At 57.9% G+C, this 57465-nt stretch carries 54 protein-coding genes and 3 pseudogenes (1 of these 57 cut by a window edge); 22 read left to right on the top strand and 35 right to left on the bottom strand.

Translation table 11 applies throughout. The features are described 5' to 3' along the window. Positions 1–20: 20 nt before the first annotated feature. From FQ185_RS06035 to FQ185_RS06015, 5 genes are all read right to left on the bottom strand, one after another. Positions 21–209 carry a hypothetical protein gene (locus FQ185_RS06035; protein ID WP_149416710.1) on the bottom strand — a complete coding sequence of 63 codons (189 nt, stop codon included), beginning with the start codon at positions 207–209 and terminating at the stop codon, positions 21–23. Between the two features lie 365 nt (positions 210–574). Beyond that, complete coding sequence (locus tag FQ185_RS06030; RefSeq protein WP_149416709.1) at positions 575–1858, bottom strand: VWA domain-containing protein; 1284 nt, start codon at positions 1856–1858, stop codon at positions 575–577. Between the two features lie 12 nt (positions 1859–1870). Beyond that, entirely contained in the window at positions 1871–2692 is an 822-nt protein-coding gene (locus FQ185_RS06025; RefSeq protein WP_149416708.1) for a VWA domain-containing protein, read from the bottom strand. Further along, positions 2671–2961: a transposase family protein gene (locus FQ185_RS06020; RefSeq protein ID WP_256730377.1), complete on the bottom strand. Its 291-nt coding sequence runs from the start codon at positions 2959–2961 to the stop codon at positions 2671–2673. Before FQ185_RS06020 ends, FQ185_RS06025 begins: the two co-directional genes overlap by 22 nt. A gap of 47 nt (positions 2962–3008) precedes the next feature. Further along, on the bottom strand, positions 3009–4178 hold the full coding sequence (locus tag FQ185_RS06015; RefSeq protein WP_218575882.1) for an alpha/beta hydrolase: 1170 nt from the start codon (positions 4176–4178) through the stop codon (positions 3009–3011). A 96-nt stretch (positions 4179–4274) separates the two neighbouring features. On the opposite strand from FQ185_RS06015, the gene FQ185_RS06010 reads away from it, so the two are divergent. From FQ185_RS06010 to FQ185_RS06000, 3 genes are all read left to right on the top strand, one after another. Then, positions 4275–5168, top strand: coding sequence for a LysR family transcriptional regulator (locus FQ185_RS06010; RefSeq protein ID WP_149416707.1), 894 nt, complete (start codon positions 4275–4277; stop codon positions 5166–5168). Positions 5169–5255: 87 nt separating this feature from the next. Next, positions 5256–5660, top strand: coding sequence for a hypothetical protein (locus FQ185_RS06005; RefSeq protein ID WP_149416706.1), 405 nt, complete (start codon positions 5256–5258; stop codon positions 5658–5660). Between the two features lie 124 nt (positions 5661–5784). After that, the gene (locus tag FQ185_RS06000) at positions 5785–7221 is read left to right on the top strand and encodes an IS1182 family transposase (protein WP_149416705.1); all 1437 of its coding nucleotides are present in this window, start codon (positions 5785–5787) and stop codon (positions 7219–7221) included. Between the two features lie 280 nt (positions 7222–7501). Here FQ185_RS06000 and FQ185_RS05995 read toward each other — a convergent pair whose 3' ends face one another. Continuing rightward, positions 7502–7948: an N-acetyltransferase gene (locus tag FQ185_RS05995; protein WP_149416704.1), complete on the bottom strand. Its 447-nt coding sequence runs from the start codon at positions 7946–7948 to the stop codon at positions 7502–7504. Positions 7949–8390: 442 nt separating this feature from the next. On the opposite strand from FQ185_RS05995, the gene FQ185_RS05990 reads away from it, so the two are divergent. The 5 genes and pseudogenes from FQ185_RS05990 (at position 8391) to FQ185_RS05970 (ending at position 12033) form a co-directional block, all read left to right on the top strand. Continuing rightward, positions 8391–8693 (top strand): helix-turn-helix transcriptional regulator, encoded by a 303-nt coding sequence (locus FQ185_RS05990; RefSeq protein ID WP_095195290.1) that lies wholly within the window; start codon positions 8391–8393, stop codon positions 8691–8693. Positions 8694–8754: 61 nt separating this feature from the next. Next, positions 8755–9729, top strand: coding sequence for a zinc-dependent alcohol dehydrogenase family protein (locus tag FQ185_RS05985; protein ID WP_149416703.1), 975 nt, complete (start codon positions 8755–8757; stop codon positions 9727–9729). Between the two features lie 42 nt (positions 9730–9771). After that, entirely contained in the window at positions 9772–10065 is a 294-nt protein-coding gene (locus FQ185_RS05980) for an antibiotic biosynthesis monooxygenase (protein WP_149416702.1), read from the top strand. A 177-nt stretch (positions 10066–10242) separates the two neighbouring features. Then, a pseudogene (locus FQ185_RS05975) lies at positions 10243–10431 on the top strand (site-specific integrase); the annotation flags it as partial. A 279-nt stretch (positions 10432–10710) separates the two neighbouring features. After that, the gene (locus tag FQ185_RS05970; RefSeq protein ID WP_256730375.1) at positions 10711–12033 is read left to right on the top strand and encodes an OprD family porin; all 1323 of its coding nucleotides are present in this window, start codon (positions 10711–10713) and stop codon (positions 12031–12033) included. 16 nt (positions 12034–12049) lie between these two features. Here FQ185_RS05970 and FQ185_RS05965 read toward each other — a convergent pair whose 3' ends face one another. The 11 genes from FQ185_RS05965 to FQ185_RS05915 all read right to left on the bottom strand — a co-directional run bounded on the left by FQ185_RS05965 (position 12050) and on the right by FQ185_RS05915 (position 24212). After that, the gene (locus FQ185_RS05965) at positions 12050–12604 is read right to left on the bottom strand and encodes an AraC family transcriptional regulator (protein WP_149416700.1); all 555 of its coding nucleotides are present in this window, start codon (positions 12602–12604) and stop codon (positions 12050–12052) included. Between the two features lie 138 nt (positions 12605–12742). Further along, positions 12743–13381 carry a response regulator transcription factor gene (locus FQ185_RS05960; protein WP_149416699.1) on the bottom strand — a complete coding sequence of 213 codons (639 nt, stop codon included), beginning with the start codon at positions 13379–13381 and terminating at the stop codon, positions 12743–12745. Between the two features lie 4 nt (positions 13382–13385). Next, positions 13386–16400: a sensor histidine kinase gene (locus FQ185_RS05955; protein WP_149416698.1), complete on the bottom strand. Its 3015-nt coding sequence runs from the start codon at positions 16398–16400 to the stop codon at positions 13386–13388. Positions 16401–16473: 73 nt separating this feature from the next. Further along, the gene (locus FQ185_RS05950; protein WP_149416697.1) at positions 16474–17250 is read right to left on the bottom strand and encodes an alpha/beta fold hydrolase; all 777 of its coding nucleotides are present in this window, start codon (positions 17248–17250) and stop codon (positions 16474–16476) included. Beyond that, entirely contained in the window at positions 17247–18881 is a 1635-nt protein-coding gene (locus FQ185_RS05945) for an MFS transporter (protein WP_371926594.1), read from the bottom strand. The genes FQ185_RS05950 and FQ185_RS05945 overlap by 4 nt, the downstream gene beginning before the upstream one ends. Next, the gene (locus FQ185_RS05940) at positions 18856–20694 is read right to left on the bottom strand and encodes an amidohydrolase (protein ID WP_178113497.1); all 1839 of its coding nucleotides are present in this window, start codon (positions 20692–20694) and stop codon (positions 18856–18858) included. Before FQ185_RS05940 ends, FQ185_RS05945 begins: the two co-directional genes overlap by 26 nt. Positions 20695–20831: 137 nt before the next feature. Then, complete coding sequence (locus FQ185_RS05935; protein ID WP_178113496.1) at positions 20832–21407, bottom strand: antibiotic biosynthesis monooxygenase; 576 nt, start codon at positions 21405–21407, stop codon at positions 20832–20834. 45 nt (positions 21408–21452) lie between these two features. Beyond that, a complete protein-coding gene (locus tag FQ185_RS05930) occupies positions 21453–22139 on the bottom strand; it encodes a hydrolase (RefSeq protein ID WP_149416695.1) in 687 nt (228 codons plus the stop codon). Between the two features lie 444 nt (positions 22140–22583). Next, entirely contained in the window at positions 22584–23294 is a 711-nt protein-coding gene (locus FQ185_RS05925) for an SDR family NAD(P)-dependent oxidoreductase (RefSeq protein WP_149416694.1), read from the bottom strand. A gap of 43 nt (positions 23295–23337) precedes the next feature. Then, on the bottom strand, positions 23338–23994 hold the full coding sequence (locus tag FQ185_RS05920; RefSeq protein WP_149416693.1) for a DsbA family oxidoreductase: 657 nt from the start codon (positions 23992–23994) through the stop codon (positions 23338–23340). After that, the gene (locus FQ185_RS05915) at positions 23991–24212 is read right to left on the bottom strand and encodes a 4-oxalocrotonate tautomerase family protein (protein WP_149416692.1); all 222 of its coding nucleotides are present in this window, start codon (positions 24210–24212) and stop codon (positions 23991–23993) included. Before FQ185_RS05915 ends, FQ185_RS05920 begins: the two co-directional genes overlap by 4 nt. 221 nt (positions 24213–24433) lie before the next feature. Between FQ185_RS05915 and FQ185_RS05910 the strand changes: the two genes are divergently transcribed. After that, the gene (locus FQ185_RS05910; protein ID WP_149416691.1) at positions 24434–24757 is read left to right on the top strand and encodes a helix-turn-helix domain-containing protein; all 324 of its coding nucleotides are present in this window, start codon (positions 24434–24436) and stop codon (positions 24755–24757) included. Positions 24758–24810: 53 nt separating this feature from the next. On the opposite strand, the gene FQ185_RS05905 is transcribed toward FQ185_RS05910, so the two are convergent. After that, entirely contained in the window at positions 24811–24996 is a 186-nt protein-coding gene (locus FQ185_RS05905; protein ID WP_149416690.1) for a hypothetical protein, read from the bottom strand. Between the two features lie 325 nt (positions 24997–25321). Between FQ185_RS05905 and FQ185_RS05900 the strand changes: the two genes are divergently transcribed. Next, positions 25322–25615 carry a DUF3077 domain-containing protein gene (locus FQ185_RS05900; RefSeq protein ID WP_149416689.1) on the top strand — a complete coding sequence of 98 codons (294 nt, stop codon included), beginning with the start codon at positions 25322–25324 and terminating at the stop codon, positions 25613–25615. A gap of 56 nt (positions 25616–25671) precedes the next feature. Here the strand turns inward: FQ185_RS05900 and FQ185_RS05895 are convergent, their stop codons facing one another. The 6 genes from FQ185_RS05895 to FQ185_RS05870 form a co-directional block, all read right to left on the bottom strand. Further along, complete coding sequence (locus tag FQ185_RS05895) at positions 25672–27285, bottom strand: Fic family protein (protein WP_149416688.1); 1614 nt, start codon at positions 27283–27285, stop codon at positions 25672–25674. A 429-nt stretch (positions 27286–27714) separates the two neighbouring features. Continuing rightward, entirely contained in the window at positions 27715–28488 is a 774-nt protein-coding gene (locus tag FQ185_RS05890; RefSeq protein WP_149416687.1) for a DeoR/GlpR family DNA-binding transcription regulator, read from the bottom strand. A 55-nt stretch (positions 28489–28543) separates the two neighbouring features. Beyond that, the gene (gene pdxA, locus FQ185_RS05885; protein ID WP_149416951.1) at positions 28544–29545 is read right to left on the bottom strand and encodes a 4-hydroxythreonine-4-phosphate dehydrogenase PdxA; all 1002 of its coding nucleotides are present in this window, start codon (positions 29543–29545) and stop codon (positions 28544–28546) included. A gap of 5 nt (positions 29546–29550) precedes the next feature. Further along, a complete protein-coding gene (locus FQ185_RS05880; protein WP_149416686.1) occupies positions 29551–30831 on the bottom strand; it encodes a four-carbon acid sugar kinase family protein in 1281 nt (426 codons plus the stop codon). Further along, the gene (locus FQ185_RS05875) at positions 30828–31838 is read right to left on the bottom strand and encodes a 2-keto-3-deoxygluconate permease (protein WP_149416685.1); all 1011 of its coding nucleotides are present in this window, start codon (positions 31836–31838) and stop codon (positions 30828–30830) included. Before FQ185_RS05875 ends, FQ185_RS05880 begins: the two co-directional genes overlap by 4 nt. 296 nt (positions 31839–32134) lie before the next feature. Next, entirely contained in the window at positions 32135–33418 is a 1284-nt protein-coding gene (locus FQ185_RS05870) for an OprD family porin (RefSeq protein WP_149416684.1), read from the bottom strand. Between the two features lie 341 nt (positions 33419–33759). Here FQ185_RS05870 and FQ185_RS05865 point away from each other — a divergent pair. Continuing rightward, positions 33760–34064 (top strand): annotated as a pseudogene (locus tag FQ185_RS05865) (TonB-dependent siderophore receptor); the annotation flags it as partial. A 115-nt stretch (positions 34065–34179) separates the two neighbouring features. On the opposite strand, the gene FQ185_RS05860 reads toward FQ185_RS05865, so the two are convergent. From FQ185_RS05860 to FQ185_RS05840, 4 genes are all read right to left on the bottom strand, one after another. Continuing rightward, positions 34180–34392 (bottom strand): hypothetical protein, encoded by a 213-nt coding sequence (locus tag FQ185_RS05860; protein ID WP_149416683.1) that lies wholly within the window; start codon positions 34390–34392, stop codon positions 34180–34182. A gap of 243 nt (positions 34393–34635) precedes the next feature. After that, a complete protein-coding gene (gene aguA / locus FQ185_RS05855; RefSeq protein WP_149416682.1) occupies positions 34636–35742 on the bottom strand; it encodes an agmatine deiminase in 1107 nt (368 codons plus the stop codon). A 4-nt stretch (positions 35743–35746) separates the two neighbouring features. Beyond that, the gene (aguB, locus tag FQ185_RS05850) at positions 35747–36625 is read right to left on the bottom strand and encodes an N-carbamoylputrescine amidase (RefSeq protein WP_149416681.1); all 879 of its coding nucleotides are present in this window, start codon (positions 36623–36625) and stop codon (positions 35747–35749) included. A gap of 301 nt (positions 36626–36926) precedes the next feature. Then, positions 36927–39839 (bottom strand): aminotransferase, encoded by a 2913-nt coding sequence (locus tag FQ185_RS05840; RefSeq protein WP_149416679.1) that lies wholly within the window; start codon positions 39837–39839, stop codon positions 36927–36929. Between FQ185_RS05840 and FQ185_RS30160 the strand changes: the two genes are divergently transcribed. The 5 genes from FQ185_RS30160 (at position 39816) to FQ185_RS05815 (ending at position 44740) form a co-directional block, all read left to right on the top strand. Further along, on the top strand, positions 39816–40397 hold the full coding sequence (locus FQ185_RS30160; protein ID WP_178113495.1) for a DUF3916 domain-containing protein: 582 nt from the start codon (positions 39816–39818) through the stop codon (positions 40395–40397). The two genes, FQ185_RS05840 and FQ185_RS30160, sit on opposite strands and share 24 nt — an antisense overlap. After that, a complete protein-coding gene (gene rfbC / locus FQ185_RS05830; protein WP_149416678.1) occupies positions 40394–40939 on the top strand; it encodes a dTDP-4-dehydrorhamnose 3,5-epimerase in 546 nt (181 codons plus the stop codon). The genes FQ185_RS30160 and rfbC overlap by 4 nt, the downstream gene beginning before the upstream one ends. 105 nt (positions 40940–41044) lie before the next feature. Next, entirely contained in the window at positions 41045–42853 is a 1809-nt protein-coding gene (locus FQ185_RS05825) for an ATP-binding protein (protein WP_149416677.1), read from the top strand. Then, positions 42850–44244, top strand: a complete 1395-nt coding sequence (locus FQ185_RS05820; protein ID WP_149416676.1) for a sigma-54 dependent transcriptional regulator — start codon at positions 42850–42852, stop codon at positions 44242–44244. The genes FQ185_RS05825 and FQ185_RS05820 overlap by 4 nt, the downstream gene beginning before the upstream one ends. A 40-nt stretch (positions 44245–44284) precedes the next feature. Next, positions 44285–44740, top strand: coding sequence for a thioesterase domain-containing protein (locus FQ185_RS05815; protein ID WP_149416675.1), 456 nt, complete (start codon positions 44285–44287; stop codon positions 44738–44740). A 107-nt stretch (positions 44741–44847) separates the two neighbouring features. Here FQ185_RS05815 and cysQ read toward each other — a convergent pair whose 3' ends face one another. Both cysQ and nudE read right to left on the bottom strand, forming a co-directional pair. Beyond that, entirely contained in the window at positions 44848–45675 is an 828-nt protein-coding gene (gene cysQ / locus FQ185_RS05810; protein ID WP_149416674.1) for a 3'(2'),5'-bisphosphate nucleotidase CysQ, read from the bottom strand. After that, entirely contained in the window at positions 45672–46238 is a 567-nt protein-coding gene (gene nudE, locus FQ185_RS05805) for an ADP compounds hydrolase NudE (protein WP_149416673.1), read from the bottom strand. Before nudE ends, cysQ begins: the two co-directional genes overlap by 4 nt. Before the next feature lie 90 nt (positions 46239–46328). On the opposite strand from nudE, the gene yrfG reads away from it, so the two are divergent. Next, positions 46329–46991 (top strand): GMP/IMP nucleotidase, encoded by a 663-nt coding sequence (yrfG, locus tag FQ185_RS05800; RefSeq protein ID WP_149416672.1) that lies wholly within the window; start codon positions 46329–46331, stop codon positions 46989–46991. A gap of 126 nt (positions 46992–47117) precedes the next feature. On the opposite strand, the gene lysM is transcribed toward yrfG, so the two are convergent. Continuing rightward, positions 47118–47567 (bottom strand): peptidoglycan-binding protein LysM, encoded by a 450-nt coding sequence (gene lysM, locus FQ185_RS05795; protein ID WP_149416671.1) that lies wholly within the window; start codon positions 47565–47567, stop codon positions 47118–47120. A gap of 136 nt (positions 47568–47703) precedes the next feature. On the opposite strand from lysM, the gene FQ185_RS05790 reads away from it, so the two are divergent. The 4 genes from FQ185_RS05790 (at position 47704) to FQ185_RS05775 (ending at position 52604) form a co-directional block, all read left to right on the top strand. After that, on the top strand, positions 47704–48591 hold the full coding sequence (locus FQ185_RS05790) for a LysR family transcriptional regulator (protein WP_149416670.1): 888 nt from the start codon (positions 47704–47706) through the stop codon (positions 48589–48591). A gap of 92 nt (positions 48592–48683) precedes the next feature. Then, positions 48684–49523 carry a formate dehydrogenase accessory sulfurtransferase FdhD gene (gene fdhD / locus FQ185_RS05785; RefSeq protein WP_149416669.1) on the top strand — a complete coding sequence of 280 codons (840 nt, stop codon included), beginning with the start codon at positions 48684–48686 and terminating at the stop codon, positions 49521–49523. Further along, the gene (locus FQ185_RS05780; RefSeq protein WP_149416668.1) at positions 49520–51868 is read left to right on the top strand and encodes an FdhF/YdeP family oxidoreductase; all 2349 of its coding nucleotides are present in this window, start codon (positions 49520–49522) and stop codon (positions 51866–51868) included. Before fdhD ends, FQ185_RS05780 begins: the two co-directional genes overlap by 4 nt. 247 nt (positions 51869–52115) lie before the next feature. Then, positions 52116–52604 (top strand): glycine zipper domain-containing protein, encoded by a 489-nt coding sequence (locus FQ185_RS05775; RefSeq protein WP_149416667.1) that lies wholly within the window; start codon positions 52116–52118, stop codon positions 52602–52604. Between the two features lie 69 nt (positions 52605–52673). Here FQ185_RS05775 and FQ185_RS05770 read toward each other — a convergent pair whose 3' ends face one another. The 4 genes and pseudogenes from FQ185_RS05770 to FQ185_RS05755 all read right to left on the bottom strand — a co-directional run. Further along, positions 52674–53093 carry a thioesterase family protein gene (locus FQ185_RS05770; RefSeq protein ID WP_149416666.1) on the bottom strand — a complete coding sequence of 140 codons (420 nt, stop codon included), beginning with the start codon at positions 53091–53093 and terminating at the stop codon, positions 52674–52676. A gap of 141 nt (positions 53094–53234) precedes the next feature. After that, positions 53235–54461, bottom strand: coding sequence for a 3-hydroxyacyl-CoA dehydrogenase (locus FQ185_RS05765; protein WP_149416665.1), 1227 nt, complete (start codon positions 54459–54461; stop codon positions 53235–53237). A gap of 144 nt (positions 54462–54605) precedes the next feature. After that, positions 54606–56534: an ATP-dependent DNA helicase RecQ gene (locus FQ185_RS05760; protein ID WP_149416664.1), complete on the bottom strand. Its 1929-nt coding sequence runs from the start codon at positions 56532–56534 to the stop codon at positions 54606–54608. A gap of 199 nt (positions 56535–56733) precedes the next feature. Continuing rightward, a pseudogene (locus FQ185_RS05755) lies at positions 56734–57005 on the bottom strand (polysaccharide deacetylase); the annotation flags it as partial. A gap of 308 nt (positions 57006–57313) precedes the next feature. On the opposite strand from FQ185_RS05755, the gene FQ185_RS05750 reads away from it, so the two are divergent. Beyond that, on the top strand, positions 57314–57465 hold the 5' portion of the coding sequence (locus FQ185_RS05750; RefSeq protein ID WP_149416663.1) for a hypothetical protein. It continues 112 nt past the right edge of the window; 152 of the gene's 264 nt are visible here — the first part of the coding sequence; the start codon lies at positions 57314–57316; its stop codon lies off the right edge, out of view.

Genomic DNA, 57465 nt, shown 5'->3' with positions numbered 1-57465 from the left:
TACTCCCTCCTGAGAATGGGTCAGAAGGTGTAAACCTTATTCAGGACGGGACACAGCTTAGATATAAAGATGTGCACCAGCGCGTCATGGGCGGCGACATCGGAGCAGACAGCGAACAGGGGAGAGTGCCCGGTCTGGCAATTGCCGAAGACGGTGTAGGCAGTTTCTATGGGTTTTTCTAGCGGTGGGTCGAGGACGATTTTCTTCATGTCGAGATTCCATAAGTGGAGCTGACACATTCATCCATTACCACACGAATGGGTGGCAGCTGCACGCGGAGTGGTAAACCGGGGGAATCCCGAACCCGGTAGGCTCGAAAGCCTCCCGCGCACAACTGCCATAGGCCGCATGGGATTGAACCACTCCGGGTTACCACACCCGATCGCTAAGATGTCGGCGACGCGCAGCAGCCTAGAGTCAAGATTTCCCAGGGACGATCAGATGGGCATCGACAGATCGAGTAGGGTATTTCCCAAGACGTCTAAACGGCCAGTAATTTCAGGCATACGACAAAAAATCTGGCACTCATCGCCCCTTGGCCTACGTACAGCAGGTGCACTGCGCATACGTTGCTTCAGTTACAGCCCGACGAGCTTGAAACCTCCTGGCTGGCTTCCTGTAGTGCGCTAGCCACGGCGGCGGCATCATTGGCGGTGTAGACCCGCCCGCCGGTATTTTCTGCGGCGCAATTGGAGCCGGTGCTGACGCTGATGTTGACTACGTTGATTCGCAGTCGTGGTTGTGTCTGGGCAATCTGTTGCGACACTTCACACACGCTCCGTCCGCAACTGTCGCGTCCGTCGACGAACATGACGATCACGCCGTCGCGATCGTGACCGTTCATCTGCCTGGCAGCCTCTTCAAGACTAATGCCCAGCCCGGTACCGCCGGACGGTCGCAGGTGGTTGATCCGCTCGATCAGGTCATTGCGCTGAGACGGATCAAATACGCCATGGTTCACGGGAGTTCGGCAACCATCGAAGGTGACCAGGCGCATGTTGATGCCCTTGTCCAGATCGCCAATCACGCTACCAAGGGCGGTTTTAGCGACATCCATGCGTGTCACTCGCTGACGCTTGTCAGAAGGCAGAAACTCTTCCAGAAACGGCACTTTGCTTAGCAGGCTGATGTACCACTGTTCGTCTTCACGCTTGACCCGGATCCGCGTATCCATCGAACCGGACGTGTCGAGTACAACGGCAAACTCCGACGGCTGGAAAGCCTGGCCTGGTGTACAGGCGGTTGGCGCCGTTGCCGTTTGCCAGTATTGACGTAGCGTGGGCCAGTAGAGGTACAGCCAATACAGCAGAGCCAGCAGCAACAACGCCAGCAACCACGGCCAGAGCACCACACGCCGACGGCGCGCTACCGGGCGCGCAGTGATCGGTTTTGGGGCTGGCGCGGGAATGGCGACAACGGGTTCAGGTGTTTTGGACGACACGGGGGCGGGCTTGGGGGCCGGAGCCGGAGCGGGTTGCCCCCAGCGAATGACCAGTGGCTCGCCATTAACGCTGTACAGGTTGTTCAGGTCCGGTGGGCCTACCAGCGAGTTAAGCGCTGCAGCGGAGCCAGCCTGACCGCGCCTAGCGAGCTCCTGGGCAAGCTGTGCCACGGCGGCCTGACGTTCTTCATAGAGCTGCAGCAGGGTTGCCTGTTGCTGACGATCAAGGCTGGTATACAGGTGCGGTTGGCCTGCCAGTTCCGACCACCACTCCAGTACCCCGTCACGGCCCTGACGCCGTATGGCATACAAGTGGGCGATACTGGGCGGGAAGTGCTGACGAATTACTGCCACCGTCTCCTCAAGCGTTGCGGCTGCCTCCTTGCTGGCCTGTGTATCGCGAACTACTCGCTGCATGTTTGTGCTTCTCTAATTGCAGTTGGCATTGGCGGATACATCCTGACTGGCCTGCTCAAGCGCTACGGCCAACTGCGACGCATTGTTCGCCGAATAGACCTGGCCACCGGTGCTGTCGGCGATGCAGTCCGCCAGGCTGTTGTTACTGATGTTGATCAGGTTGACCTTCAATCGCGGCTGCTCTTGGGCGATGCGCTGTGCCACCTCGCAAACATTGCGTCCGCAGCCGTCGGCACCGTCGACGAACATCACGATCACGCCATCTCGGTCACGGCCGTTCATGGTACTGGCGGCGGTTTCCAGGCTGGCGCTCAGTGCTGTGCCATCGTCGGCAACCAGGCCCTGAATGCCCTGGATCAATGCCGGTCGCTGGGCCAGGTTGAACTCCCCGTGGTCGACCGGTGCGCGGCATCCGTCGAACGTCACGATGCGCATATCGATGGCGGGGTGCAGGTCGTTGACCATTTGCGTCAGGGAGTGTTTGGCCACTTCCATACGCAGCGGGCCGTGAGTGATTTTGGCCATGCGCACAGGGTCTGCGGTCGGGTTTTTCTGGTTCTCGAAGAACCACTGCTCGTCCTCCAGCGTGGCATCGACACTCAGCTGCATTGAGCCGGAAGTATCGAGCACCACGGACAGTTCTGGTGGTTGCATCTTTGGGTCCTTGCTGCAGGCAAAGGGCTTTGCAGGTTCAGTGTCGAACCAACGCTGCAGGTAAGGCCAGCCAAACCACAGTGCTGCCAGAAGTGCCAGTAACGCCAGCAGCGGCAACAGGAGCCACGGCAACCAGATCCATCGGCGGCGAACCTTGGCTACTGGTAGCGGTCCAGCCAACTGACGGCCTCCATACGTTTACCGCAGTCACGACAGCCAACACGCCTGAGCAACACGCTGAGGCGCACCGCACGGCCGAGAATCGGTAAATCGCGCACGGTTCGCTCGCAATACTCATGCGTGGTTGAACAGGGTTTTTGGCAGCCGCTACAGGAAGGGAATCGGGTGGTGTGGGGAATCAGGTCGATCTGAAGCGCGTCGCCATCAGGCTTGATCGTGACGACAGAAAAGCCCTCCCAAAAAGGAAGGAAAGTATTAATATCGCGCATAAGAACGCCGGTTTGTTAGATGTGTTTGCTCGCACGAACATCATCAATCAAATCGGCGTTCTTGTTTCTGTGTTTCCCGGGATTCCGTGAAGAACCATAAAAAAGGCGGCGAGCTTGGTCCAGGGGATCAAGTTCACGCGGTCGTACAGATCCACGTGACCCGCGCCGGGAACCCAGGCCAGTTCCTTAGGTTCGGCGGCGCGTTGGTAGGCGTCCTCGCTGAACTCTCTGGAGTGCGCCTGATCGCCGGATATGAACAGCAGCGGACGCGGGGAAATCGTTTCGATATCGTTGAATGGATAGAAATTCACGAACCTGACTTCACTGGTCAAGGCGCGGTTTTGCGTCAGTTCCAACGTACTGCCATGAGGGATATAGATGCCGCGTGGCGTGCGATAGAAGTCCCAAAACTCGCGAGTTACCGGGTCGGTTTCCTTGCCAGGCTGCGCAGGCAGATAGTTCAGAAATTGCAATGTTCCGGTAGAGAACTCGTCATAGCGTTGCTCGGCGGCTTTGGCGAGCATGGCCTGGCGTTGCTCGACAGTCACGGAGTGCCTCAGACCATGACGCGTGACGGCGCCCATGTCGTACATGCTGACGGTGGCCACGGCTTTCAAACGCAGATCCATCTTGGCCGCACTGATGGCAAAGCCACCGCTGCCACAGATACCCAGTACGCCGATACGGTTGCGATCGATAAAGTCCCGCGTGCCAAGGTAGTCAACGGCGGCACTGAATGCGTCAGCATACATTTCGGGGGCAACCTGGTTACGAGGCAGGCCCTCACTCTCTCCCCAGAAAGGCAAGTCAATCGCCAGCGTGATGAAGCCTTGTTCCGCCAGCTTTTGTGCATAGAGCATGGAGCTTTGCTCTTTGACTGCTCCCATGGGATGACCGACGATAATTGCAGGCGCTTTAGCGTTTCTAGCCAGATTTTTGGGCGTTACAAGATTGCCCACAATTTGAAGATTGTATGAGTTCTTGAAGGTCACCTTTTGCACGGTGACCTTGTCGCTTTTGTAAAAATTGTCGGCGCCTTCCGGCGGGCTGACAGCGCTTTTCGAGTCAGCTGCTAAGGCAGAACCGCCTGCGACTGAAAGGACGCCCAGAGCCGCAATGCTGACGCCGGTGGCCTTTACGAATGCGCGCCGATCAAGCCCTGGAGAGTCCAAGGCTTCTGTAGCTTCAAGAAGAGTTATAGGTGTCTCGCTCATCATCAGTACTCCGTTCCAGATAGGTGACAGAGCTTGACGGATTAGAGATATCTTGATTAGTAGGCGTAATCTTCATGTAGTTTTGAGAAAAACTCAGTAATGGCCAATACCAAAGTCAACGATCTCCAAGCTTTTCTGGCGGTGGCGCGAGATCAAAGCTTTACGAAAGCCGCCGCCAAACTGGGCATTACTCCTTCTGCGCTGAGTCATACGATCCGGGCACTTGAACAAAGACTGGGGATACGACTGCTGGCCCGCACGACACGCAATGTGTCGCCCACAGAGGCGGGAGAAAGATTGATGCGCTCGATCGCTCCGCTTTTTGATCAGATCACCGCCGAGCTTGAAGCGCTGGGCGAGCTGCGGGACAAGCCCAGTGGCACGATTCGTATTTCCTGTACTGATGATCAGATTGAGTTGTGCATTCGGCCGATGCTTGCAAGCTTCCTGAAGAGCTACCCGGATATCACACTGGAGTTCTACGTCGACTATGGATTCACCAACGTGGTCGAGGAGCGATTTGATGCTGGCATTCGCATGGGCGAATCGATCAGCAAAGACATGATCGCCGTTCGCATAGGGCCGGATTGGCGGTTGGCTGTGGTGGGCTCTCCAGAATATTTCGAACGCAACCCGGCACCAACAACCCCCCATGAGTTGACCGGGCATGACTGCGTGAATATCCGACACAGACCATCAGGGGCGATCTACGCATGGGAATTTGAAAGGAATGGTCAGGCTTTTACCGTCAAGGCAGATGGGCAACTTGTTTTCAACAGCATCATGCATGTACTCAATGCCGCCGTTGATGGCGTTGGCTTGGCCTACGTACCAGAGGAATTGGTAGCACCATATCTGGCCGACGGCCGACTCAAAGAAGTCTTGGCCGACTGGTGCCCTGAGTTTCAGGGTTACCATTTGTATTACCCCAACAGACACCAGGAGTCTCCCGCCTTTTCTGCATTGGTGGAGGCGCTGAAATATAGAAGCTGAGCCTTCTACATTCGACGCGCGGCAACGTCTGCTATGGGTCCAGGCTGTGTGAAAACGTCAGCATCGATAGGGACGGGGCGTCTCTACGTGAAGTCCGTAGATTCGGAATCATCTTCGCTGCTCTGGAAGTCAGTTCTTACGACATTGGTTAAAGGATTTCTTGAGTTCATCGGTATCATTACTCTCACCCCTCTCAGATCAGGCCATGCCATGAACCATAAACCTATGGAATCCTGCCCCCGCTGTGGATCCGTCCAACACGTCAGACCAAAGGGAATTCTGATAGGGGCAGCAAGCCCAAAAAAACGCTTCAATGGGGAAGAAAAAGCAGGCTATCAACGCTTGGATCAGCTAGCAGTTGATGAATGCAAGCCTGCTCTTCTGAAAGCAGCGCCGCTGGAGCAGCTGGTTGATGGGTTTTATTGCGATCATTGCGGGGTGGGTTTTGTAACAAGCGAGATTGTACAAGGTGTCGACCGATCATCGCTCTAGAGACGATGGCGGGGGTTGTTTAGATCGAAACGGCTTTTCATGACAGCTAGCAGTCGACCAGACCGGGTGAAAACGCCAGTGTTTGTCTAATCTTTTGATCGTCTAGATCGTATCGGGGGCGATCATGAAGCGATTTATTGAAGGTGAGGCTCGGACGCAAGTGACGTTGCTGCCAGAGTGTCTGGACGATTACGTAGCCGAAGAAAATCCAGTGCGCGTGGTCGATGTTTTCGTCGATGAACTCGACCTGGGCGCACTTGGTTTTGAGGGCGTCGATCCTGCCGCAACGGGTCGTCCGGCCTACCACCCAGCGGTCTTGCTGAAGATCTATATTTACGGCTACCTGAATCGGATTCAGTCCAGCCGCAGGCTTGAGCGTGAGGCCGAGCGCAACGTCGAGTTGATGTGGCTAACGGGGCGTTTGGCTCCGGACTTCAAAACCATTGCCGACTTTCGCAAAGATAACGGCAAAGCCATTCGCAGCGTATGCCGCCAGTTCGTAGTGCTTTGTCGCAACCTCAATCTCTTCTCCCAATCGATCATCGCCATCGACGGCAGCAAATTCAAAGCCGTCAATAATCGCGACCGCAACTTCACTCAGGGCAAGGTGAAGGCACGCATGCAGCAGATCGAGCAGAGCATTGATCGCTATCTGGCGGCGATGGATTCGGCGGATCGGGCAACGCCCGAAGTGGCCGAGGCCAAAGCAGAGCGGCTTAAAGAAAAGATAGAAACACTGAAAAAACAGATGCAGAAACTCAAGGAAATCGAGGTGCAGCTGCACGAAAGTCCAGACCAGCAGATCTCCCTCACAGACCCAGATGCACGCTCAATGGCCACGAGCGGCCGAGGCACCGGAACGGTTGGCTACAACGTACAAACAGCTGTCGACGACAAACACCATCTGATCATTGCCCATGAGGTGACCAACGTTGGTAATGATCGTGGGCAACTGAGCAATATGGCGAACCAGGCGCGTGAAGAAATCGAGGCTGAATCGCTAACGGTGGTTGCCGACCGAGGCTATTACAAAGGTCTGGAAATCCTTGCTTGCGAGCAAGCCGGCATCACTACCTACGTACCGAAACCCCTCACATCTGGCAGCAAAGCCGAAGGCAGATTCGGCAAGCAGGATTTCATCTATCTTATTGCGTCGGACGAGTATCGATGCCCTGCGGGGCAGTTACTAACCAGGCGGCATTCGTCGATGGAAGACGGCATGTTATTGCATTGTTACTACTTCTCGGGCTGCCAGTCCTGCTCAATGCAAAAGCAATGTACGACGGGAAAGGAGCGCCGTGTGAAGCGCTGGGAGCATGAGGCTGTAGTCGACGCGATGCAGGTTCGGCTAGAACATGATCCAGCGATGATGAGGGTTCGTCGACAGACCGTTGAACATCCTTTTGGAACGCTCAAGTACTGGATGGGAAGTACCCACTTCCTGACCAAAACCCTGCCAAGGGTGAGCACTGAGATGAGCCTTCATGTGCTCGCCTACAACCTCAAACGAATGATGAGTATCTTCGGTATCGCAGGACTGATTGAGGCGATTAGGGCTTGAATTCAGCCGCTTGCTCGCCCGTTAGGGGCCGTTTGGGCCGCTGACGCGGCCCAAACGGCATTACGAACGTCTATGTAGCTGACTAAGGTAATTCGCGCTTCGGCCCGCTGATTTCACAGGCAATCTTCGCGCCTCTCGGTTTTCGACGTATTTAGTGCGTTTTCACACAGCCTGGGTCGACTACTGCCTGCCTTGAAGGGCTGATTTCAACCCAAAGCAGCTGTTCAGGACGCTACTGTCCCCATAAATAATCGCCATGCGTTGAAGGACTATGTATTCGTCATTTGATATGCCGGTAGACCTTCGTTGTGCGCACCGAGAATCCTGTCCCCTCGTATAAACGATGGGCAGATTCACGGTCTGGGTTGGATGTTAAATCCAGTGTTTTCGCACCGAGGTCATAGCTTTTTTCAATTGCTGTTTGTATGAGCGCTTTGCCGACGCCTTGACCTCGAGCACTGGCATCTACTACGACGTCTTCGATCCAGGCTCGAATGCCTGTCGGAATGCGAAAATGAATTAGGGTTAATGCCCCTAAAATGCTTCCTCCACCTGCTGCTCTAACTACCAATAAGTCGGAGCACTCTGAATTCACTATCTGCTTCAGATTTTCCATTGTCATCGCTTGAGCGTTTTTGGAAAGCTGTGGGAGAAGGCCATTCAAAGATTTGAGCAGCATAGGATCGGTTTCTTGAACCACCTCGACAATAGGGGATTGGTTTGTCATTGGAGATCCTCAGTGAAGGGGGGGTGAAGCTTCGATGGTTCAATTCGTACATACCCCAAAGCGTCTGCGAGTGACCGCTTCTGGCCCGATTGTGTTGAAAAAGTCGAGCCGCCTGGCTACCCATACATTGAGCGGTGAAAATGCCTTTTTTGCACGCTGCTACGCTAAATATGAGCCCTGAACCCTCTGCGTAAATTACAGATTTCAATCTCAGGCGCGTACCTTTCTGCCGTGGAAATCGACGCCGACTTTTTCAACACAATCGGTCGATTTCAGCCTTTCGCGAAGGGCAACAATCGGCCAAAAGCGGTCAGTCGAGGTCGTCGGCCGGCGCCTTCAACCTATCGCCATAAAGCCCCCGGGGAAAAATCACCACCATGCGTATTTCGTCCTCTGTTGGCTCTCGTATTGACATATCGGTAAATCTCAATATCATGCGCTCATGGAATTACTCGAAATATTCAAAGCCCTCTCAAACCCTACACGCCTTGAAATCTTGAAAGGCTTGAAGGACCCCGTAAAGAACTTCCCTCCGCAGGATGAAGGTGACGTTCTCACGGTGGGGGTCTGCGTCAGTAGTATTCAAGAAGGTATCGGGCTGTCGCAGTCAACGGTGTCTGGTTATCTTGCAACTCTGCAACGAGTGGGCCTGGTCGAGGTCAGACGCATCGGGCAGTGGACCTACTACAAGCGCAATGAAGCTACCATCAGTGCGCTTGCCGAGATCATAGGGAAAGATCTGTAATTTTTTACCACATGATATCGATATATCTCGATATCCCTTTTTGTCGATGCGAGGATTTTTAATGAAAGCGATGATGCTTAAATCATTTGGCGGCCCGGAATCGTTCGAACTCTGCGACGTGCCCAAGCCAGTGCCGCGTGCGGGACAAGTCCTGGTGCGGGTACACGCAACCTCCATCAACCCCTTGGATTATCAGGTTCGACGTGGCGATTATGCCGACCTGGTGCCGCTGCCGGCGATTACCGGACACGACGTATCGGGCGTTGTCGAAGAAGTCGGGCCGGGTGTGACGGCTTTCGCTCCCGGCGACGAAGTCTGGTACACCCCGCAAATATTCGACGGCCCCGGAAGTTATGCCGAGTACCACGTTGCGGACGAAAGCATCATCGGGAAGAAGCCGCCATCACTGAGCCATCTTGAAGCGGCAAGCCTGACCCTGGTGGGCGGGACGGTGTGGGAAGCACTGACCGTGCGTGCGGCGCTCAGAGTGGGGGAAAGCATTCTGATCCACGGCGGCGCGGGAGGCGTAGGTCATGTAGCGATCCAGGTGGCAAAAGCCATCGGCGCGCGGGTCTTGACGACCGTGCGCGAAGCAAACTTTGAGTTCGCACGAAGCATGGGGGCCGATGTGGTCATCGATTACGAAAAAGAGGATTACGTCGACGCCATCAATCGGGAAACGGATGGCCGCGGAGTCGATGTGGTGTTCGACACCATCGGCGGCAACACGTTGGCGCGCAGCCCCGACGTGCTCGCGCAACTGGGCCGCGTGGTCTCGATTGTGGACATTGCCCAGCCACAGAACCTCGTTCAGGCCTGGGGCAAGAACGCGAGTTATCACTTTGTGTTCACCCGACAAAACCGCGGCAAGCTCGATGAGCTGAGCACATTGGTAGAGCGCGGTCAGCTACGCCCGCACGTTGGCGCGGTCTATTCGCTTGCCGACCTTGGACTCGCCCATGCGCGGCTGGAAAGCCCCAACAACGGCCTTCAAGGAAAAATCGTGATTGCAGTCGAGTCATCGCTCATCCCGTAAATACGCACTTTTTAACCGCTTAATTCAGTTTCGAGGAACGTCATGATTTATGAAATCGCTCTGCTCCCGGTTCACAAAGAACGCATTGAAACGTTCCGAAGTGCATTTGACGAGGTCGCTCCTTTGCTCAGACGCGCCAAAGGTTACGGCGGCCACCTACTCGCGAAAGGGATCGAAAGCCCAGAGATGTTCAACCTGATAGTAAGGTGGCAATCACTCGAAGATCACACGCCGGGCTTCGAAGCGAGTGAAGACCATCGGCTGTTCATGATGGGCTTAGAGGAATATTTTTCGGACGAACCGAAGGTCTTCCATATTGAGGGGGGAAACTTTTAGGACTGACGAACATGATGATCAAAACACTACCGTTGGCATGGGTGCTGCCATTGCCTTAAGAGACTTGTGGCCTTAAAGCAAATAGCCGTTGTGGGAAACAGACGTTCATGACCGACAACTTTCGGCCGATCAAGGGCGCTATCTGGCTCCAAAGCGGCCATCAAGTCGGCAAGCTGGTCGATCCGTGCGTTGTCGAACGTCCTTGATCGGCTGTTTATGACCATTGAACTGGCTCATCCGGGGTTGTTGCTTACACTTTCCACGCATGACTTTCGCCACACCTTTGCCGACCGTTTTTTGGCTTATCTGGTGGAGATGCGTGGGCATGACCTGGAGCGGACCACGGACGAACTCCGACGAGTCTAATGCTTCACCCTCCTCCTCTCTGGCGGCTCATTTTGGTAATTCCGCACAGCCATCCAAAAAAACCGTACGTCTGTCCAATTCTGGCGTTACAAAATGCGCGACCATTTCTTCGACTTCTGTGAGGCTATGGACATGCAAGCGACGAATAATACGGCAAGCAGTACACCTTGGTTCTGCCTTGGAAGGGAGACGAGTTGGTTGTGCTGCCAACGCCAGCCGGCGACTTAATCCATGCTGGCTGCATCGAGAGCCCTATTTGCCGTTCAAGGACGAAGAAACGTGACTGAACTGCGAGTCACTTGCGGGCTTCTTTTGGTCATCTGCGCCCCCAATGGAACAGCCTTGGCGTCGCAGGCTGCACAACCGTCACAAGGGTTTCGAGAAGGCTCTTCACTTGAAGTGCTCAGCCGAAACTTTTACCTCGGCAATGACTATCGGTCGCCTTCGCCCTCAGGCAAAAACCACATTCAGGAATGGGCCCAAGGGTACATTACGTCGTTCGAGTCCGGATTTACCTCTGGCACTATTGGTTTTGGCATTGATGTCCATGCGTTTCTGGGTTTGAAACTGGACGGCGGCAAGGGGCATTCCGGGACGGGATTACTGCCACTCGATCAAGAGGGTCGTAGCGAAGACAATTATTCCAGTGGCGGCGGCGCCCTTAAGCTGCGCACCTCTCGCACTACCTTGGCGTTCGGTGAAATGACGGTGCAAACGCCGGTATTCGACACGGCGGACAAACGCCTGCAGCCCGAGTACGCCACTGGCCTGCTACTGGATAGCCGTGAAGTCGATGACATGCATGTGCTGGCAGGTCACTTCACGGCGTTCAAGAATCAGAACGCATCGACCCGTAAAGGCGATTTCTCCGGCTATGGTGCAAGCTCCCGAACGGGCGGCATCGATTTCATTGGCGCCAACTTGTTTGAAGAACGCCCGGTAGGCGGTGCGCTTTATGCCTCACAGCTGAGCGACACCTGGCACCAATACTATGCCAACTTGCACCTGAAGCAGTCCGGGTTCTTCGTCGACGGTAACGTTTATCACACCAGAGATTATGGCGAGTCCGTGGCCGGAGCCATCGATAACACGGCCTACAGCCTGGCTGGCAAATACACCGCCGGAACTCATGCCTTCACCCTCGCCTACCAAAAGATCAACGGCAACACCCCATTCGACTTTATCGGCGGCGACTCCATTTACCTTGCCAATTCGATCAAGTATGCCGACTTCAATGGCCCCCATGAACATTCCTGGCAGGCCCGTTATGACCTCGACCTGGGCAGCTACGGCATACCTGGATTGAAATTCATGATTCGTTACGTCGCCGGGCGCGGTATCGACGGAACCCACGCGCCCAAAGGCGGTGGCTATAACCCTTTCGACGAATCGACCGGAGAGTACGCTCCTCAACAAGGCGATGGCGGACGACACTGGGAACGCGATATCGACCTTCGGTATGTGCTGCAGTCAGGGCCGGCCAAAGACTTGTCTTTTCAGTTGTCCCACGTGGTACATCGGGCAAACAGCGCCCAAGGCGGTGACGACATCGACAGGATCTATATTGTTATCGAATACCCACTCAAGTTTGGGCGGTTTTAAACATGTAGAGCGAGGGTCAAAGTGGGGTTGCAGCATGCAGCTTTCGCCAGGTTTGCGGCGACAAGCCTGTTTCGCGCCTGAATACTCGGCAAAAGTGCGACTGGTCGCAAAATCCATGGCTAAGCGCAATGACACTTAAGGAATGCGCTGAGCACAGCATGTATTGCCGTGCTGCCTCCACTCGTGCGGCGGTCACATACATCAGCGGAGTCATTCCGGTCGTCTGTTTGAACGCATGCGAAAAATGACTGACGCTCAGACTCAGTAACGAAGCCAGTTCAGTTGTTCGTATGCAATGGTCGACATGCTCATTTATGTATTCGTTTACACGGGAGATTTGCCATCGAGCCAACCCCCCCCTGTTTCTGTTCGGCAAAGGTCTGCTTTGACTGTCGACTGCCAGCAAGTCAATTGCCTGATTAAGATAAGTCGAAGCGATGTCCGGATCACGTTGAATGGCTCGCTCCGCCTCCATCAACAACGTCAGCAGTTGCCTCGTCTGTTTCAAATAGTTGGGACCACCAGAGGCTGTGTTGTCCAGTAAGTAATCTGCGCTGGTATTCCCGTTCATAGCTAACGCTCCTAGGCCGGGATCAAATCTTGGTGGCGCGTTTAACTCGTCACCATGGGGTAGCACAGGATGGTGTTGTGGCGGGGCCTCGCACAGCCCCAAACGAGTTGGCATTAACCAACACTAAAGGGGGGGTATTTATTGCGGAAGATCGATAATCCCTCGCTGGATACCGATAGTCACCGCGTGAGTCCGATTATGAGCTTCCAGCTTTTCCATTATATTTCGCAGATGCCCTTTCACCGTGTCTTCACCTATTGCCAGTGCAAGGGCTGTCTCCTTATTCGACAAGCCTTCGGCGACATTTTGTAGCACCTGAACCTCTCTGTTGGTGAGACCATCCTGGTCCATGTGAGCCGCCAATTCCGCCGCGATTTCTGGGGGGAAGCGGCGTTTGCCGGCGGCCAGGGCACGTATGGTTTCAATGAGCTCATGGCGCAACGTGCTTTTCAAAAGATAGCCTCGCGCCCCCGCCTTGATGGCTTGTAACGCCCTTACATCCCCTCGGTAGGTAGTGAGCACAGCAATACGAGCTTGCGGGAACTCGGACATGATGGAGCTGATGGCGCCAATTCCGTTTAGCTCAGGCATCTGTACATCCATAAGCGTGACGTCTGGTTGCGTCGTTCGGTATAACCGGATTGCCTCAAGCCCGTTAGAGGCTCCCCCCACCACGGTGATATCGTCATAACCACCCACTACTGCTTCAATACCTTCCCGTATCAGCGGATGGTCATCCACTATCAGCACGGTGATGGGCCTCTTGTGATCTACCATAGGTTTATCCTGCCCTGCTCGAGCGATTCTGTTTACGGCCAACCGAGTTTTCATAGGCCGCGGCGCCAGGCAGTGAGAGAGTAATGCGCGTACCGCTCTGGGGGTTGCTAACTATCGCCAGGGTTGCATCAATTCTACTGGCTCGTTCATACATGCCTCTGAGCCCACCGTGTTCAGGCCGCCCGTGCATTCTCTGATAGAGCGGATCAATGCCCACCCCATTGTCGACAACAAGCATCTCGAACGTGCCCGGCGCGTAGGTGAAGGTAACGGTAATCCGAGTAGCCTGCGCATGGCGAAGCGAATTGGAAACCGCTTCTCTGCCCACCTGGTAAAAAGCATCACGAACTTCGTTCAGCAGCGCCAGCGGTTCACCCAAGTTGCTAACGTGGTAGGTTGCAGAAAAAGGAACGCCGGCCTCCAGCTTTAAAGCTTGAAACGCAACGGCTAAATCTTCAGATGGCGCCATCTGGCCACGCAAACCTGTGATTCGGTCGCGGCCCTCAGCAATCACCTGCTCGGCCCGGTCCAGCGCCCGCTCCATCGAATGGCGAGCACGGGATCCCTCCGGCAGACTGTCCGCGACCGCCTGAAAGCTGAGCATCATTCCCTGAACGCTTTGCAGCAAGGTGTCATGCAACTCGCGCGCGATGCGCTCGCGCTCCTGAAAGCGCTCCTCAAGGCGGGTCCTAAGGGCTGCCTTTTCCCGTTGTGTATAAACGCGGGATATCCAGAACACAAACGTCAGCAGCGCTACTGAAAAGATCAGCAAGAATCCTGGGCGTAAATAGAAAACCTGAGGAATGCTGACGGTTAACCCCGCGTCAGGGGGGTTGAAATGCCCATTCTCGCCAAGCGCACGGACCTGGAATTCGTAATCACCCGGGTGCAGGCGTGAAAAAGCCGCTTGCCTGGAGCGCCCAGCGTCGACCCATTGCGAATCATGGCCATTCAGCCGGTATTGAAAGCGCATGGTCTCTGGTGAGGCGAGATTCAGAGCTGAATAGGTAATAACCAACTTTTTCGGCGCAGCTGATAACCGAACGGGGGCGGCGGAGATATCAAAATCATTTCCATCGACTGTCAGCGCCTTGATCGTGACGGCGGGTGGTAGTGCCATACCCGGTGGCTGGTATGGATCAACACGGACGACGCCGTCTCCGGTAGTGAACCATAGCAAGCCTTCGTCCGTGTAGACCGCAGTGGGCAACGGCAATACTTTGAATGGATCCATGGGCAGCCGGCCAATGTGATCGTGCGAGCTGTACAAGAGTGTGTCACCGCCCGCTATCACCCGCTCGATCTCTGCTGCAGGCAGTTTGAAGATGCCACCGCGACTGTGTACCCAGATATCCATCCCGGATTCGGCTGCGTTTTTATCAGCCGGTACGGCAACGAGCCCGTAGATATTCTGAAAGGGTCCGGCAGCCGGTAGATCCAGGCGATGAAAGCGTCCATCCTTGAGATACGCCAAGCCATGTTGACCACCTACCCAGGTGCGTCCGGGCAAATGCAGCATCGCCGTGGCATGGCCGATGTTCAAACCTTGCTGGTCGCTCCAGCGTACGGTCTTCTGCTCATCAACGGACACCAGAAGATTATCCCGGTAGCCGAACCACAGCTTGCCCGTCAGGTCTCGGGACGCGCTGACAGGCATTACCTGCCGTTCGGAATCACTGACCGGCTCAGTACGTCGCCATTGCTGATCAGCCCATACGAAAAGCCCTGCACGGTTGATTGAGACCCATATATCCCCATTCTTTCCTACCGTCATCGCCCTTATGGCAGCCTCGCGGGCGGATTCGACAGGTAAGGTTGCGATGCGCACCGGACCATCGCCTGAAAGCGAGTAAACCCCCCGATACCCACCAATCAACAAGCCGTGTTGCTGACTATTTACCAATGTGGTGATAGGCATATCCAACTCAAAGGTGGAATGGCTGTCGCCTCGAAGGCCCATTAGCTGGCCTTTGTCGGAGCCGATCCATAACGAACCATCACCGCTTACTGCCAATGCATGACTGCCTGCGCCGCTAGGCAGAGCGAGGTGAGACAGTGTTTTACGCTTGAGTCGGTCCAGGCCCGCATCCGTACCCACCCATAGGGTGCCATTACGGTCGATTAGCTGGGCCAATATATTGTCGGAGCTGAGTCCATCGCGAACGGTGTATGAGTTGATTGCACCCTGATCCTCGGCAGACTTGGGCGGCTCCCCGGCAACCAAGTGATGCACACCGGATCCTAGCGTGCCCAGCCAAGCGTCTCCCTGCTCGTCCAGAACGATACTGACCGTGCGTGATGCCGGTATCTCTTCAAACTCAATGTCGGCATAGCCTGTTTTTTTCAGACGCAGTAGATGGTCCCTGGAACGATCAGTTATCCATATGTCGCCTGCAGGGGACGATACTATTTTGCTGATCGATTGACTCTTGATGCCAATCTCCATGAACGCAGATGCCCCTGGGGGAAGCGTATATATTGCCTCTTCACTCGCTGCCCAGACATAGCCCTCTGCATCCACGTGCACCGCTCGGGCATGGCGGTCGGGAAAGCCCGCCTCCTTGCCAACCAAGTGCCAACCCGCACCGTCATGTCGGGCGAGCCCATCATCCGCTGCGACCCAAACTTGTCCTTGCTGGTCCTCGGCCAAGCTGTACACCACTCCGCCCGGAAGGCCTGGATCAACCGGTTGAATCACGCCGTTTGCATTGATCAAACGGGCCCCACCGGTACGAAACCCCACCCACAGACCTTCGTTGGAGCTGAGAAGCGCCGAGACCACGCCTAGCTGCTCACCGTCAGCAGGCGCGAATTTCTCGAACTCAAAACCATCGAAGCGATACAAGGAATCATGAGTACCCAACCAAAGGTATCCATCAGCGGTTTGCTCAAGCGCTCCCACTGAGCTGGGGCCCTGGTCGCTGGTGGTCCAGCGGCGATGGTCCATTTCATCCGAGATGCCCGCCGCTACACTTGAGCACACAAGGCTACCAAGCACGAAGCTCAGCAGCAAAACCACGTATATTCGCAAGGAATGCACCTACGGCACGCGCTAGCACGCGTTTTGTATTGAGTACTACATATGGGGGGCATCAAAACCGGCCCAACTGTCGCTGAAGCCATTCAATGATTCGATCCGCGACATGCTCCCAACCCGGCTGCGTTATGAGCAGGTGCCCGTAGCCGGGAAACGAGATGAAATCTGTCGGCGCCAACGACCGTCTCTGATAGAGATAGTTGGCCAAAACTACAGAACTGGCAACCATACGATCATCGCCACCGGAAATCAGTAACAAGGGCCCGCGCTCGTGGTTGAAGAGCAGTCTGCTACCCACGCCTAATGCTACCGTTGTCATCAGTTTTTGCGGGACTCTACCAACAAACTGTTCATATAGCGGACCGGTTGTCTGCCGGGATGCCGGATGCCCCATGCGGCGGGAGAATTGCGCAGGCGTCATGTGCAGAAAGCGCATGCCCTGCAGCCGTTCAGCTCTTGTCGACAGTATCTGCAGCAACGAAAGAATGTCCGGAAAGACCCGCTGAGGTCGGCGCGGAGCTATCGCGATGCCCGCCACCCCCAGACCACGGTCCAGCAGCAGTTGAACGACCAGCCCGCCCAGCGCATGGCCAATCAGAACAGGCGGTGCCGGGAAGGCAGCAATCTGTTCAGCGTAGAAGTCCACCAGACATTTAAGGGGCGATGATCTGGCATCCTTGCCGTGCAGAACTCGGTACCAACCTTGCTCGCCTTGGGCTGGCAACGACAGGACACAGCAGGCGTAGCCACAGGCCTTGAAGTGGCGCTCGAATTTGTCCCATACCGCCGAGGCCAACCAGTCGCCCTGAATAAAACAGACCTGGTAACTCACGGCCGGTAATCAGCGACGCGCTGCGTGCATGAGGTGGTGCTTATCACAAGCTCCACGCCCGGCTGCTGATAACGTCGCGCAGCTGATTCGATACGCTGGTCGGCCTTGGTGACACGCCCATGATGACGCATGTGCTCCAGCCAGGAGCCATCAACAAAGAACTCCAACCAGTTATCAGGGGTCTCGGTGTTCTGCACCAGTCCCCACGTCAGCGCCCCACTGCGCCTGCGCATCGCCCGGACCTCTTGCATGGCCCGCGTGAACTGCTCGGCATCTGCTTGATTGATAGCGTATTCCAACGTCACCATCACCGGTCCACGATCGCTGTCCTCTTCCTTCGGCGGGGCGGGTGCTGGCCAATGCAGCGAAGGAGTAATGTCTTCAGCCTCGGTCACCGGCAACGTCAGTCGCAGCGTCAAGAGCATTCCAACAATCAGAGTGACACTGGCGCAAAGCAACGCGAAGCCTATGTCGTAGTGGCTAGCGACGGCGCCCCACAGCACTCCGCCTGCAGCCATGCTGCCGAAGAATACGAGAATATAGACCGAGAGTACTCGCGCCCTGACCCAGGAAGGCACTGAGGTCTGGACGGCGATCTGCAAGCTCGATAGCACAGCAATCCAGGCCGCACCGCTGAACGCCATGATCGGTATTAACCAGATCAGGTCGCGTAGCAATGCCAGCGCGGCCAACACCCCGGCGTAAACCAGGCTGGCGACAATGACCAGCAAGTGGTTGCTGATGCGGGAGCGAATCGCTGGCAATGCCGCCGCCCCGACCAAGGCGCCAACCCCAACGCTGCCCAGCAAAAGCCCGAAGTCCATGGCGGTGCCCTGCATCTCGCCACGCACCAGCAAGGGAAGCAGAGCCATTCCGGCACTAGCGCCCAGGAAGAACGCGAACGTTCGCGCCAGAGCCCGTTTTAACGGGGGCGACTCAAGACTGAATACCAACCCGGCGCGCATTGCACCTACCAGGCGTTCCGCCGGCAGCACAGAGGGTTCGACTTGTCTTTTCCAGAAGAAGAGCACCGCAATTACCGCCACAAAAGATACTGTGTTCAGCGCAAAGGTAAGCCACGGGCCACTGAGGCTGATCAGTATCCCGGCGATGGCCGGACCAATTGCCCGAGCGACGTTGATCCCGACACTGGACAGCGCTATGGCAGCGGGCAGCTCTGACTTGCCGACCAACTCCGGGGTGAGTGCCGACCAGGCGGGCATCATCAACGCTGTGCCAATACCCATGCAGGCAGTGATGCCCAACAGCAGGGGCACCGTCACCAGCCCCGCAGCCGTCAATAACGTCAGAGTGAGCGCCGTAGCCGCCATCCAGAGCTGGACTGCCAGCAGAAAGCGTCTTTTGTCTATCACATCTGCCAAAGCACCGGCAGGCAACGCCAGGAAGAACATCGGCGCGGCTCCGGCCACTTGCACCAAAGCGACCGCAATCGGATTTGCTGAAAGACTCGTCATCAACCACCCTGCACCCACTTCGTGCATCCAGGTGCCGATGTTTGAGGCGATGCTCGCGATCCAGATCCAGCGAAAGGTGGAATGGCGCAGCGGGCTCCAGGCGGATGCAACAGGGGCCGATGTCACGTTATCAGAACGCAAAGCACGAACATCCAAAAGCGCCCCAGAAACCCTGATAATCGCTGATCGGGACTGATGACGTCCTCACTCGGCCATGCTGATGTGCGTGAACAGCACAAGGCCCCGAGCATTGATGAACGCTTGCCTGCAGGGGAGCGCTTGGTTTCCAATGCCCAGGCACAAGCGCCACGGGGGACCAATCCGGCATCACGGGTATTTCACCGGGGGACAACGGCCTAAACTCCCCAGTGGCATAAACCACTTTGCCACCGACCACCGTCAGCACCGATTCCATCCACTTGATCTGTTCTTCCTCGACGTTGAAAAAATCGGCGTTAAGCGCGATCAGGTCTGCCAACTGGCCTACTTTTAGTTGGCCTTTCTTGCCCTGCTCCGACGAAAACCAAGCACTGCCATGGGTAAAGAGTTCAAGTGCGACTGCGCGGGACAAGCCTTCAGGGTACAGTTCCATGCCTCCCACGGTCTTACCGCTGACCAACCAGTAAAGCGAGGTCCAGGGGTTGTAACTGGATACCCGCGTTGCGTCAGTGCCCGCACCCACTGGTACGCCCTCGGCGAGCATCCGTTGAATCGGCGGCGTCTGCTCCGCCGCCTTGCTGCCGTAGCGGTCAACAAAGTACTCACCTTGGAATGCCATGCGATCCTGAATTGCGATGCCTCCACCTAAAGCTCGCACACGCTCGATGTTGCGCGGGGTAATGGTTTCAGCGTGATCGAAGAACCATGGCAAACCGTTGAAGGGAATATCCTGATTGACCCGTTCGAACACATCCAACATGCGCGAGATGGATTCGTCATAGGTTGCATGCAAGCGGAACGGCCAACGGTGTTCCACCAAGTGACGCACCACTGGCTCTAGATCCGCCTCCATTTGCGGCGCAAGGTCCGGACGCGGCTCAAGAAAGTCTTCGAAATCTGCCGCAGAGAACACCAACATTTCGCCCGCACCGTTGTGGCGGAAAAAATCGTCGCCATCTCCAGGCTTCACTTGCTTGGTCCAGCTTTGAAAGTCTGCCAGTTCTTCCTTGGGTTTCTGGGTAAACAAGTTGTAGGCGATACGCACCGTAAGCTGATCGTTCTTCGCGAGGTCGCGCACCACCTGGTAATCATCCGGATAATTCTGGAAGCCACCACCCGCATCGATGGCACTGGTCACACCCAGCCGATTCAGTTCCCGCATGAACTGGCGCGTGGAGTTGATTTGATATTCGATAGGCAGCGTCGGACCTTTTGCGAGCGTTGAGTAGAGAATCATCGCATTAGGTCGCGCTACCAACATCCCGGTCGGCTCGCCATTGGCGTCGCGCTGAATTTCGCCGCCCGGAGGATTGGGCGTGTTGCGCGTATACCCAACCACTCGTAACGCGGCGCGGTTCAATAAAGCCCTGTCATACAGATGCAGAACAAACACCGGCGTATCCGGTGCAGCCTGGTTAAGCTCATCGAGCGTTGGCATTCTCCGTTCGGCAAACTGGAATTCATTCCATCCCCCTACCACCCGTACCCATTGCGGCGTGGGGGTGCGGTCTGCCTGAACCTTGAGCATACGCAGCGCATCAGCCAACGAAGGCACCCCTTCCCAGCGCAACTCCAGATTGTAATTGAGGCCACCACGGATCAGATGAAGGTGAGAGTCGTTTAACCCGGGGATCACCGTGCGCCCTTGTAAATCAACAACCTGGGTTGCGGCACCACGAAACGCCATGGCCTCGGCATCGCTGCCGACAGCAACAAACTTGCCATCCTTGATCGCCACGGCGTTGGCTCGCGGTTTTTCTCTATCCACCGTGTGCAGATCGCCATTGTAGAAAATGATGTCAGCAGTCATGTTGCCTCCTGAGATAGTTGAGGACGTTGAGCCTGCGGCTGCTGCAAACGGAAACGTCGACCACAGAGCGCCGGCAGCGCCGATCAAAGATCCAGCGGCGATAAACCCTCGCCGGCCCTGGTCTGTTGGTTTATTTGTCATGACCTCGCTCCGTCATCGTCACTTAGCCAGCCAGCGAACCAGCCGGTGACCATGGGCATGAAAACGTAAACCACCAGTAGAACAATGGTGGCTGTGATCAGAAGGTTGCTGGCAAAGTAACCACCCAGCCAGGGGATGTTTGTGAATACTGGGCGCCACGTCAGGGGAATCAGTAGGCTGAGAGGTAAGATCACCAGAAAGGTTACGCAGACCTGTTTCCAACGCGGCGGTTGCGTGTGCTGCTCGGTCGGGCTGAACCAGAATTCATTTGCCGTACTGACACCTGTCTGATCACCTTCTACCAGCAGCGGAAGCGCCTCATTGATCAGCTCTTGGCGCTCGACCGAATCGAGCCATGCCTGCAACCGCTGGGTAGTGCTAAAACGCAATACGATAGTGAAGCTAGCCAAACCTGCACCTGGGGCACGCATGACATCTACACCCAGGTGGCCTTCGAACTGCTTTGCAGCATCTATGGTTCGGCGTAACCAGGCTTCATATGGCTCAAGCTGCACGGTCCGCACGCAGTGGCGCACGACCAGCGTCACAATGTCGGGCAACTGTTGGATCATAGGGAGGCTCCCGAATCAGGACGGCCAGGGCCGCCCCGCAATGGCCTAGATATCAGCGTGAACCGGCGCCAGCGTGGGGCCGTGCTTCACCCGCTCTTCTGCCTTATGCACCATGGTGTAGGCATAATCGATGCCCATGCCGTAGGCACCTGAATGCTCTCTAGCCAAGGCCATGACCTGGTCGTAGGTGTCGCGATTTTTCCAGTCCCGCTGCCACTCCAGCAACACTTGTTGCCAGGTGACAGGTACCACACCCGCCTGGATCATCCGTTGCATTGAATAATCGTGTGCCGCCTGGCTCGTTCCGCCAGAAGCGTCAGCGACCATATAGATTTCGTACCCGGCATCGTGCATCGCCGAGAGTGCGAACGTGGTATTGCAGACTTCTGTCCAAAGCCCCGAAACGATCACCTTATTGCGCCCGTTACGCTTGAGCGCATCGCGCACTTTCTGGTCATCCCAGGAGTTCATCGAACTGCGCTCAAGGATGGGCGCATCGGGGAATACCTCCAGCAGTTCGGGATAGGTATGACCCGAAAAACTTTCGGTTTCGACAGTGGTGATAATTGTAGGCACGCCAAAAATACGCGCCGCTTTCGCCAGGCCTACGGTGTTGTTCTTCAAGGTTTGCCGATCAATGCTCTGCACACCAAAAGCCATTTGCGGCTGTTGGTCGATGAAGATCAGCTGAGAGTTGCTGGGGGTCAAGACTTCAAGCTTCGGGTTCTGCATTGTGCTCACCGTTTTACAAGTAAGGGGGGGTGTGAAGCGCCCGTTCACAGTCGCAAAGTACCGTCGCTTATTATTGGATTACCTTCTGATGTTGGGACTATCGTGTGATTGGCATCAACCTGTGCCAGCCCATGCGAACCGCCAAGTAGACTTCCAGGATGGCATCGTTGACCAGCCCTGCGGCCAATAGCAGAAGCGGCGAGCGGGAGGATCTGATCATCTTCGCCACGGATAAAAAAACGACCGCTTGACCCCAGCCCAAGTGTAAGCAATGGGATGGACGCCCCTGCCCATAATTACATCGCTGTGCCAGAGTGAAGAGTAGAAAAAAGGGGACGGATCTTGGGACGGATCTATTTTTCCGTCTGGCGCCGGCACCAGACAAAACAAAGCCCTCGTAGAAATACGAGGGCTTTGTTGTTTCCGGGGTTTGGAAAAGCAGTCTTAGTGCCCCGCGCTCTGACCACCATCAACGTGCAGGATCTCGCCGGTGACAAAGTTGGCGCTATCCAAATACACAACCGCCTGAGCAATGTCGCTGATCTCGCCCATACGCCCAACCGGGTGCAGATTGCCCAGCGCTTCATGAGTTTCCTCGCCGTGCATTGGCGTCTTGATGATGCCTGGAGAAACCGCATTCACCCGAATCCCGCGCTTGGCGTATTCAATGGCCAGGGACTTGGTTGCCGCGTTCAATCCACCTTTAGTCAACGAAGCCAGTACGGAAGGCACGCCATCGATAGCATGGTCCACCAGGCTGGTGGTGATATTGACGACGTGGCCGCTGCCTTGTTTTTCCATCTCGGTGATCGCGAGTTGGGTGATGTAGAAGAAACCGTTCAGGTTCACCGACAGCACCGCGGCGTAGTCTTCTTGGGTATACGCGGTGAACGGCTTGGCAACGAAGATCCCGGCGTTGTTGACCAGGGTGTCGATGCGGCCGAAACGTGCGATGGCTTCACGGATGACTTGCTGGGCGACTTCCGGGTTGCCGATGTCGCCTGCCACGGTGAGGATGTCCGGGTCGGTGGACGGTTTGATCGAACGCGAAGTGGCGACAACCTTGTAATCCAGATCACGGAACGCCTTGACCATGCCTGCGCCGAGACCTTGGGAGGCGCCAGTAATTACGATGACTTTTTTCGAATTGCTCATGATGAACCTCAACTAATAAATGATGGTTTGAAAAAGTAAGTAATCAGGCTTCGGCGGGGGCCTTCGCCATTTGTCTCAACATCTGTTCGTAGTACTCGACCGACTGCGAACCGGACACCAGGTGACGACCGTTCAGCACCATGGCCGGAACCGAATTGATGCCGCGCTGGCGGTAATACCCTTCAAGCTCACGCACCTCTTTGGCGAACGCGCCGGACGCCAACACCTCTTGAGCCGCCGCCGCATCCAGCCCCGCTTCAGCAGCCAGACCCACCAGCGTCTCGCGATCGCTCGGGTTCCGGCCGTCGGTGAAATAAGCGCGCAGCAGGATTTTCTTCAGTGCGACCTGCCGCCCTTCCTGCATCGCCCACATCAACAACCGGTGAGCATCAAACGTGTTGTAGAAGTGGCTGCGCTTCTCCAGATCGAACTTGAAGCCAATGGCCTCACCGCGAGCGATCTGCATCGCTTTACCGGCGGCGACGTCTTCGGCGGTTCGTCCATATTTGCGCATCAAATGCTCAACCGCTTTTTCGCCGACTGCCGGCATGTCCGGGTTCAACTCGAAGGGCTTGTAAGTCAGCGCCACCGAGACTTCACCGGCCACGTTCTCGATCGCTTGCTCCAGCGCCGTCGCGCCCAAGGCGCACCACGGGCACACCACGTCGGAGATGAAATCGATGGAGACGGTCGCGGTCATGACTTCCCCTCCCCCTCAGCCAGCTGCTTGCGGTACTGGGTGGTAGTGATGCCGGCGTAGCCCCAGTTATCGGTGTCGACTTCTTCGATCACGATGTGGGTCAGGTGCGGGTCCTTGTTGAGGACGCGTTGCAGGGTTTCAGTGATTTCGGCGATCACCTGAGCTTTCTGCTCAGAGGTAACGCCATCGCGGGTGATGCGTACGCTTACGAAAGGCATGAGGAATCTCCAAGTGACCTTCCCTTCGGAATGAATGGGTAGGCGTTGGAGCTCAATGTATGGAGTTAGCTGGAGGGGATAAAGGTGGGGGCGGGAACATCATTAGTTACGTGGTGTAATGGGTTATGTCTCGCAGACACAATACGTTTGCATCAAAAACGATCAATCGACTAGCCTGCGTTTATCGCAAATTTTAGATAACTCAACGGATGGAGACGCTCATGGCAGTTCAATTTTTCGACAGCCCATTCCATGCCACGTATGACAGCGAAGTCGCTAGCAAAACAGCGTTGAAGATGGAGCTATCGATATTCATCACTGACTACATCAAAACCCTGGGCCTCAAACAAAGTGAGGCTGCAGCCAGGTTAAATGTGACCCAATCACGCGTCTCAGAACTCACCACTGGCAAGATCGAGAAATTTACGATCGATGCAATGACGGACATGCTGGATAAACTCGTATTTCGAACGACTTTTACCTTGCCGTCCAACGATGCCGGAGCTTTGCCTCAGATCGTAATTTCACAAGCAAAAGCCTGCTAGACGTTGTGCGATTTTGCTGTAGGGCTCAGCCCCTTCCGATGTAGTCCGTCTTGTTACGTGTCGCTTTTTTTCACTTTCAGCGACACGTTATTAAAACGTGTCGCTGGAGACGACATATGCGAGTCGATGCATTCCTTCGTTAACGGCCTCCCCTCAGCGATTGGAAGCGCTTGGCTCTCATTCATTTCGCATACAGATTCCAGCAAATCCTTTTGAAACTGATCCAATTCAATGTCCATTCCGGATATCTCCTTCAACAAGTCGGCAAAGCCATCAGCATGCCTTCTTCAAATTATGAATAATTATGGCTGACTCATAATTACTGCCCAGCCATAAAAAACACTAAACCTTCAACCCACGCCACCACCTAGCCACGATTGCGCGGCCTCCCACCGCAAGCTACCTTCGACGCGTCGCTGCCAATTCAGCGACCGGGCCTGAGAACTCGAATTCGATGCAGAAACTAACCGGAGTTCTCCTTATGCATGCCCGCAATCCATTCAAAATTTTCGCTACTGCCACACCGGGTTACGCCCACCACCGCCCAAAAACCGGAGGTGCCCAATGACCAACCCCCAAGACCTGAAAACCATCGGCCTCACCCCTTTCTCCTTCCACGGCAACCAACCGCTGTTCCGCATCAACGCCGGCGTTCCGGTTATCCAGGCCCTCTCCCACGCCTCCGACCTGCTCCACATCGCCAAACTTCTCGCATCTGACGCCGCCATGGTTCGTGACACCGACCGGCATGCCTGGGCGTCGCATTTTTTGCAGGATATGAGTAAGGCGATCATCGATGACGTAGCGAAGGTGCTCGATGCACCGGGTAACAACCGAGCCAGTAACGTCGCGCCCTAAACAAATCGCACACAAGAAAAAGCCCCGAATCAATCGGGGCTTTTTGCGTAAGTCGGTCATCGACCCACTGGCTGATTCGGGTGATATCGATCACTCACGCTACTGTCCATCGGCTCCTCCCCCCGAACCGACTGAGCCACAGCTTCGATAATGGCGGCCCAAATATCCGGCCTTGCCAGCACAGGCATTTCCTTTGCCAATACGTTGCTCAGCTTCCCTTCGTTCTGCTCAATGGATCGCAAGAGCCGATCAGCTTGTTGATCAGGCATCTCAACGACCTCCTTGATTGCCTGCCTGGCCCTTATGTGACTGCGCAAATACCGCGACTCTTCACGCATCTGTTCGGTGATGGTGCGGCGAATGACGTTAGACATGAAAACAACGTGTGGCCCCAGGTTCGGATAGCGCCACACCGGGCGGGCCTGATCCTGGCCTGTGAATTCAATATTCGAGACCACGCCGTCAGGGTATTGCGTACGAGTGTTGGCGAATGCTACCTGGTCTCGTATGCCTTGCATGAGCGGTTTTGAAACCTGATCCAGCACGCTGTCATAAAGACGTCGCTCAGCAGAGTCGTCGGTGATAACAGCTGAAATCGGAAGAATCACCGGGTCTGGAATGGCCCCATCACGCCGCAGAATGTCATTGATCAGGAAGCGATGGACCCGGCCGTTGCCGTCGGCCAGCGGATGGATATACACAAAAGCGAACGCTGCTACAGCACTGCGCATGACCGGGGACTGCCCTTGAGTACGATTCAGAAAGACGCGAATGCCTTCAAGCATCCGCTCCAAATCGCTCTCCGGGGGAGCGACATAATGGACAATCTCCTGATAGCGGACCGTTTCGCCAACAAACACCGGAGATTGCCGAATCCCCAGACGTGTCAGTGTGGTCACTGCGCCAAGGATTTCTTCTTGCATCTCAGCCAGTGCAGCATCGGTGAGCGGCAGTTCGCCTTGACCGGTTCGTCGCGCCAACACATCTGCGAAACGCTGGATACGCGTAGAACGATCCGCCTCCCCTTCAATGGCGAAGCTGGCTTTACTTTCCCTGAGCGTCATCCATGCGGCGGCGCGCAGCAGAAGCGCTTCGCCAAACTCTGCGGTCAGTTGGCCAAAGAGGTGAGGCACATCAAGGTCCGCTGCTGACTTGACTGCTGCAGTCTTGACGACAATTGGGCAGAAGTAGCTCGTGCCAGGCAGGTTGTCATTCACTCGCCAACGCGGCACTTTCACCGCCTCTTCAGGTGAAGCCGCCACCATTAGATCGGCGTTGATGGCGTCGACATACTTACCGCCTATAGGTTCTGGCGCCTGTAGCTGCTCGCCAGTGAGCCATTCAAACAAGAATGCTGACCTGCGGGCATATTGGCCGGTGGGCTCGTCATTCAACCAGCCTTGTACCGGTGCAGGACCCACCTTGGTAAACAGCTGGCTCAAGAACTCAAGGTTCGGGATTTCATGCCGCAGGTGAAATTGCAGATGGGATGAAAAGTCCGGATCGGGGCGCATGTTTTCCGTATAGGTCTCAAGACGAAACCCGTCTTCGACCTGAGTTGACCGTCGGCTACCGACCTGACTTAACACGGGTAGCCGTGCCATCGGCCTCACGTCGAATGTCGTTGCTAGCCAGGCAGCACCGATGGGGTCTACGGGAAACTCGCTCACGTCACACTCCTTGTAAAAGCTTGACCAATCAAAATCACCTACAAATGAAGAGTAACGATCAAAATCAGCTTCCGCTGCATAAAAATGATTATTTTTCAGTGCTAATGCATAAAAACGAACATTAAGAGCCCATCAAATTGAGCTCCGCGATTGAATTGGGCACCGTCGAATTTGCCCCAAACGCATAAAAACGATTTTATTTGCTCAAAAACGATCATAAATCAGGCGTTTTGCATAAAACCGTTCCGGAAACGGACAATCTCACGGAGTCCTCAAACACTGAAACCCGCAAGCCGCCCCTTTTTCATTCAAAAAAAGCCCCGAATCGGTCGGGGTCTTTTTGGGGGGTTTGATCATTTCAGTGGGGATTTTTTGGGGCCGCTACGCAGACCAGTGCGAGCAAGCTTGCTCGCCACAGGGGGGATGCAATCAAGCGACGATCACGGTTTGTACGGTGATTTGTTTGAGTGCATAGAACGGCGCAAGCGCCGCCTCATCCGCCGTAGCACCGGTAATCAACCGCCACTCCCGCTCAATCGGCGTCCAATGCTGCTGCCTCGCGCGCCCCAATTTATCGGTATCCGCCAGCACCACAATTTGCGCGGCCCGTTTGATGATGCATTCCTTCAAATACGCCTGCTGCGCACTCGCTTCACATAATCCAAACTCGGCAACCACGCCGTCAGCACCGAGGAAGGCTTTGTCGACACTCAACCGACTCAACGTCAGCTCCGCCAACGGCCCCAGCGTGCTCATGCTCGAACCGCGCAGATCACCGCCGATCAACGTCAGGCGCACACCCGGCGCATTGGCCAGAGTCATGACGGCGAGCAAGTTGTTGGTCACTACATGCACGTCTTGTCGCGAGCAAAGATGATGGGCCAGCGCAGCACACGTGGTGCCGCCGTCGAGCAGCACAGTATCGCCATCCTGAACGTGAGCCGCCGCTGCTTGGGCGATGGCGTCTTTTTGCTCCCACTGAGACGTCTTGCGTTCTTCCAGCGAAGCTTCCGGCTCATGAACGCCCACCACGGCAGTCGCGCCGCCATAAGTGCGCACCAAGTGCCGCTGTTTGGCGAGCATGGTCAGGTCGCGCCGCACCGTCGCTTCCGAGACCCCGAGCGCCGCGCTCAATTGCTCGACGTTGGCATCGCCAATGCGTACGAGATCGAGGATGGCGCGGTGGCGTTCGGATGCTTTCATGGCGGGTCTCGCACGGTGGACGGTGGTCGATCTTACACGACCGCGCCCGTGCAGCTCATCCCCGTCGCGTGGCAAGCTCCGCACCCTGGCGCAGCGCTTCGAGCAGGCTGCGTTCATCGGCGATGCCCTTTCCGGCGATATCGAAGGCCGTGCCGTGGTCGACGGAAGTGCGGATCACGTCCAGGCCGACGGTCACGTTCACACCGGCTTCAAGTCCCAACACTTTGACCGGGCCGTGGCCCTGGTCGTGATACATCGCGACCACCAGATCGAAGTCGCCGCGTCCGGCGCGGAAGAACAGCGTGTCGGCGGGCAGTGGGCCCGTCACGTCGAGGCCACGTTCCTGCAACAGCTTCACCGCAGGAATGATTTTTTCTTCCTCTTCGCCATAGCCGAACAAACCGTTTTCGCCGGCATGGGGATTGATCCCGCACACGCCAATACGCGGTTTGGCGATGCCCGCCTTGATCAGTGTCGCGTTGCCGCGCTCGATGGTGCGCTGGACCAGGCCCGGCTCGATCTTGCGGATCGCGTCGATGATGCCGATGTGGGTGGTGACATGAATCACCCGCAGTTGCGGTGCCACCAGCATCATCGAAACTTCGTCGACGTTGGTCAGATGCGCGAGCATTTCGGTATGGCCGGGGTACTTGTGGCCGCCGGCGTGCAGCGCTTCCTTGTTCAGCGGCGCAGTGCAGATCGCGTCGATTTGATCGGCCTCGGCGAGTTGCACGGCACGGGCAATGTATTGATAAGCAGCGTCACCGGCAATCGGCGACAGCTCGCCGAACGGCAGGTCGTCGGGGATCAGGTCGAGGTCGATGCAGTCAATGGTGCCGGCCTCGTACAACGCCTGGGAGGCGTCCTCGATACGGCGCACTTTGGCGCTGCCGCCGACGATGACATTGGCCTGCTCAAGACGACGGGCATCGCCGATCACCAGCGGCCGGCATTGTTGGTAGACGACGTCATGAGTCAGGCTCTTGACGATGATTTCCGGGCCGACACCGGTGGCGTCGCCCATGGTGATGCCGATGATGGGAAGGTAGTTGCTCATAATGTTCATTCGAGTCCTTGGATTCGTGTGCGTTGGGGCGAGGAGCGATCGGCGCTGTCGCTCAGGTGTTGCCATGCCGCATACAAGGCGTGATCGGAGCCGAACGCGCCCGCCTTGGTAACAATTGCGGGACGATGGCCCTGCCGGGAAACGGTCGGTCGCGCGAAGGCGACGCCGGCTTCGATTTCCGTCAGCAGTTGCAGGCTGTCGATGCCGACGGTGATCAATATCGCCCGCGCCGTCTCGCCACCCGTGGCGATCAGACCGCCGACCTTGGCGAAGTGCGGTTCAACCAACACGGCCAACATGGTCGACAGCTGCGCGCCCTCCTGGGGATCGAACGCCTCGTCGCGGCCGATACGCAACAGCAGATCACCCCAGCCGTTCAGTTGCTCGCCGATGCGCGCTTGCCAGATCGCCCAATCGCCATGGGTTGCGCCTTGGCGAAGGACCTCAGGCGGGACGACCAATTCGCTGACGCCGCCACGCTCCTTGAGCAGTGCGCATTGTCGTTCGCAGACGCCGGACAGACTGCCCACGAGTATCAGGATCGGTGCCTGACTTTTATCGACGGCATCGGGCTCGATGGCCGTGAACCGTGCTTCGGAAAAATCAGGAAGGCTGGCAATTTCCCGCGCCAAGCCACCCGAGCCGATCCAGAACAGCGGCTGGTCCATCGACGCGGTGAGGCGGGCGAGAGTCAACAGGTCGTCTTCGGTTTGTGCATCGACGATCAACGCTTGTGTGCCGCTGCGGGCGACCTCGGCAATGTGCTCCGCGAGTGCTTTTTCGTTGCCGCGCAAGGTGTCGAGGTCCAGCTTCGCGGTGCTCAGGCCGGCGGCGATGAGCATCGCTTCAACGTCGGCCGGACGGTCGGCGTTTTCCAGTTTCCAGGTATCTGTGGTTTCCAGCGGCTGGCCATTCACGAACACCCGACCGCCGCGCAATGTGCGTCCGGTGGCCGGAAACGCTGGAGCAACGACGGCCAGTCCCGCCAACGGTTGCAGGGCGGCGACTTCCGCCGCCCAATTGCCGCGCAAGGTCGAATCGATTTTCTTGTACAGCCGCTGCCCGGGTTGATGCAGTGCCTTGAAGGCGGCGACGGTACGCTCGGCGGCCCGCGCCGGTGAGAGGCGTCGGGTGTCCGTATCGGCGGCGATTACCTGAGCATCAGCCTTGTCATTCAAGGGGTCGAGCGTGACGACCGTTTGCAGCCCCATGCTGGCAAAACCGATGGCACAATCCGCCGCGCCCGACAGATCGTCCGCGATGATCAGAATCCTCATCGCAACGCCTCCTGTTTTTGAGGTTCGGGTTCCTCCGGAATAACGACGGGATTGCGCTGCTGCACGCGTTTGGCGACGGCGGCGGTGAGCAATGGCGCGAGGATCGCGGTGACCACGACGCAGGCGGCCACCAGAATGGTCGCGCTCTTGGCTGCTTCGGCGTACACCGGATTGGCCGCGGCGATCAGTGCAGGGACGGCTGCGGCGTTCCCGGCGGTAGTGGCCGCGGCGACACCGGCGACGCCAGTGCCACCGGTCAAACGGTCAGCGAAAAACAGCGGGATACCGGTCAGGACGACAACCGCAACACCCATGCCCAGACCCAGCAAACCGGCCTGCCAAACGTTATGTAAATCCAGGCTGGCGCCGAGTGCCAGGGCGAAAAACGGGATCATCACCGGAACGGCTTTTGCCAGAAAGTCGCGCATGTCGCGGTCGAGGTTGCCCAGCAGCATGCCCAGCGCCAATGGCAGGATGCTGCCCACCAGCGTCGGCCACGGGAATGCCGATAGACCGGCGATGCCCAACGTGACCATGGTCAGGAAGGGACCGGACTCCAGGGACATGACCGAGTAGGCGCCGACGTCTTCGGATCGACCGTACTGGCCCATCAGCGCCATGTACAAGCCGCCGTTGGTATCGTTCATCGCCGCAACAACCGCCAGCGTCGAAATCCCCGCGAAGAGCCCTGAGGAAATCGGCTGCTCGCCCAGGAAGTGCCCGAGCACAATACCAATAAGCACGGCGATGCCGACTTTAGTGATGAGCAGCGTGCCGCCCTTCTTTAGCAGGTAAGGCGTGGCTTTGATATTGATGCTCGCCCCCATGCAGACGTAGAACACCGCAAGGATCGGCAATGCGCCGGTGAACAGTGCATTGGTGAATGAGCCAAAAAACTTCGGCGTGTCGGGCAAGAATGTTGCCACCAGCGAACCGATCAACAGGGGCACGATCATCATGCCGCCAGGAATACGTTCAATGGTGCGCTTGATAGGAATTTGGGCCACGAGGGTCTCCTTTTATAATTGTTTGGCAAAACATGTATCACCTCGAAACTGACTGAACCAATCACCCGATGATTAATTCAGTCAAATTTATCTTAGGTCATCGCCATAAATTGCGCAAATCAATCAATTTGGATGCTCGTTTCAATCATTCAGGGTGGAGACCCCAGGTTCGTCAGATGGATTATTAACGCCTTCACCGCAGGCTAGAGCCGTGTGAAGCCCACAAAAAAGCCCCGAACCAGTCGGGGCTTGTTCTTTCTCAGCCTTACATCAGGCCTCGATGGCGCAACCGATCATCAGAAAATGTTGATCGGGTAATCCACGAACACACGCACTTCGTTACCGCTGGAGTTGTACTCACTCGACTTCTGCGAGACACGCAGGATCGAGCTGCGCAGTTTCACGCTCAGGTCTTTGGCCGGGCCGCTTTGCACGACGTACTTGAACTGGTTGAAGATTTCGCGCTCGGTACCGCCTTCGCTGGTGGAGGTGGTGATGTTGTCGCCGCGCACGTAGGCGAAGTTGTAGCTCAGGCCTGGAATACCGAAGGTGCTGAAGTCGAGGCCGTAGCCCAGCTGCCAGCTGCGTTCGTCTTCGGCGTTGAAGTCGGACCAGTAGGAGTTCGCCAGGTAGATGGTGTTGCCTCCGTCGCCGACGCGACCTTGGTCCTTCTGGTAGCCGCCGTAGGCATAGCCCAGGTTGCTGTCGCCGGTGCTGCGCTGGTGGGCGAGCGTGAACGAGTGCGCGCCGGTGGCGAAGGTGGCGGCCAGGCTCCAGATCTTGTTGTCGTCGCCGGTCGCACCGCTTTCGCGAACGTAGGAATCGTCCAGCTTGGTGCGATAGCCGTTGAAGTCCAGGGTCAGGGACTGATCCTTGTCGATCGGCAACACGTAGTTGGCGTTCACGTATTGCTTCTTCAACACGTCTTCGACGTCGGAGGCGTACAGCGCAGCCTTGAACTGTTCGGTGAACTGGTAGCTACCGCCCAGCACGTTGATCGACTTCAGGCCGCCGCTGTCATGGCCTTCAGCACTTTTGCGCGATTCGGCGGTGAAGCGACCGGCGTTCAGCTCCAGGCCCTTGATCTCCTTGGAGGTGATCAGGGTGCCGGTGTAGCTTTCCGGCAGCAGACGCCCGTTGTCGTGGCTCAATACCGGCAGGACCGGCATCTGGTCGCCGTAGGTCAGAACGGTGCTGGATACGCGGAATTTTACCGCGCCACCGGCTTTGGCCAGATCGCCGGCCGGGTTACCGCTGTCGCCTTCCTTGAAGAAGTCGATGCCTTGGCCGCCGCTGTGGCTACCACGGTCCAGACGCAAGCCGTACAAACCGAAGGCATCTACGCCTACGCCGACAGTTCCTTGGGTGAAGCCCGAGGTGTAGGTGCCGATGGCAGCTTGACCCCATTCACGCTGGTCGTCGTTGCCATCTTTTTTATCGCGATTGATGTAGGCATTGCGCAGCAGCACTTTGAGGCTGCTGTCTTCAACAAAACCCTTGGATTCGGCCTGGTCGTTAGCCATGACCTGTGTAGCACTCAACATCCCCAGAGCGATCAGGCTGATTCGCTTGTTCAACATTTTGTTCTTTTCCTTATGATCGGTTGATACGCGCTGTGTCGAACGGCTGAAACGGCGCTATTGCACTCTTTTTTCATCCCAAAACAAAAAGGCCCGCGCACGAAAAGTCGTGGCGGGCCTTTTTATTATTTTATGAGTCATGGCGGTTGGCCACAGGCGTTGGGCCGAATCGTAGCCGGGCCCTTAATGGTGTGTCAATTTCATGAATCGTCTGTGAATAGGCGAAAATCGTCTAAGAAATCACTTGTTAGCGATAGCCAGTTGCCGGGATGAAAACTTTTTGCAGGAAGTGAGGCTTTGCAAACCCACTGTATCAATTCAGACATGACTGGAAACAATCCAACGACGGCAACATGGATCAAAACAGCTTCCGCGATGGCGTGAGCGGTAACCGCCAACTGTTCGCACCGTCGATGAGTTGGCAGCGCTCACGCCTGATCTGAACTGGCTGGTGCAGTACGAATACAGCCGCTACAACCGTACGCCGGATCGCGGCCCCCCCGGTGTAAACGGACGTCCGGCAGACGTAGGACGGGATACCACCTACGGCAGCGAGCACGATTTCATCGATGACAAGTCGCAATCGCTACGCTCGAAACTCAGCTATGAACTCAGCGACAACTGGCAAGTGCGCCACACCCTCGGCCGCTCCCACAGGGTTTGGTGTTGATGACAAGTCCGTATGTCCTACACCAAAACCTTCGCCCATAAAAAAGCGCCGCCATCCCGGCAGCGCTTTTATCAATCCGTTGTTTTTCTTCTTATCCTTCCATCACATCCCACAACGCTTCCAGCTCCGCTTCGCTGAATAAACCAGCGGGGTAGCGCTCGATCATCATCCGGCGCGGATCAGGTTCTCTGATCTGACGCGTTCCATTGGATTTCAACCAGTGCGTCAGGACCTGGAGCGATTCGCTGTTTACTGCCAGGGGATGCAATGCCCGTTCGCTCACCACATTCATTTCGGCGTTCATTTCCGCGCTCTCTCCTGGTGTGTGAGCGGCTAACTTATCCAAGGTTTATGACAGAACATCGCAATTCTCCCCTCCCTGTTTTGCACCATGAGAGATACAAGAGCTGTGCCAAGGTTTCGCAACTGTCGACAAGCGGATACTAAAAAGCCCGCAGTCCTGTAGGGCTGCGGGCTTCTGCTAAACCGTGAGTGAAAACGTTTGCCGGAATTATTTTGCAATCAACTCAAGCTGTTACAACCCCACTCACTCCTTGTGCGGCGCGGTCTGTTGTTGGGTAAGGCAGTGGATGTTACCGCCTCCCAGTAACAGTTCGCGGCCGGGCACCATCACCACTTCGTGCTGCGGGAACAGTGCCTGCAAAATCTCTTTTGCCGGGCCATCCAACGGGTCGTCGAAACTTGGCGCGATGATGCCGCCGTTAACGATCAGAAAGTTCACGTAGGAACCGGCCAGACGCACGGTCGGATTACGTTCCTGAGTCCCGTCCACCGGATCCACACCCGCGCACTCTTCTTCGGTCGCATACAGCGGCCCCGGAATCGGCATTTTGTGCACCGTGAATGGGCGCCCCTTGGCGTCGGTGCTGCTCTCCAGCACTTTCATTGCCGCCTGGCAGCGTGGGTAGTTCGGGTCTTGCGGATCATCGGTCCAGGCCAGCAGCACTTCACCCGGACGCACGTAGCAGCAGAAGTTATCCACATGGCCGTCGGTTTCGTCGTTGAACAAACCGTCCGGCAGCCAGATGATTTTATCCACAGCCAGATTCGCGCTGAGCACCGCTTCGATCTCTGCACGGTTCATGTGCGGATTGCGATTGCGGTTAAGCAGGCATTCTTCGGTGGTGATCAGCGTGCCTTCGCCATCGACGTGGATCGAACCGCCTTCAAGCACAAAGCCCTCGGTGCGGTAGCGCTGGCTGCGCTCGATCTCGAGGATCTTGCCGCCGACCTGCGAGTCACGATTCCACGGCGAATACAGGCCACCGTCGAAACCGCCCCAGGCGTTGAAGTCCCAGTTCACGCCACGGACTTCGCCGCTGTTATTGATGACAAATGTCGGACCGGTATCCCGGACCCAGGCGTCATCGCTGGACATCTCGACGACGCGAATATTCGGTACATCCAGACGGGCACGGGCGTTTTCGTACTGGCCGGCGGAAACCGCGACGGTCACCGGTTCGAAACGGGCGATGGCCTTGGCCACCGCCACGTGCGCGGCTTGCGCCGGTTTGCCACCCAGGCGCCAGTTATCCGGGCGCTCGGGCCAGATCATCCAGGTCTGGGTTTGTGGCGCCCACTCGGCGGGCATGTAGAAGCCGTCGGCGCGCGGGGTGCTGTTTAAAGTGGTCATGCGATCAGGACTCCAGGGAACCGTCGAGGGTTTTGATCGCATTGTATAGGTTCGGGCGGCGATCACGGAACGAACCCCAGGCGCTGCGGATGTGCTCCAGTTCGTCGAGGTCGAAGCTGTGAACCAATACGCCTTCTTCGGTTTTGTCGAGTTCCTGAACCTTCTCGCCGAACTGGTTGGCGATGAACGACGAGCCGTAGAACGTGATGTCGTAGCCGTCCTGCTCTTCGTTGCCGATGCGGTTACTGGCGATCACCGGCATCAGGTTGGCGCCGGCATGGCCCTGCTGCACGCGCTGCCAGTGGTCACGGGACGAGATGGTCTTGTCGTGTGGCTCGCTGCCGATCGCGGTCGGGTAGAACAGGATTTCTGCGCCCAGCAACGCCATGCTGCGGGCGCATTCCGGGAACCACTGGTCCCAGCAAATGCCCACGCCGATTTTCGCGTAACGGGTGTTCCAGACTTTGAAGCCGGTATCGCCCGGGTTGAAGTAATACTTTTCGTGATAGCCAGGACCATCCGGGATGTGGCTTTTACGATAAATCCCGAGGTTGCTGCCATCGGCGTCGATGATTGCGATGCTGTTGAAACGCGCGCGTCCCGCCAATTCGTAGAAGCTGATTGGCAGCACGACTTGCAATTCTTTGGCGACTTTCTGGAAGTGCTTGATAGCGACGTTGTCTTCAACGGTCGTGGCCAGTTGCAGGTACTCCGGGTTCGGCTTCTGGCAGAAGTACGGGGCCTCGAACAATTCCTGGATCAGGATGATCTGCGCACCTTTGGCCGCGGCCTCACGGACCAGCTTCTCAGCGGTCTCGATATTGGCTTCAAGGTCCCAGGAACAAGCCATCTGGGTGGCGGCGACGGTAACGATACGGCTCATGAATCATCTCCTGGGCAAGTGCTTTAGGGTCGAGTGTGGCAGCGACCGATGACAGAAACGGGAAGTACCGGGCGTAGTGAGTTACGCCGTGGCAATGGCGACGTTATAGCCGATAAAAATCGGCTTTAAAAGCGTTTAGTCTTCCTTCTGTCGAAATTATCGCGCTTAAACCCGATAACAATCGAAGTACACATGTCCCTTGTGGGAGCGAGCCTGCTCGCGAAAGCGGTGGGTCAGTCAACACAGATGTTGAATGGTTGACCGCCTTCGCGAGCAGGCTCGCTCCCACAGGGAATAGTGTTTACAGGCCTTCTGCGAGCACCTTAGAGAGCATGTCGACAAAGAAATCCACGCTCTGACGCGAGGTCACCATCGGCGGTTTGATCTTGAGAATGTTCAGGTAATCGCCGGTTGGCTGCATGAAAATCCCCAGTTCGCGCAACCGGTCACACAGTGCCGTGGTTTCTTCGGTCGCGGGCTCCAGGGTTTCACGATTGCGGATCAACTCGACACCCAGATAAAAACCGGAACCGTGCACCGCCCCTACCAGCGGATGGATATCGATCAACGCTTCAAGCCGCGCCTTGAAATACCCGCCCACGACCTGAGCGTTTTCCCAGAGCTTTTCCTCTTCCATCACATCCAGCACCGCCATGCCGATCTGGCAACTGACCGGGCTGCCACCGGCCGACGAGAAGAAGTAACCCTCGGCCTCCAGCGCTTCAGCGATTTCCCGGCGGGTGATCACCGCACCCAATGGTTGGCCGTTACCCATACCCTTGGCCATGGTAATGATGTCCGGTACCACGCCCTGCTCTTCGAAGCCCCAGAAGAAATGACCCATGCGGCCATAACCGACCTGCACTTCGTCGGCGATACAGACGCCGCCCTGCGCACGAACCAGTGCATAAACCTGCTTCAAATACCCCGGCGGTAGCGAGATGCCGCCGGCATTGCCATACACCGGCTCGCAGATGAAACCGGCCAGCTGGCGTTTTTGTTCGGCGATTTTCGCCAGGTTGTGCTCAACGCTGCGCACGTAATCAGGCGCGCTGTCAGGGCCACGGAATTCGCCGCGATAGGTGTTCGGCGCGGTCACCGGATGTACCCAGTCCGGGCGGCTGCTCAAAGCCTTCGGGTTGTCGGCAATGGAAGTCGAGACCGCATCTGCTCCCACCGTCCAGCCGTGATAGGCCTCCAGCACGCTGATCATGTCGCGCCCGCCGCTGTAGGCCCACGCCAGGCGAATGGCCAGGTCGTTGGCTTCGCTACCGCTGTTGACCAGGAACACACGATCCATGGAGTCCGGCGACAACTTCAGCAAACGTTCGGAGAACTCGGCAAGCGCCGCGTAGTTGAACCGCGAGTTGGTATTGAGCAGCGACCACTGACGACTGGCGACCGCCGCCATGCGTGGATGACCGTGGCCGAGCACTGCCACGTTATTGAGCATGTCGAGATAGGAGCGGCCCTGCATGTCGATCAGGTGATTACGCCAGCCACGTTCGATGCGCGGCGGGTCGACGTAATAGTGCTTCTGTGTACGGGCAAAACTGGTGTCGCGGCGCGCCAGCAATGTTTGTGAATCGAGTTCTTTTTCAGCGTCACAGGCCAGCCCCAACAACGCCGCCGGCGACGGGCACAACACTTGCCATGCCGGCGCGCGAGACGGCGTACAAAACAATGGCGCATTAAACGAAGCACCCCGGCTCAACTGCACCACCAACGGCCCGCTGACCGAACCCAGCACTTGCCCTTTGACCAGCGCCGCGCCGGCGTGCAGCGACGGTGTGACGCCCCACAGACGCACGCTCAGTTGCGGGCCATCGAGTTGCAACACGCCCGGTGACGGCTGGTGGACAACCCCGGCAAACGGCGACTCGACGACCGTGCCGTGGGGCACTCGCAACTCGACGTGCAACGGGCAGGTGTCCGGTTCAGCAGCGCTGTCCGGTCGGGTGCGGGACAAGCGATATTGCCCGTAACGACTGGCGGCCAGACCATGAGTCGCGGCGGCTTCGGTCAGCAGACGCTGATCGATGCCTTCCTGCTCCCAATTGCCCGCCTCGAAATGCGGACTGAGCACACCCAAATCGATCAAGGCAAATTCACGCCCCACCAGGCTCGGCAGCAACGGCGCGAAACCTTCACTGCCGATGCTCGGCAGGCTCTGGCCGACCGACGTCAGGATCGCCGCTTCCATCAACGCCAACGGCACCGACGTGGCAACGCGGAAAATCTCCCGTTCGTGGGTGAGATTGTCACGACTGTAAGCATTGCCCGGATCGATGCTGACCTGCTGTTCGCCACTGAGCACCAGCACCGCCGCACGGGCGACGATCAGCGGCCAGAGTGCCAGCAGTTCTTCATGCGTGAGCGGATTGACCGCGTGATAGGCCTGCACCGCCGGCAAAATGCAGAAAGGGTCGCCATCGGCGTGATGCAGCAGCGCCGCGCAAGTCACCGACAGATCGGTGATGCGCCAGGTGCGGATCAGGTCGCCAAAATCGATCACGCCCTGCAATTGCCATTGGCGTTGCGAGTTTCGCTGCCACACCACGTTGTCGTCGGTGATATCCATGTGAATCGCTTGCACCGGCAGCTTATCCACAAGCGGCTGCAAATGACGCTCGACCAATTCGGCCGCATCGGCGATCAGCCGGCGTTGCTGATCATCTTTGATAACCGGCAGCAAATGCTCGATCAACGCGTTGGCGTGGCGAGCGTCCCATTGCAGCGTGCGCTCCAGCCCCGGATGGTCGAACCCCGCCAGCGCCAGGTCCATTTCGCCACAGAGCCGACCGAAGCCGGCGACCACTGAGCGATCGAAATGATCGAGGTGGGTCAGCGACTGGCCTTCGATGTAATCCAGCAGGCGCACATGAACCGCTTGGCCGTCGACGTCCAGAGAGAGCAGGTCTGCACCATTATTGGCAGGGATCACTCGTGGCACGTGCACACCGGGGTGCTCAGCCAAATGCTTGAGCCCCGCGTGCTGGGCTTGCAGCTCCAGCGCCGAATAGTCGCCACGGCAGATTTTCAGGACAAAACGCCCTTGGTCGCTGTCGACGCGAAAGTTGAGGTCCTGCTGGCTGCCGAGGGCCTGCAACCTTGCGCTCAGCCCGTAATGCTCCTTCAGCAGCTCAAGCGCTTGCTCTGCAGACACTTGCGGGCTGGGCAAACTGGCGCGATGAATCAACGTGGCGAGCGACATACAACAACCCCTGAAATTTTATTAGGCGCTTATATCGCCACTGCTTTGGGCGATACGCAACCCCCCTGCAAGCCAGCAACCTCTCAGGTGAACTTTCCTACGCAAATCCCGGATTGCCTTCCGCTGACCTTGACCCCCAACCTATTAGCCCGAACGGATCCAAGCACCTTCAAGGTAGAAATGAACACCCTGACAATGCGGCGCCTTGCACTATCAAACAAAAAAATCCGCAACATCCCACGTCGACTGAAAGCACTTGCGGCTTGGAGTTGTCGCTTCGAGGGGTACTTTTTTGACAACCTCACTCTCGATCAGAAATACAGCAACTGGAAGATTCCTGTTATCACGACACTGGTAGAGGGCAAACAAGCTACTGCTGCCATACGTAAAGAATGTGCCCAGGCGGTGAAGTTGATTAACAGATTGGAGGTTGCAGCTATAAACAAGCCATCGCAACTTCGAAGGTTTTATCGACAGATTAGCCACACCTCTCGCGCCGAACGCCACTTTGCGCAAGAATGTCGGCCACCAATGCCAATTGCTGGAGAAACACCATGAATGTAGTCACCACCGACCTGCCCGGTGTACTGATCATCGAGCCCAAGGTATTTGGTGACGAGCGCGGTTTTTTTTACGAAAGCTTTAACGCCAAGGCTTTCGAAAAAGCGACTGGCCTGGACACCAAGTTCGTTCAGGACAACCATTCCCGCTCGCAAAAAGGGGTACTGCGCGGTCTGCATTACCAGCTGGAGAATACCCAAGGCAAACTGGTCCGCGTCACGGCCGGTGAAGTGCTTGATGTGGCCGTGGACATCCGCCGCAGCTCGTCGCATTTCGGCAAATGGGTCGCCGTACGCCTTTCTGCCGATAACCATCGCCAGCTCTGGGTTCCGGAAGGTTTCGCCCACGGCTTCGTGGTGCTGAGCGATTTTGCCGAGTTTCTCTACAAAACCACTGATTACTACACCCCAGCGGCCGAGCGCAGCATTCGCTGGGATGATCCGGACCTGGCCATCGACTGGCAACTGGACGAAGCACCGCAACTGTCCGGCAAGGATCAGGCCGCGGCGTTCTTCAAGGACGCTGACGTCTTTTCCTGAAACGCTGTCTGAATCTTCACCACAATGCAGGCCCGACCCAAGGTGCGCAGACGGTGCCCGCAAGCCTAGGCATAATGCGCCTGTACCCACAGGCGCCCGATGCTCATGACTCCGACCCTCCCCCGCAGACCCCGCTGGCGCAGCCTGGCCCTGCTCGCGCTGTGCCTGGCGCCGTTGCTGTGGCCGCTGGAGCATCTGGCCGAGCGTTATTACCGCAGCGAACTGGCCGGGCAAAACCGCCAGACCCTCGACCTCTACGTCGCCAACCTGCTGGGCACACTGCACCGTTATGAAGTATTGCCGCAGATTCTCGGCGACCTGCCGGCCCTGCGCGCGGCCCTGGGTGCGCCCGACGATGGTGTCACCCAGGGCAACGCCAACCGTTTACTGAAAAACATCAGCGGCCAGACCGGCGCCGAAGTCATGTACCTGATGGACACCACGGGCAAGACCCTGGCGGCCTCCAACTGGGACAAACACGACAGTTTTGTCGGCCGCAACTTTTCCTTCCGGCCGTATTTCAGCGAAGCGATGGATGGGCGGCTCGGACGTTTTTTCGGCTTGGGGACGACGTCGGCCAAACGCGGCTATTTCTTCGCCGCCGCCGTGCGCAACGGCGAGAAAATCATTGGCGTGCTGGTGGTCAAGGTCGACCTGGACCACACCGAAAGTCTCTGGGGCAAAACTCCGGAACAACTGCTGCTGACTGACCACAACGGCGTGGTCATTCTCACGTCACGGCCCGAGTGGCGATTCCGCTCGACCCGCCCGCTAAGTGCAGAGGAACGCAAGGCGATTATCGCGATTCAACCCTACCCGACCCGAGATCCCAAGCCATTGAGGCTCAACCCCAATGCCTGGCTGACTCAGACCCAGCAGATCGCAGAAACCGGCTGGAACGTCAGCATCCTCGCCCCGCGCACCCTGATTGACCGCCCGGTACGAACGGTCGTCGCCATTGGCGGTGCAATGTTGCTGGTGCTGATGCTGTTGCTCGGCCTGATGATGCAGCGCCGCCGTCATTACCTCGAACGGATCGCCTTCGAAGCCAAGGCCCGCCTCGAACTGGAAGGCCGGGTCGCCGAGCGGACCAGCGACCTCGAAGGCCTCAACCGGCGACTGAAACAGGAAGTACTGGAGCGCGAACACGCCCAGCAAGAACTGGTGCGCGCCCAGGATGATCTGGTGCAAGCAGGCAAGCTGTCGGCGCTGGGGACGATGTCGGCGAGCATCAGCCACGAACTCAATCAGCCGTTGGCGGCGATCCGCAGCTACGCGGAAAACGCCGAGGTACTGCTCGATCATCAGCGCACCGACGATGCGCGCGGCAACCTCAAGCTGATCAGCGAATTGACCGGGCGCATGGCCTCGATCATCGCCCACCTGCGAGCCTTCGCCCGGCGCGACCGCCATGCCCCGGAAAGCGTCGCCCTGCAACCGGCGCTGGACGACGCGTTGGCGTTGCTGGCCAAGCGTCGACGCAGTATGGAGGTCGAGTTGATTCGCGACTTGCCGGCCGCCACCCTGTGGGTCGAGGCCGGGGAAACCCGTCTGCGTCAGGTGCTCGGCAATCTGCTGGCCAACGCCCTGGACGCGCTGACTGAAAAAGGTCCGCCGCGTAAACTCTGGTTGAGTGCCCAATCCACCGCCGATGGCGTCACTCTGTACATTCGCGACAATGGTCCAGGCTTTTGCATGGAAGCCCTTGGTCGCGCCAGCGAGCCCTTCTACACCACCAAGACCCGCACTCAGGGGCTTGGCCTGGGGCTGGCGATCTGCGATACCCTGATGCGTGCCTTCGGTGGGGAACTGTCGTTTGCCAACCACAAGGAAGGTGGCGCCCTGATTACCCTGAAGCTGCGCGCAGGCGCACCGGGTGTGAGCCTGCAACCGTCCGAGGACCGAAGTGCATGACCATCGACAACCGCATCCAGGTCGTGTTGATCGACGACGATCCCCACCTGCGCCAGGCACTGGGCCAGACGCTGGATCTGGCCGGCCTGAAAATCCTGCCTCTGGCCGAAGCCAAGGGCCTGGCCGGGCAACTGGAACGTGACTGGGCGGGCGTGGTGGTCAGTGACATCCGCATGCCGGGCATGGATGGGCTCGAACTGCTGACCGAACTCCACGCCCAGGACCCTGAGCTGCCGGTGCTATTGATCACCGGTCACGGCGATGTGCCGCTGGCGGTGCAGGCCATGCGCGCCGGGGCCTACGACTTTCTGGAAAAACCCTTCGCCAGCGATGCCCTGCTCGACAGCGTGCGCCGCGCGCTGGCCTTGCGCCGGCTGGTGCTGGACAACCGCAGCCTGCGCCTGGCCTTGAGCGATCGCAACGAATTGAGTGCCCGACTGGTCGGGCATTCGGCGCCGATGCTGCGCCTGCGCGAGCAGATTGGTGCATTGGCGGCAACCAAGGCCGACGTACTGATCCTCGGCGAAACCGGTGCCGGCAAAGAAGTGGTGGCCCGGGCGCTGCACGACTTGTCGAGCCGTCGCAACGGTCCGTTCGTGGCGATCAACGCCGGGGCGCTGGCCGAGTCGGTGGTTGAAAGCGAGTTGTTCGGTCACGAACCGGGCGCCTTTACCGGCGCGCAGAAGCGCCGCATCGGCAAGTTCGAATTCGCCAACGGCGGCACGCTGTTCCTCGATGAAATCGAAAGCATGAGCCTGGATGTGCAGGTCAAGCTGCTGCGTTTGCTGCAGGAGCGGGTGGTGGAGCGCCTGGGCGGCAATCAACTGATTCCACTGGATATCCGCATCATCGCCGCAACCAAGGAAGACCTGCGCCAATCGGCTGATCAGGGGCGCTTCCGCGCCGACTTGTATTACCGCCTGAACGTCGCGCCGCTGCGTATACCACCGCTGCGTGAGCGCGGCGAAGATGCGCTGATGCTGTTCCAGCATTTCGCCGACGAAGCCAGCGCCCGCCACGGTTTGCCGCCCCACGAACTGCAACCGGGGCAACGCGCCCTGCTGCTGCGCCATACCTGGCCAGGCAACGTGCGGGAATTGCAGAACGCCGCCGAACGCTTCGCCCTCGGCCTGGAGTTGGCGCTGGACAACAGCGCGCCGGATGGTGGGGCCGGTACGACGGTGGAAGTGGTCAGTGGCGGGCTCAGCGAGCAAGTGGAAAATTTCGAAAAAACCCTGATCGCCACCGAACTGACACGCTCGCACAGTTCCGTGCGCAGCCTTGCCGAAGCGCTCGGCATTCCGCGCAAGACCTTGCACGACAAGCTGCGCAAGCATGGCCTGAACTTCGCCGATGCCGGCACTCACCAAAACACTGATGAACTCGATTGAGCTACCGTCAAACCATCATCTTCAACCAAGAGGTCCATGAATGAACCGCGACAGTCGTCACCTGGAATCCGTTCTCCATCGCGACATTCCCCTCACGCGGGACATGGGCGTCAAGGTGCTCGACTGGCACGATCAGCAACTGCGCCTGCACTTGCCGCTGGAGGCCAACGTCAACCACAAGAGCACCATGTTCGGCGGCAGCCTGTATTGCGGCGCGGTGCTGGCAGGCTGGGGTTGGCTGCATCTGCGCCTGCGTGAAGAGGGCATTGAGGGCGGGCACATCGTGATTCACGAAGGCCATATCAGCTATCCGCTACCGGTGACCACCGATGCCACAGCCATTTGCCATGCGCCGAGTGCGGCGATGTGGAAGAAGTTTTTGGCGATGTATGAGCGCTATGGCCGGGCGCGGCTGACGTTGCATTCACGGATTGTGAATGCCGGGAGTGAGGAGGATGCGGTGAAGTTTGTCGGGCAGTACGTCCTCCATCGCTGACTGATCGTTCCCACGCTCTGCATGGGAATGCCTCAAGGGACGCTCCGCGTCCAGTGACGCGGAGCGTCACGGGCTGCATTCCCACGCAGAGCGTGGGAATGATTTTATTAGTTGCGGGCTAACGCCAGTAGTTTTTCGCGCCAGGCTGCTTTCGCCGGCAGCGCCAAAAAGAACTCATTCAACAGCGATTCCCGCGCCGGATAGCAGAACGGCTGACCGCTCAAATCCAGCACCTCGCCACCCGCCCCTTCCAACACGCCTTGGGCCGCCGCCGTGTCCCACTGCGAAGTCGGAGCCAACCTTGGATAACAATCCGCCGCCCCCTCTGCCAGCAAACAAAACTTCAGCGAACTGCCGATATTGGCCAATTTCAGTTCACCCAGGCTGTCGCTCAACCCGGCCAGCAAGCGCTCCTGCTCGGGACTCGAATGCCGACGACTGGCGACCACGGTAAACGCTTCACCCGCCGCCGGTACTTCACGAACCTGAATCGGCAGCGGCTCAGCGCCCTTATCACCACGCCATGCGCCCAGACCCGCACCGCCCACATAAAAGCGCCCATTGGTCGGCATCGACACCACGCCAAACACCACCCGCCCGTGCTCGATCAACGCAATGTTGACGGTGAATTCTTCGCTACCGGAAATGAATTCCTTGGTCCCGTCCAGCGGGTCCACCAACCACCAGCGCTGCCACCCGGCGCGCACGCTCTGGGGAATGTTGGCGTCTTCTTCGGACAACACCGGGATGCTCGGGTCCAGCGCTGTCAAACCCGCGAGAATCAGATGATGAGCCGCCATGTCGGCTGCGGTGACCGGAGAATCGTCGGCCTTGGCGGTCACGGCGGTGCCGGTGCGCCAGAACGGCAGAATCGCGTCGCCAGCCTTCAATGCCAATTCAACCACTGGCGCCATCAACGGATGAGGGAAATTCATGGCTGGAACACCCCGCGCTGAGTCAGCAGATCACGGGCCAGGTACAGCGCCGCCAAGGCTCGACCCTCGGTGAATCGCGGGTTCTGGGCCAGGCCCGACAGCTCACGCAGGTTGATCTTGTCCACGCCCATCGGCTCGGGCTCATCGCCCTCAAGGCGCTCTTCGTACAGATCGGTGGCCAGCACTACCTGAATCTTCTGGCTCATGTAACCGGGCGACAACGACAACTCGGTCAAATGCTCCAATTGCCGCGCGCCATACCCGGCCTCTTCCTTTAGCTCGCGCTCAGCCGCCGCCAGCACATCTTCGCCCGGCTCGATCAAGCCTTTAGGCAGGGACAATTCGTATTCATCGGTGCCGCCGCAATACTCTTCAACCAGCACCGCGTGGTCCGCATCGAGCATCGCCACGATCATCACCGCGCCATACCCGGCGCCTTTGCCGACCAGTCGCTCGTAAGTGCGCTCCACGCCATTGGAAAAGCGCAACTTCAGCTCTTCGACGCAGAACAAACGGCTGGTGGCGACGATCTCGCGGGCGAGGATGGTGGGTTTCTGGCGCATGAAAAGCTCCTTGGCGTGAACGCGTTACTATACCCGGCCTATCCTGATTGTTTACCTCGGATATCTTTTTTACCGCTGGAGAAGTTTTTTATGTCCCTGCTGCCCTGGCCCGACATCGACACCGTTCTGCTGGACATGGACGGCACGCTGCTGGACCTGCACTACGACAACCATTTCTGGATGGAGCATCTGCCCCAGCGTTACGCCGAGTTGCACGGGGTAAGCCGGGCCATGGCCGAGATGGAATTGCAGCCGTTGTTCGAACGCAATGCCGGTCAGTTGCAGTGGTATTGCCTGGACTTCTGGAGCGCCGAGCTGAAGCTGCCGGTGCGTGAGCTGAAACTGGAAACCGCTGACCTGATCGCCTTGCGCCCCGATGCGGATACTTTTCTGGCGGCGATCAAACAGGCCGGCAAGCGCGTGGTGCTGATCACCAATGCCCATCGTGATTCGCTGTCATTGAAGCTGGAAAGAATCGAACTGGCGCCGTACTTCGAACGGTTGATCAGTTCGCACGATTACGGTTTCGCCAAGGAAAACCCGCAGTTCTGGGATGCCTTGCAGGCAGACATCGGCTTCGACCCGGCGCGTAGTCTGTTTATCGACGATACGTTGCCGATTCTGCGCAGTGCACGCCATTTTGGCGTGGCCCATCTGTTGGCGGTGAGCGAGCCGGACAGCCGCAAAGGGCCGAAAGACACGGCCGAGTTTGCGGCGGTGGGGGATTATCGGGAGTTGATTGCAGGGCTCTAAACCGAGTCGCCTGCATCGCGGGCAAGCCACGCTCCCACAGGGTCTGTGTCGTACGCAAATAACACGAACGACTAAAACCTGTGGGAGCGTGGCTTGCCCGCGATGGCCATCACACGGTCTTGAGGGTTACTCAGGAATTCGCAACGACTGCCCCGGATAAATCTTGTTCGGATCCTTGAGCATCGGTTTGTTGGCCTCGAAGATTTTTTGATACTTGTTGGGATCGCCATACACACGCTTGGAAATCGCGCTAAGCGTGTCTCCTTTCTCTACCGTGACAAACTTCGCTGGCGCGGCCACCGGCCCGGTCACCGTGATCTGGTCATCGACACCGCTAATACCCGCCACGTTACCGAGCGCAAGCAGGATTTTTTCCTTCTCTTCCTGACTGGCGGCTTCGCCCGTGGCAATGATTTTTTCGCCTTCGACCTTCACCTGAATCTTGGAAGTATCGATTCCCGTCAACGCATCCTTCACATGCTTGGTCAACGCTTCGCTGTTGGCTTCGGCCTTGTCCGGCGTCAGCGCATCGAGGATTTTCTCACCGGCTTCTTTTAGAAAACTGAAAAGGCTCATCGTGTTCTCTCCATGGGATTAAGGGTCCAGACGCAAAAGCCTAGACCAAGGCTGTCACTTGCGGGTCCAACCCGACCAATGACGCAGGCTCCCACCAAGCGCTAGAATCCGGGCCTTCCCGCGCCCTGGAGCGAAGATGGACATCAAGCAACTGAAATTCCTCATCGCGCTCGACGAGACCCGACATTTCGGCCAGGCCGCCGCGCGCTGTCACATCACCCAACCGACCTTGTCCATGCGCCTGCGCAGCCTCGAAGAAGAACTCGAGTTGCCATTGGTCAACCGCGGCCAACGCTTCGAAGGTTTCACCGCGCCGGGGGAACGGGTGCTGGCGTGGGCCCGCACGGTGCTGGCGGCCTACGACGGTTTATACGCTGAGGCGGCAGCCTGTCGCGGCAACCTGGTCGGTACGTTGCGCTTGGGCGTGGTGCCGCTGTCGAGTTTCGATCCGCTGCCCCTGATGCAACGCCTGCACGCCGAGCACCCGAACCTGCGTTTCGAACTGTCGGCCCTCAGCTCCGAGCAGATCCTCGAACAACTGGCGAACAATCGCCTGGACCTCGGCGTGTCCTACCTCGAACGCCTGGATGGCGAGCGCTTCGATTCCCTGGCATTCAGCGAAACCCGCATGGGCCTGCTGTACGATCAGCGCTTTTTCAGTTTCGGCGAAGCGCCGCTCAGCTGGGAGTCGCTGATCGAATTGCCGCTGGGCATGCTCACCAGCGGTATGCATTTCCGCCAGTCCATCGACCACAACTTCCACAGCCGTGGCCTCAACCCACAACCTTTGTTGCAGACCGATGCCGTCCATCAATTGTTACAAGCGGTACACGGCGGACTCTGCTGCGCGGTGATGCCGCTCAACGGTGGCCTCGAAAACCTCACCGATCATTTGCGCCTGCAACCCATCGAAAACGCCCAGACCCTCGCCCGGCTGGGGCTGATCATGCGTCGCAGCGCTCCGCGCTCGGCACTTGCGGAAGCCTGTTTCGCGATTCTTGAGCAATCGCTGCCGGAGTCTTGATCGACGGCATCTATCGGCAGATCAGTAATAGCGATTAGACGCGACAAGTTGACGCGCCTAGGCTTAAAGCTGATCAACCGGTCGGTGATGCCATGAACGTCAAGCGCCCTGCCTGCGCGGCGCCAGCCCTCGAAACGCCTGCGCCCGCTGCCAGCCAGACATACAGTTACAGCAGCCTCTGCCATACCGAATCGGACAGCACCGCGCTGGCCGAGGAAGTCGCGTTGGCGATTGCCTATAACGGCATCAGCCAGGCGGTCATGTTGGTGACGCCGACGGACCTTGACGACTTCATCGTCGGCTTCAGCCTGGGCAGCGGCATCATCGAAGACGCCTCAGACATTTATGACTTGCAGCTCAGTGGCTCGGGGGCGGCGCAGTACGCGCAAGTGACCATCGCCAATCGCGCCTTCTGGAACCTCAAGCAGCAGCGTCGGCAAATGGCCGGCACCAGCGGTTGCGGGCTCTGTGGCGTGGAAGCGGTGGAACAGGCCTTGCCAGACCTCAAGGTTTTGCCCGGTGCACCCTTGCCGCCCGCCGAATGGCTCGATGGCTTGCGTCAACGCATCGGTGCGTTCCAGCCGCTTGGCCAGTACTCCGGCGCAGTGCATGCGGCGGTGTTCATGAACAGTCAGGGCGAATTGCTGCTGGGCCGCGAAGACATCGGCCGGCACAACGCCCTCGACAAGCTGATTGGCGGACTGATCCGGCAGAAGATCTCGATGACCGGCGGACTGGTGATTGTCACCAGCCGTTGCAGCCTCGAATTGATCCAGAAAGTTTTGCGCGCAGGCATCCAGACCCTGGTCAGCCTGTCGTCGCCCACGGGCCTTGCCGTGCAATGGGCCCGTCGTCACAACCTCAATCTCATCCATCTGCCACAAAAGAATGCGCCGCGGGTCTACAGCCCAGCGTTGGAGAATCAAGCGTGAGTCAACACCGTCAAGCCGACCAGAAACCCGTCCCTCGCTACAAGCCCTATAAAGGCCCGGCCGGTGGCTGGGGCGCACTGATCAGTGTCGCCCAGGCCTGGTTGACCAGCGACAACGCGCTGAAAAACCTGCGCATGATGCTCAAGACCAACAAGAACGGCGGCTTCGACTGCCCCGGTTGTGCCTGGGGCGATTCTCTGGAAGGCGGCATGGTGGCGTTCTGCGAGAACGGCGCCAAAGCGGTGAACTGGGAAGCGACGAAACGGCGTGTAGACGGCAAGTTTTTTGCCAAACACAGCGTCACCCAGCTGCTGGAGCAGAGCGACTATTGGCTTGAATATCAGGGGCGCCTGACCGAGCCATTAAAGTACAACGCCGAAACCGATCGCTATCAACCGATCAGCTGGGACGAAGCGTTTGCCCTGATCGCCAAGCACCTGCGGGGCTTGTCGAGCCCAGACCAGGCCGAGTTCTACACCTCGGGACGTGCCAGCAACGAAGCGGCGTTCCTCTATCAATTGTTCGTGCGCGCCTATGGCACCAATAATTTCCCCGATTGCTCGAACATGTGCCACGAGGCCAGCGGCGTGGCGTTGGCGCAGAGCGTTGGCGTCGGCAAAGGCACCGTGACCTTCGACGACTTCGAACATGCGGATGCGATTTTCGTCTGGGGCCAGAACCCCGGCACCAACCACCCACGGATGCTCGAACCGTTGCGCGAAGCGGTGAAACGTGGCGCGCAGGTGGTGTGCATCAACCCGCTGAAAGAGCGCGGTCTAGAACGCTTCCAGCACCCGCAACACCCGATCGAAATGCTCACCAACGGCGACAGGCCGACCAATACCGCGTACTTCCGTCCGGCATTGGGTGGCGACATGGCCATCATGCGCGGCATGGCCAAGTTCCTGCTGCAATGGGAGCGCGATGCGCAGAAGGCGGGTGAGCCTGCCGTGTTCGACCACGACTTCCTCAATGAACACAGCGCCAACGTGCTGGAGTACCTGGGCATCGTCGATGACACCTCGTGGGAGCAGATCGTCGAGCAATCCGGCCTGCCCCTTGTCGAGATCGAGCAAGCAGCGCGGATGTATGCCAAGGGCAAGAACGTGATCATGTGCTGGGCGATGGGCATCACCCAGCACCGCCATTCGGTGGCGACCATCCAGGAAATCGCCAACCTGATGCTGCTGCGCGGCAACATCGGCCGGCCGGGTGCCGGTCTGTGTCCGGTGCGCGGCCACAGTAACGTGCAGGGCGACCGGACCATGGGCATCAACGAACGTCCGCCGGTGGCGTTCCTCGATTCACTGGAGCGTCGCTTCCAGTTCAAGGTACCGCGTGAAAACGGCCACAACGTGGTCGAGGCGATCCATGCCATGGCTGATGGCCGAGCGAAAGTCTTTATCGGTCTGGGCGGTAACTTCGCCCAAGCCACTCCGGACAGCCACCGGACCTTCCAGGCCCTGAGCAACTGCGACCTGACCGTGCAGATCAGCACCAAACTCAACCGCAGCCATCTGGCTCACGGGAAAGACGCGCTGATCTTGCCGTGCCTGGGCCGCACCGACATCGATATCCAGACCGAAGGCCCGCAAGCGGTGACCGTCGAAGACTCGTTCAGCATGGTCCACGCCTCCAACGGTCAGTTGCAACCGCTGTCGAACCAGATGCGTTCGGAGCCGTCGATCATCGCCGGCATCGCCGCCGCAACACTGGGCAGCAAACCGGTTGACTGGCACTGGCTGGTGGCTGACTACCGCCGCATCCGTGACCTGATCGCCGACACCATTCCGGGTTTTCGCGACTTCAACGAGAAGATCCAGAATCCGGGCGGTTTCTACCTTGGCAACAGCGCTGGCGCTCGTCGCTGGAACACACCGTCGGGTCGGGCGAATTTCCGCCCGAACATCTTGCCCAAGGATCTGGTGCACGAACGCACCCGCGCCACGGGTGTGTTGCCGGACCTGATCATGCAGTCGATGCGTTCCCACGATCAGTACAACACAACGATCTATGGACTGAATGACCGCTATCGCGGCGTGAAAGGTCAGCGCGACGTGTTGTTTGTGAACGAAGCGGACATCATTCGCCTGGGTTTCAAGCCTGGGCAAAAGGCCGACATCGTGTCGATCTGGGATGATGGCCGCGAACGTCGGGTGAAGGGCTTCACGCTGCTGGCGTTTGATATTCCTGCTGGGCAAGCGGCGGCTTACTATCCGGAAGTCAATCCGCTTGTGCCGCTGGAAAGCACCGGGGATGGCAGCCATACGCCGACGTCGAAGTTTGTGGCGATCCGGTTGGAAGCGGCAAGTGAGACTGGGCTCATCATGGCCAAGTCGGCCTGACCCTGCTCGTTCCCACGCAGAGCGTGGGAATGATTTCCTCAGAACTTTCCAAACGCCCACAAAAAAGGCCGTTTTTTCACAAAACGGCCTATCCGAAGTAGCTAAAGACCGGCGAAAAACACTTAAGTTCCGCCTAAAAAACAGCAAGTTATAGAAATGTGTTGAAGTCGTGTTACTCGTCGGATTTAGGTTGTCACAACCCTGACACAGCCTCAGGATCGCGCCGTCATCCCCTTGAGGTTCCTCTATGAAGTTCTCCTCGATTCTCTTGTTGTCCCTTGGCTTGGTCAGTGGCTTCGCTTCTGCCGGCGGCACCACCGAAGCAGGTGTGGGCGGCGCATTGGGCGGGGTTCTGGGCTCGGTCGTCGGTCAGTCATTAGGCGGCAATACAGGTTCCACCATTGGCGCGGCCCTGGGCGGCGCGGGTGGTAGTGCTGTTGGCGCAGACAAACGCAGCCGTGGCGAAGCCGCTATTGGCGGTGCGTTGGGCGCAGCGGGCGGTAACGTGGTCGGCCGCAGCGTGGGCGGCACCACCGGCAGCCTCATCGGCTCCGCAGCAGGCGGCGGCGCCGGTGGCGCGCTGGGTAACTATATGGGCAACAAGAGCGATGAGGACGACGACCGTCGTTCCTATCGTGGTGGCCGCGATGATCGTCGCTACTACCGTGACGGCCACCCAGGGCGCGGTCATGCCTATGGCCACCGCAAGCATCACAAACATAACCGTCATCGCTGAGACCTGAACGGCTTCACAGACAGGTAGATCCAAAAATCGCAGCCCAAGGGCTGCGATTTTTTTTGCTCGTCAAACCACCAAACGCTCCAACGCACCGCGCAACCCGGAAGGAATCGCCACAGGCTGATTCGATGCCCGATCCACAAACACATGAACAAAACGTCCCGCCGCACAGGCTTCATCATCCCCGGCCTTGAACACCGCCAGTTCGTACTGCACCGAACTGTTGCCTAACTTGCCCACGCGCAGGCCGATCTCGATCCGGTCCGGGAAGGCAATGGATGCAAAGTAATCGCAGGCCGAACTCACCACAAAGCCCACCACCTCACCGTCATGAATATCCAGGCCGCCGACTTCAATGAGGTAGGTGTTCACTGCCGTGTCGAAGAAACTGTAGTAAGTGACGTTGTTGACGTGACCGTAGACGTCGTTGTCGTGCCAGCGGGTGGTAATAGGTTGGAAGTGAATGTAGTCGGTGCGTTGATTCATGGGAGCTTCCCGTTTCGAAAGATCGTTCCCACGCTCCGCGTGGGAATGCCTCAATGGACGCTCTGCGTCCGCAGTTGGGACGCGGAGCGTCCCGGGCTGCATTCCCACGCAGAGCGTGGGAACGATCACCCGCGGTGGAGTCTATCGATCCGCAAACCCTTTACCCACCGCCGCCAACTCTCCAATCAACCGCGCCGGTTTCCACTGATCACCCTGCTTTGTCTCCAGCGCCAGCAAACGCTGATGAATATCCGGCAATCCTTGCTGATCTGGCCAGGCCATCGGCCCACCCTTGTCCGCCGGGAAGCCGTAACCGTTGAGGTACACCAGATCGATGTCATGCGCCGATTCGGCGATCCCTTCCTGAAGAATCTTCGCCCCTTCATTGACCAGTGCCAGCAAGCACCGCTCCAGAATCTCCTCAGGCTCTATCTCGCGACGCTGGAAACCCAGCCCGGCGCTGACTTCCAGCACCAGCGCATCGACCTCCACATCGTGCTCAGCCTGTCGACTGCCCGGTTCATAGTGGTAATAACCGTTGCCACTCTTCTGACCGAAACGACCCAATTCGCACAGACGGTTGTCCACTTGAACCTCGGGCGCATCCTGCCCTTTGCCCGACAGCCCACGAGCGCGCCATTCCAGATCGATGCCGACCACGTCGTACATGCGGAACGGCCCCATGGCGAAGCCAAAACCTTGTAGCGCCGCATCGATCTGTTGTGCAAAGGCGCCTTCGAGCAGCATCTTGCGCGCTTCGAGCACATAGGGATGAAGCATGCGGTTACCGATGAAACCGTGGCAATTACCCGACACCACGCTCACCTTGCCCATGCATTTACCCAACGCCAATGCGGCTTCAAGCACCGCCCGGGAGGTTTGCGCACCGCGGACGATTTCCAGCAATTTCATGATGTTCGCCGGGCTGAAGAAGTGCAGGCCCAGGACCTGTTCCGGACGACGAGTGGCCGCGGCAATGGCGTCGATATCCAGCGCCGAAGTATTGCTGGCCAGAATCGCTTCGGGTTTGAGCAGACCATCCAGTTCACGGAAGATTTTCTGCTTGAGCTCAAGATTTTCGTAAACCGCTTCGATCACCAGATCGACATCGCGGATCGCCGCATAACCCGCAGCCGCCGTTACTCGTGCAATACGAGCATCAGCCTCGGCCTGATCGATCCGGCCTTGACGCACGTTGTGAGCGTAGGTGTCAGCCACGGTCAGCAGCGCCTGCTCAAGCATTTGCGGATTCTTATCGACCCATTGCACTGGAACCCCTGCGTTGGCCAGGCACATGACAATGCCGCGGCCCATAGTGCCTGCGCCGATGACGGCTGCGCGCTGAATAGTGAACGATGTCTGGCTCATAGTTGTTCTCTTGTTGGCGATCCAAAGACAGCCCTCACCATAGTCAGCCACCGGGCTTTTTTGAAATTTATTCCTGTGATGAGCAACATTCAGCAGATGGATGGCCGCCCACTTGATCGTTCCCACGCTCTGCGTGGGAACGATCTAAAGGTGCGCCTCGGCCCACGCTCGGACTTCGCCATACGGATAATCCTCCAACGCAGCAAACCCCGGAATCGATCGCGCCTTGAGCTTGGTAAACAGCGGCACACTGATCCCGCACAGAAACCGTGTCACGCGCTCAGCCGAGGGTACGTGGCCGATGTGCTGTTCATGCCTGTGGATAAAATCACTGCTCAACGCCTCGAAGCTTTTATCCACAAGCGCCGGCAACTCCGGTGGCGCCGGTAGTCGCGCCACATCCCCGTGACACACCGAACAATGCCCGCACTGCTGAGGCGCGTTTTCGTCGCCGAAGTACTCGGCCAGGCGATAACCCAGGCAATGGTCTGTGGCGAACAGGTCCAGCATGGCGTGAATCCGCGAAATCTCGGTGCGTTCATGCTGGGTGAAACAGGCGTGCAGTTCGGCACTCAGGGCCTGACTGTCAAAATCCGTTTGCAGCAGGCTGTAGACCTCGGTCATCTGCTTGCTTTCAAGCTCCACCCAGCCCTTCTCCTGGAAGTAATCCAGCGCCTTGACCACCCGGTTGCGCTCGGCCGAATGCTGTTCGTACAGTGCGTCAAAATTCACCGTGGCCCAGGTCCGCGCGCGGGTGGAGGTCTGGATGATCGCCGCGACAAAGTCTCTGCGCTCACCTTCGAAGCGAGCCAGCAAAGCCTCCGGCTCCTGCAAGTATTTGAAACGGTATTCAGCGTAATAGGCGTAACGCGGGGCGATGATCCCGCGCAGTTCCAGTTGCACCAGCAAGGTTTTAAGCGGCAATTGGCGGATGTTGCTTTGATCCGCCAGCGGCCCCAACAAAAACTCCCACTGCCCCTCGGGCGCAGCGGCTTGCAACTCATCGAGCACGCAGCGGATGCCATCCCGTTCCGGCGTGTCGCCGTAGACGAAGTTTTCCAGCACGTTGAGGCTGTCGCGGTTAGCCAGTACCAGGCAATCCGATGGCTGCCCGTCACGCCCGGCGCGGCCGATCTCCTGGCTGTAGTTTTCGATGGATTTTGGCAGGTCGAAATGCACCACGTTGCGGATGTCGCTCTTGTCGATGCCCATGCCGAACGCGATGGTGGCGACGATGCAATTGGACTGCCCGCCCATGAACCGTTTCTGGATTGCTTCGCGTTGTTCGTGGGGCAGACCGGCGTGGTAGGCCTCGGCCTGGATGCCATTCCGATTCAGGTGCTCGGCGATGTGCTCGGCGGTTTTCTGCAGGGTGACGTAGACGATGCTCGGCTGAGCGGGACGTTCGCTCATCCATTCGACAAGACGTCGGCGTTTGTCCTGACCGCGTACCGGTTCCACCAGCAAGTTGAGGTTCGGCCGATAGAAGCCGGTGGTCACCACGTCTTCGGGAGCGATAGCGAACTTGGCCTCCATGTCGGCGATCACCTTCGGCGTCGCAGTGGCGGTCAGCAGCAGCGCCTGTGGAATGTTGAACTGGCGCTGATAGTCGGGGAGCTTGAGGTAGTCGGGACGGAAGTTATGGCCCCACTCGGAGATACAGTGCGCCTCGTCCACCACCAGCAGCGAGATCGGCACCTGCTGCAAGAAATTACGGAAACGCTCGTTCTTCAAACGCTCCACTGAAATCATCAAAATCTTCAACTCGCCGGACTTGGCGCGGGCCATCACATCGCTGGCGTCATCGCGACTCTGAGCCGAGTCGATACTCCCCGCCGAGATGCCGTGGCGCTGCAGGAAGGCCAACTGATCCTGCATCAACGCCAGCAGAGGCGACACCACCAGCGTCAGGTGCGGCAGCAACAAGGCCGGCAATTGATAGCAAAGGGATTTGCCTGAGCCTGTGGGGAAAATCGCCGCTGCCGAGCGCCCGGCCAACACCGCGCTGACCGCCGCCTCCTGGCCGGGCCGAAACTGTGGATAACCGAAAACCTGTTTCAGGGTGTTGTGCATGAGCTGTCACTCCGTTGACCGCTGCGAAGCCCAAAGCCTAGCTGGCGATCGCAGAGAGTCGAGAAAAGGTCGGGGACCAAAACGATACGGGATGATACAGCGGATGGTCTCGGAGGTAGCCGTCGTTGATCGTTCCCACGCTCTGCGTGGGAATGCAGCCCGGGACGCTCCGCGTCCCATTGGAACGCAGTGTGTCCCCTTGCCGTACAGACTTGAGCTTCACGTCCCGCACACCCAGACGCCGTTTCAGCCCCTGCTCATCCAGCTCTTCGCTGGCCAGCAGTGTCTTGCCAAAGATCAGCACCTCGGCGCGTGACGCGGTGTCCACGTCGCCTGAGTGGTAAGGGCATCCGGCCAACCGGCGCGGTCCATGTTGGCGAGGACCATCGCGTTACCCGCGTCGGCCGCGCCCGCCAGACGACAAACACCGGCCCACAACAATAAAATCGAGGCCATACGAAGCCGCTGCATACCTAATTCCCTTTAAGTGCTTAACCAGGCATTTTCGAAATGCCCTACAGATTCTGGCGCGCACCATACAGATGAATACCCTGCCACGCCTGACAAAACCGTAGGAAATTTCACCTCTAGAGGTTTCACCGTCAAAACCCTCGGGAAATGCGTAAGACCAATACCCGAAGGCCCGTAAACCCCCTACAAACTCTGTCCATTGCGGCCGTATTGCTGCGCTACGTCGCCCCTTCTATAGTTTGCGGCGCGCCTGAAAACAGTGTGCGGCCAGCCGGCGAGACTGCCCGACTTCCTACAGGACTACCTAGATGCAAGACCGCTATCGTCCACTCAAAACCAGCTACAGCGAAACGCCCGTACTGGTCATCGACACCGCCGCCAGCACCGGCGCCGTACTCGACGCCGCTCAGCAGCGCCTGCGTGCGGCCAGCGATTTGCTCGAAACGCTTTACTGCCTGTG

The sequence above is a fragment of the Pseudomonas sp. ANT_H12B genome (assembly GCF_008369325.1).
GTDB lineage: Bacteria > Pseudomonadota > Gammaproteobacteria > Pseudomonadales > Pseudomonadaceae > Aquipseudomonas.
Note: the sequence above shows the minus strand (reverse complement) of the source record. Positions and strands in the feature narration are given on the sequence as shown.

Bases quoted from the DNA above. Each gene is read 5' to 3' on its own strand.
- FQ185_RS06035 (WP_149416710.1), bottom strand. From the start codon at position 209: ATGAAGAAAATCGTCCTCGACCCACCGCTAGAAAAACCCATAGAAACT.
- FQ185_RS06030 (WP_149416709.1), bottom strand. From the start codon at position 1,858: ATGCAGCGAGTAGTTCGCGATACACAGGCCAGCAAGGAGGCAGCCGCA.
- FQ185_RS06020 (WP_256730377.1), bottom strand. From the start codon at position 2,961: ATGCGCGATATTAATACTTTCCTTCCTTTTTGGGAGGGCTTTTCTGTC.
- FQ185_RS06015 (WP_218575882.1), bottom strand. From the start codon at position 4,178: ATGATGAGCGAGACACCTATAACTCTTCTTGAAGCTACAGAAGCCTTG.
- FQ185_RS06010 (WP_149416707.1), top strand. From the start codon at position 4,275: ATGGCCAATACCAAAGTCAACGATCTCCAAGCTTTTCTGGCGGTGGCG.
- FQ185_RS06000 (WP_149416705.1), top strand. From the start codon at position 5,785: ATGAAGCGATTTATTGAAGGTGAGGCTCGGACGCAAGTGACGTTGCTG.
- FQ185_RS05995 (WP_149416704.1), bottom strand. From the start codon at position 7,948: ATGACAAACCAATCCCCTATTGTCGAGGTGGTTCAAGAAACCGATCCT.
- FQ185_RS05990 (WP_095195290.1), top strand. From the start codon at position 8,391: ATGGAATTACTCGAAATATTCAAAGCCCTCTCAAACCCTACACGCCTT.
- FQ185_RS05985 (WP_149416703.1), top strand. From the start codon at position 8,755: ATGAAAGCGATGATGCTTAAATCATTTGGCGGCCCGGAATCGTTCGAA.
- FQ185_RS05980 (WP_149416702.1), top strand. From the start codon at position 9,772: ATGATTTATGAAATCGCTCTGCTCCCGGTTCACAAAGAACGCATTGAA.
- FQ185_RS05965 (WP_149416700.1), bottom strand. From the start codon at position 12,604: ATGAACGGGAATACCAGCGCAGATTACTTACTGGACAACACAGCCTCT.
- FQ185_RS05960 (WP_149416699.1), bottom strand. From the start codon at position 13,381: ATGGTAGATCACAAGAGGCCCATCACCGTGCTGATAGTGGATGACCAT.
- FQ185_RS05940 (WP_178113497.1), bottom strand. From the start codon at position 20,694: ATGACTGCTGACATCATTTTCTACAATGGCGATCTGCACACGGTGGAT.
- FQ185_RS05935 (WP_178113496.1), bottom strand. From the start codon at position 21,407: ATGATCCAACAGTTGCCCGACATTGTGACGCTGGTCGTGCGCCACTGC.
- FQ185_RS05930 (WP_149416695.1), bottom strand. From the start codon at position 22,139: ATGCAGAACCCGAAGCTTGAAGTCTTGACCCCCAGCAACTCTCAGCTG.
- FQ185_RS05925 (WP_149416694.1), bottom strand. From the start codon at position 23,294: ATGAGCAATTCGAAAAAAGTCATCGTAATTACTGGCGCCTCCCAAGGT.
- FQ185_RS05920 (WP_149416693.1), bottom strand. From the start codon at position 23,994: ATGACCGCGACCGTCTCCATCGATTTCATCTCCGACGTGGTGTGCCCG.
- FQ185_RS05915 (WP_149416692.1), bottom strand. From the start codon at position 24,212: ATGCCTTTCGTAAGCGTACGCATCACCCGCGATGGCGTTACCTCTGAG.
- FQ185_RS05910 (WP_149416691.1), top strand. From the start codon at position 24,434: ATGGCAGTTCAATTTTTCGACAGCCCATTCCATGCCACGTATGACAGC.
- FQ185_RS05905 (WP_149416690.1), bottom strand. From the start codon at position 24,996: ATGGACATTGAATTGGATCAGTTTCAAAAGGATTTGCTGGAATCTGTA.
- FQ185_RS05900 (WP_149416689.1), top strand. From the start codon at position 25,322: ATGACCAACCCCCAAGACCTGAAAACCATCGGCCTCACCCCTTTCTCC.
- FQ185_RS05890 (WP_149416687.1), bottom strand. From the start codon at position 28,488: ATGAAAGCATCCGAACGCCACCGCGCCATCCTCGATCTCGTACGCATT.
- pdxA (WP_149416951.1), bottom strand. From the start codon at position 29,545: ATGAGCAACTACCTTCCCATCATCGGCATCACCATGGGCGACGCCACC.
- FQ185_RS05880 (WP_149416686.1), bottom strand. From the start codon at position 30,831: ATGAGGATTCTGATCATCGCGGACGATCTGTCGGGCGCGGCGGATTGT.
- FQ185_RS05870 (WP_149416684.1), bottom strand. From the start codon at position 33,418: ATGTTGAACAAGCGAATCAGCCTGATCGCTCTGGGGATGTTGAGTGCT.
- FQ185_RS05860 (WP_149416683.1), bottom strand. From the start codon at position 34,392: ATGAACGCCGAAATGAATGTGGTGAGCGAACGGGCATTGCATCCCCTG.
- aguA (WP_149416682.1), bottom strand. From the start codon at position 35,742: ATGACCACTTTAAACAGCACCCCGCGCGCCGACGGCTTCTACATGCCC.
- aguB (WP_149416681.1), bottom strand. From the start codon at position 36,625: ATGAGCCGTATCGTTACCGTCGCCGCCACCCAGATGGCTTGTTCCTGG.
- FQ185_RS30160 (WP_178113495.1), top strand. From the start codon at position 39,816: ATGAATCAACGTGGCGAGCGACATACAACAACCCCTGAAATTTTATTA.
- FQ185_RS05840 (WP_149416679.1), bottom strand. From the start codon at position 39,839: ATGTCGCTCGCCACGTTGATTCATCGCGCCAGTTTGCCCAGCCCGCAA.
- rfbC (WP_149416678.1), top strand. From the start codon at position 40,394: ATGAATGTAGTCACCACCGACCTGCCCGGTGTACTGATCATCGAGCCC.
- FQ185_RS05825 (WP_149416677.1), top strand. From the start codon at position 41,045: ATGACTCCGACCCTCCCCCGCAGACCCCGCTGGCGCAGCCTGGCCCTG.
- FQ185_RS05820 (WP_149416676.1), top strand. From the start codon at position 42,850: ATGACCATCGACAACCGCATCCAGGTCGTGTTGATCGACGACGATCCC.
- FQ185_RS05815 (WP_149416675.1), top strand. From the start codon at position 44,285: ATGAACCGCGACAGTCGTCACCTGGAATCCGTTCTCCATCGCGACATT.
- cysQ (WP_149416674.1), bottom strand. From the start codon at position 45,675: ATGAATTTCCCTCATCCGTTGATGGCGCCAGTGGTTGAATTGGCATTG.
- nudE (WP_149416673.1), bottom strand. From the start codon at position 46,238: ATGCGCCAGAAACCCACCATCCTCGCCCGCGAGATCGTCGCCACCAGC.
- yrfG (WP_149416672.1), top strand. From the start codon at position 46,329: ATGTCCCTGCTGCCCTGGCCCGACATCGACACCGTTCTGCTGGACATG.
- lysM (WP_149416671.1), bottom strand. From the start codon at position 47,567: ATGAGCCTTTTCAGTTTTCTAAAAGAAGCCGGTGAGAAAATCCTCGAT.
- FQ185_RS05790 (WP_149416670.1), top strand. From the start codon at position 47,704: ATGGACATCAAGCAACTGAAATTCCTCATCGCGCTCGACGAGACCCGA.
- fdhD (WP_149416669.1), top strand. From the start codon at position 48,684: ATGAACGTCAAGCGCCCTGCCTGCGCGGCGCCAGCCCTCGAAACGCCT.
- FQ185_RS05775 (WP_149416667.1), top strand. From the start codon at position 52,116: ATGAAGTTCTCCTCGATTCTCTTGTTGTCCCTTGGCTTGGTCAGTGGC.
- FQ185_RS05770 (WP_149416666.1), bottom strand. From the start codon at position 53,093: ATGAATCAACGCACCGACTACATTCACTTCCAACCTATTACCACCCGC.
- FQ185_RS05765 (WP_149416665.1), bottom strand. From the start codon at position 54,461: ATGAGCCAGACATCGTTCACTATTCAGCGCGCAGCCGTCATCGGCGCA.
- FQ185_RS05760 (WP_149416664.1), bottom strand. From the start codon at position 56,534: ATGCACAACACCCTGAAACAGGTTTTCGGTTATCCACAGTTTCGGCCC.